This is a genomic window from Streptomyces sp. NPDC058665, from assembly GCF_042714995.1.
Classification (GTDB): Bacteria; Actinomycetota; Actinomycetes; order Streptomycetales; family Streptomycetaceae; genus Streptomyces.
The window spans coordinates 13457-70941 of sequence record NZ_JBHXRX010000025.1; the positions used below are offsets into that span (position 1 = coordinate 13457).

The following is a 57485-nucleotide window of genomic DNA, read 5'->3' on the forward strand; positions in this document are numbered from 1 at the left end:
GGGGGAGAGGGCGCCGGGGTCCGGCCGGGGTGCGATGCGGCCCCGGCCGGACACCGAACTGGTCGGTCCCGTCTGTCCGTTCAGGTCTCCGGTCAGGAAGGCTGACCGTTGGCGCCGCACTTGATGATCGGGCGGATGCAGTCACGTACGCGCCGCTCCATCTCCGCCACGGGCCAGACGTTGAAGAAGTCGCCGTGCATCGTGTAGCCGCGGCCCGACGCGAGCGAGAAGCGGGCCGGATCGCCGTTGACCGGATACCTCAGCACCTGCCGCAGCTTCGGCACCGGCACCGGGTGGGTCGACGGGCAGGCGCCCGCCACCGGGTACGACATATGGCTCTTGTGGTCCGCCGAGTCGAGGTCACGGCCGTTCCAGCACTGCGGGAAGTCCAGATACGACTCCAGCATCGCGCCGGCGGGGCAGTTGACGAAGTCGGTCGACGGGTTGACCTCGCCGTGGTGCAGACACGACCAGCGCGCCCGCGTGTCGTCGTTGGGGCCGGTCGCCTTGGCGTTGCCCGCCACGATCCGCAGTCCGTACGGCAGCGGCTGCGTCTGGGCGATGATGTCGTCGCGTACGCCTTCACCCAGGTAGTAGAAGGTGGTGCCGGTCGGCTCCACCTCCTTCGTGCCGTCGTACAGGGTCGGTACCCAGTACGACGAGAGGTCCTCCTGCGGCGAGCAGGTGGTGCGCCCGTTCGCCAGGCTGTTGACGTCGGAACGGCCGTTGGTCGTGTCGTTGCCGAAGAAGCTGTGCATGTGCGAGGCACCGGGCAGCCCGGGGAACACGATCGGGTCGTCCGGGAGGCGGTGGCTGTACGGGCACTCGGCGAGGAATTCCGACACCCGGACGACGGCGGCGCCCTTGGTGTCGGACCCGGTGCTCGCGCTGCTCATGTTGGCCTGGAGCAACGAGGCGGTGAGCGCGACGAGGGCCAGGGCGACGACGCGTCGGCGCCAGGACGCCAGCCGTCCGGTACGGGTGGGGGAGGAGACGCGGGCGGAGATGCGGAAGGGTCTGTGGAGCACGGCACTCCAATCGGAGGAATTGGGGAGTTCCTTGGATGTGTCAGAGAGCGCTCTCTGGCCGTGAAGGTAAGAGCGAGTCGAAGGGGTGTCAATAGATGCGGCAAGGCCGGTCAAGTAGCGGCAAACCAAGGGGAGTTGGTGGTGATCGAAGTTGGAGAGCGCTCTCTTGTGCGACCCGCCCGAGATGGGGGATATGGGCCGCTGCCGGACGCGCCGGCCGTGCCGGACCGACTTACGGACCGACTTACGGTGCGGCTGCCTCAAGCGCGTCCACGCTGCCCGACATGATCGTGCGCAGGTGGGCGGTGATGTGGTCGAGAGGCCAGTCCCACCAGGCGATCGTCAGCAGCCGGTCGACGTCCGCGTCGTCGTGACGGCGGCGGATGAGCCTGGCCGGATTGCCGCCGACGATGCCGTAGTCCGGTACGTCGTCCACGACGACCGCCCCCGAGGCGATCACCGCTCCATGGCCGATCCGGACACCCGGCATCACCATGCTGCGGTAGCCGAACCACACGTCGTTGCCCACCACCGTGTCACCCCGGCCGGGCAGTCCGGTGATGAGATCGAAGTGCTCGCTCCACGAACCGCCCATGATCGGGAAGGGGAACGTCGAAGGGCCGTCCATACGGTGGTTGGCGCCGTTCATGATGAACCGCACCCCCTCGCCCAGCGCGCAGTACTTCCCGATGACCAGCTTCTCCGGCCCGTAGTGGTACAGCACGTTCCGCGTCTCGAACGCCGTCGGCTCGTCCGGGTCGTCGTAGTACGAGAAGTCCCCGACCTCGATCAACTCGGAGGTGATCAGCGGTTTCAGCAGCACCACCCGCGACTGTCCGGGCATCGGGTGGAGCACGGTCGGATCGGCGGGGCGGCCGGGTGCGGAGGGCATGAAAGGAATGTAGTTGAGGAGAGTTCAGGGACCGCCCTGTTCCGTGCGGATGCCAGCCATCTAAGGTGTGCGGCGAGCACGGGACTGACGGGTCGAAGGATCGGCCCGCAGACGGGGGAGGACAGCGCGCCATGGCGGCAACGAAACAACGCAGGCTGCGGTCGAGCACGGTGGTGCTCGGCGGCATGGGGATACTCGCACTGACGATAACGTCCTGCGGCTCGGAACCGGACCGGCGCTGCGCCGACCGGAACACCTATGAGGAACTGTCCAAGTCCGACTGCGACAGCAACGGCAACGGCTCGTACTACTACGGCGGCAAGAGCACCAAGGGCCGTGTCCACGACGGCAGTTTCGACAAGTCGGCGGTCGACCGGGGCGGCTTCGGCTGCTCGGGCACCGGCGGCGGCTGAGCGGGCGTCGGCCGCGCCATGATGGAACGCCGGACCATGGAGCCGCGCCCCGGCTGGCAGCAGACCGTCGAGGAGCAGGGTCTCGTCTATCCGCTCACCCGCTACCCGGACGACTCCCTGCGTCCGTACTGGGACGAGAGCGCCTACTACGTCTTCTCCCTCCCCGAGGTCGAGGCCCTCGAAGTCGTGGTCGAGGAGCTGCACGCGATGTGCCTCGCCGCCGCCGGGCACATCGTCGAACACGACCGCTTCGCCGATCTCGGGATCACCGACCCCCGAGTGGCCGCGCTGGTCGCCGAGTCCTGGCACCGCAGGGACGAACTGCCCTCCATCTACGGCCGGTTCGACCTCCGCTACGACGGCACAGGACCGGCCAAGATGCTGGAGTACAACGCCGACACCCCCACCTCCCTGGTCGAGGCCGCCAGCCCCCAGTGGTTCTGGATGGAGGAACGCTTCCCCGGCGCCGACCAGTGGAACTCCCTCCACGAACGGCTCGTCGAGGCCTGGCGCCGCCAGGCCCATCTCCTTCCCCCCGGCCCCCTGCACTTCGCCCACTCCGACGGCGACGAGCTGGGCGAGGACCTGATGACCGTCGCCTATCTCCGCGAGACGGCCCAGCAGGCCGGCCTCGACACCGAGGCGCTGTCCGTCGAACAGATCGGCTGGGACAAGCTGACCGGCCGTTTCGTCGACGAGCGGCTGCGGTTCATCCGCAGCTGCTTCAAGCTGTATCCGTGGGAGTGGCTGACCACGGACCGCTTCGGCCCCCAGGTCATCGACACGCTCGACAACGGCGGCGGCACCGGCAGCACCTGCTGGATAGAGCCCGCCTGGAAGATGCTGCTCTCCAACAAGGCGCTGCTGGCCATCCTTTGGGACCTCTACCCGGACCACCCGAATCTGCTGCCCGCCTATCTCGACGGACCGCGTGAACTCGCCCTCGACGGAGGCTATGTCTCCAAGCCCCTGCTCGGCCGCGAGGGTGCCGGAGTCACCGTCCACGAGCCGGGCCAGGCCCCGGTCGTACGCCAAGAGGCCTGCTGCTACCAGGCGTTGGCGCCACTGCCCGACTTCGACGGCAACCGCGTCGTACTCGGCGCCTGGGTCGTCGAGAACGAGGCGGCGGGCCTGGGCATCCGCGAATCGTCGGGCCTGATCACGGACGAGTACGCGCGCTTCCTCCCGCACGTCATCCTCTGAGGCGTGTCCGGGCGATCTCTCTCCGAGCCCTGCGAAGATCGCCCGGACAGACCCTAGCGAGTCAGGACCGCCCGCAGCTGGTCCAGGCCCCAGTCCAGGTCCTCCTTGCTGATCACCAGCGGCGGGGCGATCCGGATCGTCGACCCGTGGGTGTCCTTCACCAGCACCCCCCGGTCCATCAGCTTCTCGGAGATCTCCCGGCCCGTGCCGTACGACGGAGCGATGTCCACGCCCGCCCAGAGCCCCCGGCCGCGCACCCGCTCCACCGCGCCGCCGGTCGTCATCAGCCCCAGCTCATGGTGGAGATGATCACCAAGCTCCGCCGCCCGCTGCTGGTACTCACCGGAGCGGAGCATCGCGATCACCTCAAGGCCCACCGCACACGCCAGCGGATTCCCGCCGAACGTCGAGCCGTGCTCCCCGGGCCGGAACACCCCGAGGATCTCGGCCGACGACACCACGGCCGACACCGGCACGACCCCGCCGCCGAGCGCCTTGCCCAGCACATACATGTCGGGCACCACCCCCTCGTGCTCGGAGGCGAAGGTCTTTCCGGTCCGGCCCAGACCGGACTGGATCTCGTCGGCGATGAACAGCACATTCCGGGCCCGGGTCAGCTCCCGTACCCCCGCGAGATAGCCAGGCGGCGGCACCAGCACCCCCGCCTCGCCCTGGATCGGCTCCAGCAGGACGGCGACGGTGTTGTCCGTCATGGCGGCGTCGAGCGCGGCGAGATCCCCGTAGGGAACGATCTCGAAGCCCGGCGTGTAGGGTCCGTAGTCCGCGCGGGCCTCCTCGTCGGTGGAGAAGCTGATGATCGTGGTCGTACGCCCGTGGAAGTTGTCCGCCGCGACGATGATCTTGGCGGTTCCGTCGGGCACCCCCTTCCTCCGGTAGCCCCACTTGCGGGCCGTCTTCACGGCGGTCTCCACCGCCTCCGCGCCCGTGTTCATCGGCAGCACCATCTCCATGCCGCACAGCTCGGCGAGCTGGGTGCAGAAGTCGGCGAACCGGTCGTGGTGGAACGCCCGTGAGGTGAGCGTCACCCGCTCCAGCTGGGCCTTGGCGGCGTCGATCAGGCGTCGGTTGCCATGGCCGAAATTGAGCGCCGAGTAGCCGGCGAGCATGTCGAGGAAGCGGCGTCCCTCGACGTCGGTCATCCATGCGCCGTCCGCCGAGGCGACGACGACGGGCAGCGGGTGGTAGTTGTGCGCGCTGTGCGCCTCCGCAGAGGCGATGGCACTCTCCGTTGTCGCCACGGGTTCTCCGTTCGGTCGGGACAAGCCATCCGGTCGGGGCGGGGGTGATGCCCCTGTTTCTATGGTCACTCGCCAGTGTGGACGAAGAAACCTTGCCCCCGGCGTGGCCTGGGAGACAACCCCAGGAGCGGGGCCGGTCGGATCACGCGTCCGGGGGCCGTGCCACCTCCCGTGTGATCACGCCTTTGACACACCGCTCACCGGAGATCCGTTCCCGACCTGACGGCGCCACCTGAGAGAATGTTCAGCATGGCCACTCGTCCTCGCGCGCTCTCCGGTATCCAGCCCACCGCAGGCTCGTTCCATCTCGGGAACTACCTCGGTGCGATCAGGCAGTATGTGGCGCTGCAAGAAACCCACGACGCGTTCTACATGGTCGTGGACCTGCACGCGATCACCATGCCGCAGGAACCCGCCGACCTGCGCTCCAACACCAGGCTCGCCGCCGCGCAGCTCCTCGCCGCGGGTCTCGACCCCCAGCGCTGCACCCTGTTCATCCAGAGCCATGTGCCCGAACACGCCCAGCTCGGCTGGGTGATGAACTGTCTGACGGGCTTCGGCGAGGCCTCCCGGATGACGCAGTTCAAGGACAAGTCGGCGAAGCAGGGCGCCGACCGCGCGACCGTCGGACTCTTCACCTATCCGATCCTCCAGGTCGCCGACATCCTCCTCTACCAGGCGGACTCGGTCCCCGTCGGCGAGGACCAGCGCCAGCACGTCGAGCTGACACGTGACCTCGCCGAGCGGTTCAACAGCCGCTTCGGGAGTACGTTCACGATCCCGAAGCCGCACATCGTCAAGGAGGTCGCGAAGATCTACGACCTCCAGGACCCGTCGATCAAGATGAGCAAGTCCGCGTCCACGCCGAAGGGCCTGGTCAACCTGCTCGACGACCCCAAGGCCACGGCGAAGAAGATCAAGAGCGCCGTCACCGACACGGGCACCGAGATCCGTTTCGACGCCCAGGCCAAGCCGGGCATCAGCAACCTCCTCACGATCTACTCCACCCTCACGGGCGCGGGCATCGCGGATCTTGAGCAGCGGTACGAGGGCAAGGGATACGGCGCCCTGAAGGTGGACCTGGCCGATGTCATGGTCGACTTCGTCACACCGTTCCGGAGCCGTACCCAGGAATATCTGGACGATCCCGAGACGCTGGACTCGATCCTGGCCGCCGGCGCGGAGAAGGCCCGCGCGGTCGCCGCGGAGACCCTCGCCCAGGCGTACGACCGGATCGGCTTCCTGCCCGCCAAGCACTGAAACCCTCCGGGGCGGGCGGGCCGGGACCGGTCCGCCCGCCCCGGTCGGCCGCCCGGCCCCTTACCGCATCCGGGCCGCCCGCGTACTGCTGACCAAGGACCCTGGCCAGCCGGGCGGTACGAGCGTCACACTGACGCAGGGACGGAATCGGCCACGCCGCACCGCCGCACCGGGCAGGACACACGCAGCACGCACCACTCGCACACAAGGACTGAGGAGAACGACGTGGGGACCGTAACGCTCGGCGTTTCGATCGCGGTCCCGGAGCCGTACGGCAGCCTGCTCCAGGAGCGCCGCGCGGGCTTCGGCGATCCCGCCGCGCACGGCATTCCCACCCACGTCACGCTCCTGCCGCCGACCGAGGTCGACGCCGCGACGCTGCCCACCATCGAGGCCCACCTCGCCTCGGTCGCCACGGCGGGCCGCCCCTTCCCGATGCGGCTCTACGGCACGGGCACCTTCCGCCCGCTGTCGCCGGTGGTCTTCGTCCAGGTCGTCGAGGGTGCCGCGGCGTGCACCTGGCTCCAGAAGCGGGTCAGGGACGCGTCGGGGCCGCTGGTGCGGGAGCTCCAGTTCCCGTACCACCCCCATGTGACCGTGGCGCACGGCATCTCCGAGGAGGCGATGGACCGGGCGTACGAGGAGCTGGCCGACTACACCGCCCGCTGGAGCTGCGCGTCCTTCGGGCTCTACGAGCAGGGCGCCGACGGCGTGTGGCGCATGCTGCATGAGTACGCCTTCGGGGGCGGTACGGAGATCTCGGGAGTGCCCTCGCAGAGCACCCCCGTCGATCTGCCCGCGACCTCGTCCCTGCGGCAGTAGCCGGCGCCCTCCTGAAGAAGGCCGTCAGACCGGCAGCCGCCGGAAGAGCGACCTCGGCAGATGCCTCACCAGCGACATCGCCACCCTCAGCGCCCCCGGCACCCACACCGTCTCCGAGCGCCGCCGCAGCCCCAGCTCCACGGCCACAGCGACCGCCTCCGGGGTCGTGGCCAGCGGCGTCTCCTCCCGCCCCGCCGTCGTCCTCGTCCGTACGAAGCCGGGCCGCACGACCATCACGTGCACCCCGGTGCCGTACATCGCGTCCCCGAGCCCCTGCGCGAACGCGTCCAGGCCCGCCTTGCTCGACCCGTAGATGAAATTGGCGCGCCGCGCCCGCTCACCGGCCACCGACGACAGCACCACCAGCGAACCGTGCCCCTGCGTCTGCATCGCCGCCGCGCACACCAGACCGGCCGAGACCGCCCCCGTGTAGTTGGTCTGCGCGACCCTGACGGCGGAGGCCGGATCCGCCTCGTCGTGCGCCTGGTCGCCGAGTACGCCGAAGGCGAGCAGCGTCATGTCGATGTCGCCCTCCGCGAAGACCTTGCCCAGCACCTCGGCGTGCGAGGCCGGGTCGAGCGCGTCGAAGTCGACGGTGCGGACGTCCGCGCCCTGGGCGCGGAGATGGCCGGCGGCGGCGTCGAGCGCGGCCGAGGCGCGGCCGGCCAGCCAGACCGTACGCGTACGGCGCGCGATCAGCCGGCGCGCCGTGGCCAGCGCGATCTCGGACGTCCCGCCGAGGACGAGCAGGGACTGCGGAATGCCGAAGGCGTCCTTCATGGTGCGGTGCTCCTTGCAGCGAGGGTGCGGGGCGAGGGCCACGGACGGATCAGTGGGGTCGGAGGGCCGGCTGGATTCGGGGGTCCGGGGCGTCAGATCGAGAGCCGGCGGGAGAGATCGGAGACGAAGACCGCGCGCGGGTCGAGTTCGGCCCGCAGCGCCCGGAACTCGTCCAGCCGCGGATACATCGCGGCCAGCAGTTCGGGCCGCAGCCGCGAGTCCTTCGCGAGGCAGACCCGGCCCCCGGCGGCGGCGACGTCCTCGTCCAGCTCGTCGAGGAAGGGCCCAAGACCGGTCCGGTCGGCGGGGACGTCCAGCGAGAGGGTCCAGCCGGCCATGGGGAAGGAGAGCCAGCCGGGATCGCCCGCGCCGAACCGCTTGAGTACGGCGAGCGGGGCGGGACAGCCGCGCCGGACGATGCGCCGCACGATCCGGATCAGCGCCTCCTCCTGGCCGTGTCCGACGACGAACTGGTACCGGACGAAGCCGCCGCGTCCGTACAGACGGTTCCAATGGGGGACCCCGTCCAGTGGGTGGAAGAAGGCCGAGATGCGCTGGAGTTCACCGGTCCGCGCGCGCCCCGCCCCGCGGTACCAGAGCTCGTTGAAGAGCCCGGCCGTCGTCCGCCCCAGCAGCCCCTGGGCTACGTAGGAGGGCGCGCCGGGCAGCTGTCCGGGCCGGAAGGCGAGCGGCTGTCTGCGGGCCCGCGCCGCCGCCCCACGGCTGCCCCACTCGCCCCAGCCACCCCAGCCGCCCAGGCCGCCGCGTCCCCGCGCGGCATGCGCGGACAGCGCGTCAAGTGTCGTGTGTTCGCCGTGCGTGAGGACCGAGCGTCCCAAGGAGGAGCCGCCGGCGAGCAGATCGATCCAGGCGACCGAGTAGCGGTGGTGCCGGCCGGACGTGGTGAGACGGTCCATCAGATCGTCGAGGTCCGTGGCGCGTTCGGTGTCGACGGACATCAGGGAGGTCTCGACGGGGTGCAGCCGGAACGTCGCGCTGAGGATCACTCCCGTCAGCCCCATACCGCCCGCCGTCGCGTCGAACAGGGGCGTGCCGGGGACGACCGTCGTCACGTCGCCGTCGGCGGTGAGCAGGTCCAGGGAGAGCACGTGGCGGGAGAACGCGCCCGACACCTGGTGGTTCCTGCCGTGGACGTCGGAGCCGATCGCCCCGCCGACCGTGACATGGCGGGTCCCGGGCGTCACCGGCACGAACCAGCCCAGCGGCAGCAGCACTTCCATCAGCCGGTGCAGACTGATCCCCGCCTCGCACTCGACGATCCCGGCCTCGGCGTCGACGGACAGGACGCGGTCCAGGGCGGTCATGTCGATGAGGGAGCCGCCCGCGTTCTGCGCCGCGTCGCCGTACGCGCGGCCGAGACCGCGCGGGATGCCGCCGCGCGTACCGCAGTCGCGTACGGCGCGGGCCGCCTCCTCATAAGAACGCGGCCGTACGAGACGGGCGGCGGCCGTGGGGGCGGTACGGCCCCAGCCGGTGACAGGGTCGGCGATCTCGGCAGGCATGGTCGAGACGGTATCGCCCTAAACGTCATTCTTTGCGTTGTAAGCCGTATTTGCCGCTGTACTCGTATGAATGGGTGGTTGGGTGGGTGTCGGTGAACGATGACGTGAGGACCGGCTTTCGGGGTACCTGACCGTTGGTTCTCCGATCCGAGGGCAGGTCTCCGTCATGGACTGGCTGAAAAAACTCCCCGTCGTCGGCCCCCTCGTGGCCAGGCTGATGCTGACCCACGCCTGGCGTTCCTTCGAGACCCTCGAACGCACCCACTGGACCAGGCTCGCGGCGGCGATCACCTTCATCAGCTTCCTGGCGCTCTTCCCGCTGATCACCGTCGGCGCGGCGATCGGGGCCGCGCTGCTGAGCACGGACGAGCTCGACCGTCTCAAGCACAACATCACCGAGCAGGTACCCGGTATCTCCGACCAGCTGGACATCAACTCACTGGTCCAGAACGCGGGCACGGTGGGGCTGGTGGCAGGCGCCCTGCTGCTGTTCACCGGCGTCAGCTGGGTCGGCCAGGTGCGGGGGTGTCTGCGCGCCGTCTGGGAGCTGGACGACGTGAACGAGGGCAACCCCTTCCTGCAGAAGGGCAAGGACGCGATCATCCTCGTCGGCCTCGGTGTCACCGGTCTCGTCTCGATCGGCGCGTCGGCCCTCGGCTCCACGGCCGTCAGCTGGACCGCCCATCAGCTCGGCATCAAGGAGGACGGCGTGGGCGATGTCCTGCTCCAGATCGCGGCGATCGCGCTCGCCGCCGCCGCGGCCTTCCTGATCCTGGTGTACGTACTGACGCTGATGCCCGGCGTACGGCCGCCGCGGCGCCGGCTGATCGTCGCCGCCGTCATCGGCGCGCTCGGCTTCGAAGCGCTCAAGCTGCTGCTGGGCGGCTATGTGCGGGACGTCGCGGGCAAGAGCATGTACGGCGCGTTCGGGGTGCCCGTCGCGCTGCTGCTGTGGATCAACTTCACGGCGAAGCTGACGCTGTTCTGCGCGGCCTGGACGGCGACACCGAGCCACCCGGGCGGGGACGAGCAGCCGGCGGAACCGGCGGACGGGGCGGCGGACGCGCCGAGTGCGGGCGGCCCCCCGCCGCCCGGCGCGACGCGTATACGGCGGTGGACTAGCGACCCGGCAGGCGCTTGACCAGGTCCGGCAGCGGCCAGCGGCGGTTGACCAGGAACACGGCCGCCGCCAGCAGCAGCAGCGCGCCGCCCGCGATGGCCACCGCGATCCCCATGCCGCTGGACCCCGACGCGGAAGCCTTGTCGCCGAGCCCGGCCTGGTCCGTACCGCCGCTGCCCCCGGCCTTGTCCTTGTCGCCCGAGTCGTCCCCGACGGCCTCCTTGTCGGAGCCGCCGTCGGCCGGTCCGGGCTTCACCAGCTCGCCGATCGGCTCGACCTTCCCGGCGGCGGTGAAGCCCCAGTCCAGCAGCCTGGCGGTCTCCTGGTAGACCGCAAGACCCTCCTCCTCGGACGGGTTCATGACCGTCACCAGCAGGACCCTGCCGTCGCGCTCGGCGACACCGGTGAAGGTCGAGCCCGCGTTGGTGGTGTTGCCGTTCTTGACCCCGGCGATCCCCTTGTACGGGTCGAGGCCGGAGTCCCCGGTCAGCAGCCGGTTGGTGTTCTGGATCTCGAACGTCTCCCGCTTCGGGGCCTTCTTGCCCTTCTTCGGCTTCTTCTCCTCGCCCGGGAACTGCACCCGGACCGTCGACGAGTACTCCCGGAAGTCCTTCTTCTGCAGCCCGGAGCGGGCGATCAGGGTGAGGTCGTACGCGCTGGAGACCTGCCCCTTCTCGTCGTAACCGTCCGGCGAGACGACATTCGTGTCGAGCGCCTTCAGCTCGGCCGCGTGCTTGTTCATGTCGGCGACCGTCTTGCCGACGCCGCCGTTCATGTGGGACAGCACGTGCACCGCGTCGTTGCCCGAGCGCAGGAAGACACCCATCCACAGGTCATGGACGGTGTACGTGCTGTTCTCCTTCACGCCGACCAGGCTGCTGCCCTCGCCGATGCCGGCCAGGTCCTCGGGCGTCACCTTGCGGGACTCGGTCTTCGGCAGTACGGGCAGAACCGTGTCCGCGAACAGCATCTTGAGCGTCGACGCGGGCGGCAGCCGCCAGTGCGCGTTGTGCGAGGCGAGGACGTCGCCGCTCTCGGCGTCCGCGACGATCCAGGACCTGCCGGTCAGCTTCTTCGGCAGCACGGGCACGCCGGGGGCGAGATTCACCTGGGTGCCGGGTTTGCCGAGGAGAGTGCCGCCGACCGTCGACATCGCCGCCGGCGGCTTCGGCTGCTTGTCCTCGGACTTCTCCGTGTTCGCGTCGTTCGCGTCGTCCGCCAGAACGGGCGCGGCGGTCAGAACGGGCAGCAACGCGGCGGCAAGGACCGTCAAGGCGGTCTTTCTCAGTGCGGACACGGTCGAAAACGTACATGGCCTGACGGGTGATCCGAACACCGGCGGGCGGACCGGCCGCCTCCACCGCTGGGACAGAGCACTTTCCGGCCACCCGCGTGGCACCGTTTCGGCGGCCTCGCCGCCCTCCCGGCCGGGCCGCCCCCGGCGAAGCGGTGGGGAGGGCTCCGGCGATACTGGATCCATGAAGCTCAGCCGCCCCGTGTCCTGGTTCCTGCTCGCCTTCGGGGTGTGGAGTTGGTTCATCTGGATCACTTTCGTCAAAAATCTGTGGCAGGACGGCAGCGGACTCGCCTTCGACGACGCCGGTGACCCCACGGGTTACTTCTGGGTGCATCTGCTGCTCGCCATCACGTCCTTTCTTCTGGGGACGGGGGTGGGGGCGGTGGGGTTCCGTGGAGTCCGCGCCTGGCGTGGCGAGTTGAGGAACGAACGCGGTGACGAGCACGTAGTACAGAGACAGCGACAGGGATAAAAGGGGAATCGGCTCGTGATCGTGGTGGTAGTCCTGATGGCGCTTGTCGCTGTCACATTGGTGGCGGGCGCGCATTACTACATATGGCGGCGCCTGGTCCGCGACACGACGGCCGCGGGGGGTACGGCCCGCAAGGTCGGCACCGCCGTGCTGGTTCTGCTGCCGGTCCTGACCGTCGCCGGTGTGGGGCTGGGCCGGGGCGAGGCGCTGCCGTTCTCCCTGAAGCAGATCCTCGGCTGGCCCGCGTACATGTGGCTGGCGACGCTGATGTATCTGCTGCTGGCGCTGCTGGTGGGCGAAGCCGTACGGCCGCTGCTGAGGCGGGTGCTCGACCGCAGGGCCGCAGCCGCGGGGGGTACGGCGACGGCCACCGCGCCGGTGACCGCGACCGCGCCCGCCGAGGAGCCGGTGACCGTGGGCGCGGGCGCCGGGACGGGCACCCCGGCCGGCCTGGGTACCGACACCACCGACACCGCTCCGGCCGCTCCGGCCGCCGATCCCTCCCGGCGGCTCTTCGTCTCCCGCGTCGTCGGCGGCGCCGCTGCCGCCGCGGCGCTCGCCACGGTCGGGTACGGCACGGCGAACGTACTGCGCGGCCCCACCGTCAAGCGCGTCACCGTCCCGCTCGCGAAGCTGCCGCGCGCCGCGCACGGCTACCGGATCGCCGTCGTCAGCGACATCCACCTCAGCCCGCTGCTGGGCCGGGCGCACGCGCAGCGTGTCGTGGACACCATCAACTCCACCAACCCCGACCTCATCACGATCGTCGGTGACCTGGTCGACGGGACCGTCGCCGACCTGGGCTCGGCGGCCGAGCCGCTGGCCCAGCTGACGGCGCGGCACGGGTCGTACTTCGTCACCGGCAACCACGAGTACTTCGGCGACGCGGGCGAATGGGTCGACCACGTACGCGAGTTGGGCGTGCACCCGCTGGAGAACGCCCGCGTGGAGATCGCCGGATTCGATCTGGCGGGCGTCAACGACATCGCGGGCGAGGAGGAGGGCGAGGGCCCGGACTTCAAGAAGGCGCTCGGCGGACGCGACCCGGCGCGCGCGTCGGTGCTCCTCGCGCACCAGCCCGTCGTCATCCACGACGCGGTGAAGCACGGCGTCGACCTGCAACTGTCGGGCCACACGCACGGCGGCCAGATGTGGCCGGCGACGTACATCGCCCAGGCCGCCAACCCGACCCTGGCGGGTCTTGAACAGTACGGCGACACCTCGCTCTACGTGACACGCGGTGCGGGCGCGTGGGGCCCGCCGGTACGGGTGGGCGCCCCCTCGGACGTCACGGTCGTCCAACTGGCCTCCCGCCAGGCCTAGACCACCCGGCGGCCCCGCACCTCATCTCGGCAGCGTCACCGTCACCGCAAGGCCCGTTCCCGGGGACGTGCGGATCGAGACCTCGCCGCCGTGGGAGCGCACCACCGCGTGGACGATCGACATGCCGAGGCCGCTGCCCGCGCCGCCGCCGCCCGCGCGGAAGAAGCGGTCGAATATCCGGTCCGCGTCCTCGGGGGCCATCCCCGGGCCGTCGTCGGAGACGCACAGCCGCACCACGCCCTCGTCCGAGCGGCCCAGTTCCACCCGGACGGGGGCTTCGGGCGGTGTGTGGGTGCGGATGTTCGCCAGCAGGTTGCCGATGACCTGCCGCAGCCCGGACTCGTCCGCCTGGACCAGCACCGAGCCCGCCGCCGCCACGTCGAGCGGCCGGTCGGGCTGCTGCGCCCGCAGGTCGTCCGCAGCGTCGCGGACCAGCCGGCTCAGATCCACCGGGCGCAGCCGCAGCACCGGTCGCTGGTCCAGCCTCGCCAGGGTGAGCAGTTCGTCGACGAGCCGGCCCATCCGGTCGGCCTCGCCGGTCATCCGGGCGAGCGCGCGGGTGCGTTCCGCCGGTTCGGCAAGCATGCCCTTCTCGTACAGCTGGAGGTAGCCGCGGATCGCGGACAGCGGCGTACGCAGCTCGTGCGACGCGTCCGCGACGAACCGCCGCAGCTGCGTCTCGCTGCGCTCGCGCGTCACGTACGCCGACTCGACCTGCTGGAGCATGGCGTTGAGCGCGAGCCGGAGCTGCTCGATCTCGGTGACCGGGTCGCGCCGGCCCGGGACCCGGCGGGTCAGGTCGCCCTCGGCGATGGCCGTCGCCGTCTCGACCATGTCCCCGAGCGGCCGCAGCGTACGGTTCGCGCCCATCAGCGTGATCAGGGCGAGCAGCACCAGCAGAAGACCGCCGATCGCGGTGTCGAACTTCAGCGCCAGAAAGAGGCTCTCCCGCACCGCCTTCGTGGACGTCGACATCAGCACGGTCGAACCGTCGCTGAGACGGGCTCCCACCACCCGGTACGGCTCGCCGTCCACCATCACTTCGCGGACCCCGGCCTCGCGGCTCAGCGCCGTCGGATCGCTGACCGCCCGCGCCAGTTGGCGCTGCCGCCCGGTCACCTCGATCCCGGCGAAGTTGATCGGCCGGCGCTCCGCGTCGATGAGGACGAAGAGCGAGTCGGGGGCCGGCAGCATGCCCGTGCCCCGCCGGCCCGGGGATATGTTCTCCACTATCGTCGCGAGCGAGCTCAGCGACTCGATCTGACTGACCGTCAACTCCGTACGTTCCAACCCGTTTCGCGACATGGTCAGTTCGGAGTCGATGGCCTGGAGCAGATAGTGCCGCAGACCGAAGAGACTGACCGCCGTCGCTATCGTGATGCCCAGAGCGAGCAGCACCACATTGATCAGCGTCAGCTTCGTACGCAGCGAATGCGTACGGCCGGTCCGGGCCGTCCCGCCAAGCCCCGTCACGACGCACCCGGGCTCGCGAGACCGTAGCCCACCCCGCGTCTCGTCATGATCAACGGCGGCCCGTACCGGTCGAGTTTGCGCCGCAGATAGCTGATGTAGGTCTCCACCACCGTGGACTCCGCCGCGTGCTCGTACCGCCACACATGCCGCAGCAACTGCTCCTTGGTCACCACCGCACCCGCGTTGCGCACCAGGAACTTCAGCAGCGCGTACTCGGTCGGGGTCAGATCCACCGCGCGCCCCGCCCTGCGCACCGTGTACGTCGCCTCGTCCAGCTCCAGATCGCCGTACCGCAGCGGCGGCCGTACCGCGATCCGGTCCCCGGGCAGAGTCCTGCGCAGCACCGCGCGGACCCGGGCGACCACCTCGTCCACGTTGAACGGCTTGGTGATGTAGTCGTCGCCGAGCGACAGCCCGCCGACGATCTCCGCGGGCGCGTCCCGCGCGGTGAGGAAGACGACCGCCATCTCCGGGCGGGAGAGCCGGAGTTGGCGGGCGATGTCGCGGCCGTCGCCGTCCGGGAGCATCACGTCGAGCAGCGCCACGTCGGGGCGCGTGCGCCGTACGGCCTCCGCCGCCTCGCGTACCGAGCCCGCCACCACCACCTCGAACCTGTGGTAGCGCAGCGCGATGGTCAGGACGTCGGCGATGCTCGGCTCGTCCTCGACGAGCAGCACGGTGGCCGCCGGGTCCGGCGAGCCACCGTCCGGCGAACCGCCGTCTCTTGTGCCACCGTCCGCCGCGCCGGCATCCGTCTGGGCTGGATCCGTCATGGCACCAGTATCCGTACGCCGCCCGCGCCGATCGCCGGGCGCCGTCTTGGAGTTCCTTGAGAGTCGGGCCGCCGACCCCGCCCCCGCCCGTGCCGCCCCCCGATTCTGGAGCTGTCCGAAGCGGCCGGCCATCAGCGGGAGGAACAGATCGTGGAGGCATGGGCACGGTGGTGCTACCGGCGCAAGCTGCTGGTCCTGGCGCTGTGGGTGTCGGCCCTGGCCGGTCTCGGCGTGGCCGGGACCGCCGCGGGCGGCGACTACGCCAACGCGTTCGGCATCCCCGGCACCGACTCGTCCCGCGCGTACGACCGGATGGCCGAGGTCTTCCCGGAGAGCGCGGGTGACACGGTCAACGTCGTGTGGCGCGTCGACTCGGGGGCCGTCGGGATGAGTTCCGTACGGGACCGGCTCGAACCCGCGCTCGACCGCATCGGCTCCCTGCCCGGCGTCGGCGATGTCGCGGGGCCGTACGGTCCCGGACCCGGCGGCGCCGCGCGGATCAGCGAGGACGGCCGGACCGCGTACGCGCAGGTGACCTTCGCCCAACAGGCCGACGCCGTACCGAAAGAGCTCGTCCAGGACGTCGTGGACACCGCGCGGGGCGCCGAGCGCGCCGGGCTCCGGGTCGAGCTCGGCGGGCAGGCCATCACCCGTATCTCCGCACCGCCCACCGGTATCGCCGAGGTGGTCGGCATCCTCGCCGCGGGCGTCGTCCTCTTCCTGGCCTTCGGCTCGCTCTTCTCGATGCTGCTGCCGATCACCGTCGCGATCTTCGGCGTCGGCACGGGCCTCATGTCGACGCTGCTCCTGAGCCATGCCGTCGACGTGCCCGAAGTGGCCTCGCTGCTCGGCTCGTTGATCGGCCTCGGGGTCGGCATCGACTACGCGCTGTTCATCGTCACCCGGCACCGCAGAGCCCTGCTCGGCGGCAGATCACCCGAGGAATCGGCCGTCCAGGCGCTCAACACGGCGGGCCGCGCGGTGCTCTTCGCGGGCGGCACCGTCTGTGTCGCACTCGCCGGCATGCTCGTGACGCGGATGAGCTTCCTCGAAGGCGTCGTCGTCGCCACGTCGTTGACCGTCGTCCTCAGCGTGCTGGCCGCGATCACCCTGCTGCCCGCGCTCCTCTCACTCCTGGGCGAGCGGGTGCTGAGCCCCCGTCAGCGGCGCAGGCTCGCCGACGAGGGACCCGCGCCCGCCGAGGCGAAGGGCGCGGCGGCCCGCTGGTCGGCCGCCGTACAGGAACGCCCCAGGGCCGTCGCGGCGGTCGCGGTCGTCCTGATGGCCGCGCTGGCGATCCCGGTCCTGTCCCTGCGGCTCGGCGCGACCGACCAGGGCAACCATCCCGAGGACCGCACCACCCGGCAGGCGTACGACCTGCTCGCCGACGGCTTCGGCCCCGGCTTCAACGGACCGCTCCAACTCGCTGCGGAGACAGGCGCACTCGGCGCCCCCGGCGACCCGGACGTGAAAGCCGCCGTGGACGCGCTGGTCGAACGGGTCGCCGCCGACGACGGCGTGGCGATGGCCGCCGCCATGCCTCTCCCGGCCGGCTCGGAGGTCCCCGTGACCGTCGTCCAGGTCGTCCCCACCACCTCGCCGCAGGACGTGCGGACGGACCAGCTGATCGACCGGCTGCGCGACGACGTCATCCCCGGCTCCGGCATGGAGGTCCATGTCGGGGGAGTGACCGCCGTGTTCAAGGACTTCTCCTCGGTCACCGCCGACCGGATGCCCCTGTTCATCGCCACGATCATCGGCCTCGGCTTTCTCCTGCTGCTCCTCGCCTTCCGCTCCGTGGTGGTGCCTCTGACGGCCGCCGTCATGAACCTGGTCGCCGCCGCCGCGTCCTTCGGGGTGCTGGTCGCGATCTTCCAGTGGGGCTGGGGTGCCGAGCTGCTCGGCTTCGGCAGGGAGGGCCCGATCACCGCGTTCCTGCCGGTGATCATGCTGTCGATGCTCTTCGGGCTCTCGATGGACTACCAGGTCTTCCTCGTCAGCCGTATGCACGAGGAGTGGGTGCACACGAAGGACAACGCCCGCGCGGTACGGGTCGGGCTCGCCGAGACCAGCCGTGTCATCAACTCGGCCGCGCTCATCATGATCTGCGTCTTCGGCGCGTTCGTACTGAGCGGGGACACCGAGGGGGCCGTGGCCGGCGTCGGGCTGGCCGCCGCCGTCGCGCTGGACGCGTTCGTCCTGCGTACGGCGCTGGTCCCGGCGGCGATGCACCTGCTCGGAAAGGCCAACTGGTGGCTGCCGGGCCGGCTGGAGGAGCGGTTGCCGCACCTGGCGGTGGAGGCCCCGGAAGCCCCCGAGGCGGCCCGGCGTACGACGGCCGAGGACCCCGGCACGGGCACGGAGAAGGCAGTGGTCTCCGGCGGCACCACCGTCGTACACGGCTTCGTCCTCGACGACGAGGGCATGCCCGTCGCCGACGCCGTACTGACCCTTCTCTCGCCCGCGGGCAGGCAGCTCGACCGCGTGGCGACCCTCGCCGACGGCGGGTACATCCTCAGCGTCCCGGCCGGCGGCTCGTACTTGCTCGCCGTGACCTCCGACCTGCACGAACCGTGGACCCGGCACATCCTGGTCGGCGCCGAGCCGCTGATCCACGACCTGACGCTCAGTCCTTCGCCGGCCGCGTCACCATCGCACCCGGCATGAACTCCAGCAGCAGTTCGTGGAGTTGACGTACGACGGGACGCAGCAGCCGGTACCGGGAGAGCGCTATCACCCGCGCGAGGACCGGCGTGGCACGCACGACCAGACGGCGGCTGCGCCCGGTGCCCTCCGTACGGTCGTACACCCAGTACAGGACCAGACCCATCTGCGTCAGCCACAGCAGATGCGGCAGCTGCTCCGCCAACTGGGGGTCGATCCGGGCCGACGAGCCGGCGAGCACCCGCTCGTGGATGGCGACGGCGGCCTCGCGGGCCGGGGCCGAATCTGGCGAGAAGGGGCTGAGCGGGCTGTCGGGGTCGGCGGCGTTCTTGAAGAACTGCGCGGCGAAGCGGTGGTACGGCTCCGCGATGTCCAGCCAGGTCAGCAGGACCCGCGTCAGGCGGACGGCCAGATCCGTCTCGTCCGCGAGGACCGGCCTGACGGCCGCCTCGTGCTCGGCGGCTATGCGGTCGTAGAAGCCCTGGACGAGATGTTCTTTGGAGGAGAAGTAGTAATACGCGTTCCCGACGGAGACACCGGCCTCCTGGGCGATGGACCGCATGGTCGTCCGGTCGTAGCCCTTCTCCTCGAAGAGGCGCAGCGCGGTTCCGAGGATGAGTGTGCGGGTCTGCTCGCTCCGGGAAGCCTTGATGTCGTCTCTGTCCTTCGGTCCGTCGGGGCCCGTCGCCGCCTCGCGCCGGGCGGGCCTGAACGGTGGAGCCACACCGCACCACCCGTCGCAACATGATGCCGTCCGCCGTCTCTTCGGGAAGAGTCGGGCCCATGATGCGCGCGGAGGATGTGCTGGCCGTCCTGGATCTGCTCGACCGGGCCGGCGTCGAGGTCTGGCTCGACGGCGGCTGGGGCGTCGACGCCCTCCTGTGCGAGCAGACCCGTCCCCACGAGGACCTGGACATCGTCGTACGCGCCGAGAGCCTGGCCCACCACGAACGGACGATGCGCGACCACGGCTTCAGGCTGCTGCGCGAGGACGGGCCGTACAGCCAGGTGCTGGTGGACGACACCGGCCGAACGGTCGACGTCCGCGCGGTGGACCTGGGCGCCACCCGGACGGACGAGCACGGCGCCCTGGTGCACGGGGCAGGCGGGCTGCCCTTTCCGGTCGGCTCGCTGACCGGTAGCGGCCGGGTCCGGGGCCGCCGGGTCGGCTGCGGCACGGCGGAGTACCAGATCGTCTCGCACAGCGGATACGCGCTCCGAGAGGACGACGAGCGGGACGTGCTGGCCCTGCACCACCGCTTCGGCGTCCCGCTGGCCGGGCGGGTGCGTGCGTGGCACGAGGCGGAGGGGTGGGGCGTGCTGGACGCAGCCAACCTCCGCGAGGACGTGTGGGCGCACTTCTCCGCCGTCGCCGGTGAGGACTACACCGAGCCGACGGTGGGTCAGGCCGTCACCTTCTCCGTGGAGGAGTCGGAGCGGGACGGCTACCGCCGGCGCGCGGTCACGGTCTGGCCGGAAGGCACGCCACGCGAAGGTGCGGCACCGGGACGCACCGCCCCCGAAGGCACGGCCCCCGGCGGCGCCGCGCCCTCCACCGTCACATCGTGCTGAGCGAACGGGCGTAGCTGATCTGCCCCATGACGATCTGGAAGCTGTCCGGACCGGTCGCGGGCAGCATCGTCGAGTGGTGCTTGCCGCCGCTGGTCACCGTGACCTGGATGAACCCGGTGGTCTTCTTCTCCTTCATCAGGAGGAAGAGCAGACCGAGCAGACAGAAGAGGAAGAAGATGACCGCCAGGATGATGGCGTGCGTCGGGATCTTCTCCTCCGTCCGCGACATGTCGGTCGCGTTCCACACCGCGCCGCGCAGCGGCAGCGTGCCGGACGGCGTGACGATGCCGTCGTTCATGACGGTGATGTCCCCGATCGACACCAGCGGCTGGCCGCCCCCGGACGTGGGAACGAGCTGTCCGCCGGCCAGCGTCGGGTCGTACGCCGGGCTGCCCTGACCGGGATAGCCGTACCCCGGCGCCGGGTTGGGATAGCCGTAGCCGGGCTGGGTGGGGCCCCATCCATAGGCCCCGTCCCCGTCCGGATTCGGGTTCGGATTCGGCTGGCTCATGTCTCCCCGCTTCCCCTGCTGCTGCTTGGTCCAGGGCCCCCGTTCGGGGCATCCCTGGCTGAATCCTGGCACAGAAAGGGCCCGCACCGTACGGGCCGTTACGGCTTTGTACGGAAACGGGCCCTCACCGCGCGTGCGGGCGCCGGGCGTTGGCACCGGGCGTCGGCGTCGGGCGCCCGCCGCCGATGCCGAGCGCTCAGAAGCGCCGTGTGATCAGCGCGCGCTTCACTTCCTGGATCGCCTTGGTGACCTCGATACCGCGCGGGCAGGCGTCGGTGCAGTTGAACGTCGTGCGGCAACGCCACACGCCATCCTTGTCGTTGAGGATCTCAAGACGCTGCTCGCCCGCCTCGTCACGCGAGTCGAAGATGAACCGGTGCGCGTTCACGATGGCCGCCGGGCCGAAGTACTGCCCGTCGTTCCAGAACACCGGACACGACGACGTGCACGCCGCGCAGAGGATGCACTTCGTGGTGTCGTCGAACCGCTCGCGGTCCTCCGCCGACTGGAGCCGCTCGCGCGTCGGCTCGTTCCCGGTGGTGACCAGGAACGGCATCACGTCGCGGTACGCCTGGAAGAACGGCTCCATGTCCACGACCAGGTCCTTGAGGACCGTCAGGCCCTTTATGGCCTCGACCGTGATCGGCTTCGTGGCCCCGGTCTTCTTGTCGAACGACGTGATGTCCTTGATCAGCGTCTTGCACGCGAGCCGGTTCTTGCCGTTGATCCGCATCGCGTCCGAGCCGCAGATCCCGTGCGCGCAGGAGCGCCGGAAGGTCAGCGAACCGTCGACGTCCCACTTGATCTTGTGGAGCGCGTCGAGCACACGCTCCTTGGGGTCGATCTCTATCGAGAAGTCCTCCCAGCGGGACTCGTCGGAGATCTCGGGGTTGAAGCGGCGGATCCGCAGCGTGACCGTGATGTACGGCGAGGCCTCGGTGTCGTCCTCGACCTTGTCCAGCAGGGGTGTTGCCATCAGTACTTACGCTCCATCGGCTGGTAGCGGGTCTGGACGACCGGCTTGTAGTCGAGACGGATGGACTCCGTGCCGTCGTCGCCGACCTCGCGGTACGCCATGGTGTGGCGCATGAAGTTCACGTCGTCCCGGTTGGGGAAGTCCTCGCGGTAGTGACCGCCGCGCGACTCCTGGCGGGCGAGCGCCGACACGGCCATCACCTCGGCCAGGTCGAGCAGGTTGCCCAGCTCGACGGCCTCCAGCAGATCCGTGTTGAAGCGCCGGCCCTTGTCCTGGATGGACACCCGCAGATAGCGGTCGCGCAGCTCGCCGATCTTCTCGACGGCCGTCTTGATCGTCTGCTCGGTGCGGAAGACCATGACGTTCGCGTCCATGGTCTCCTGGAGCTCACGGCGGATGTCCGCCACCCGCTCGTCGCCCGTCGATTCGCGCAGCCGCTCGACCTGCGCCTCGACCAGCTCGGCCGGGTTCTCGGGGAGTTCGACATGGTCGTGCTTGGCCGCGTACTCGGCGGCGGCGATCCCCGAGCGCCTGCCGAAGACGTTGATGTCGAGCAGCGAGTTGGTGCCCAGACGGTTGGCGCCGTGCACCGACACGCACGCGACCTCGCCGGCCGCGTACAGACCGGGCACGACCGTCGTGTTGTCGCGCAGGACCTCGCCCTGGACGTTGGTCGGGATGCCGCCCATCGCGTAGTGCGCGGTGGGCTGGATCGGGATCGGGTCCGTGTACGGCTCGATGCCCAGGTACGTACGCGCGAACTCGGTGATGTCGGGGAGCTTGGCGTCCAGCTGCTCCGGCGGCAGGTGCGTTAGGTCGAGGTAGACATGGTCGCCCTCGGGACCGCAGCCGCGGCCCTCGCGGATCTCGGTGTAGATCGACCGCGAGACCACGTCACGCGAGGCGAGGTCCTTCATGACGGGCGCGTACTTCTCCATGAAGCGCTCGCCGTCCTTGTTGCGGAGGATGCCGCCCTCACCGCGGGCGCCCTCCGTAAGGAGGATGCCCATGCGCCAGATGCCCGTGGGGTGGAACTGGAAGAACTCCATGTCCTCCAGCGGCAGTCCGCGCCGGTAGCAGGCCGCCTGGCCGTCACCGGTGAGCGTGTGCGCGTTGGACGTCACCTTGAAGAACTTGCCGGTGCCGCCGGACGCGTAGATGACCGACTTCGCCTGGAAGACATGGATCTCGCCGGTGGCCAGCTCGTACGCGACCACGCCCGCCGACGTCTTGACGCCGCCGATCTCCACGAGCAACTGGTCGAGGACGTAGAACTCGTTGAAGAACTCCACGCCCTCCTTGACGCAGTTCTGGTAGAGCGTCTGGAGGATCATGTGGCCGGTGCGGTCCGCCGCGTAGCAGGACCTGCGGACCGGGGCCTCGCCGTGGTTGCGGGAGTGGCCGCCGAAGCGGCGCTGGTCGATGGTGCCGTCCGGCGTCCTGTTGAACGGCAGACCCATCTTCTCCAGGTCCAGGACCGCGTCGATGGCCTCCTTCGCCAGGATCTCGGCGGCGTCCTGGTCGACCAGGTAGTCGCCGCCCTTGATCGTGTCGAAGGTGTGCCACTCCCAGTTGTCCTCCTCCACGTTGGCGAGCGCGGCGGCCATACCGCCCTGCGCGGCGCCCGTGTGGGACCTGGTGGGATACAGCTTCGTCAGCACGGCGGTACGGCTGCGCTTGGTCGACTCGATGGCCGCGCGCATTCCGGCGCCGCCGGCGCCGACGATGACGGTGTCGTACTTATGGATCTTCATTGCTCTCGTCAGCCCCGGGCCTTAGCGGATGTTCGGGTCGAAGGTGAAAATCACCAGCGTGCCCAGAAGGATGGTGAACACCGTCGCGGTGTACAGCAGGCCCTTGAGCCACAGGCGGGTGTTGGCACGCTCCGCGTAGTCGTTGATGATCGTGCGCATGCCGTTGCCGCCGTGCAGCATCGCCAGCCACAGCATCAGCAGATCCCAGGTCTGCCACCACGGGGACGCCCAGCGGCCGGCCACGAAGGCGAAGCCGATCTTGGCCACGCCGCCGTCCAGCACCAGTTGGATGAGGAGATGGCCGACGACCAGGACGACGAGGACGACGCCGGACAGGCGCATGAACAGCCAGGCGGCCATCTCGAAGTTGCCGCGCGTCGCCTTGGGGGTCTTCGCGGTGCGTTTGCGCGGCGGCTCGATGAGCGGCGCCGGGTGGTCGGCGTCGAAGACGTTCACGCTCTCGACGGGACTGATCGCGGCCGTGGAGCCGGTCGCGGTGGTGTCTGCGGACATCGGGTCAGCTCCCCCAGAGTTCGCGTGCGGCATGGCCGAGTACGGGGTAGATGGCGCCCAGCATGAGGACGAGCCAGACACCCAGGACGCTCCAGAGCATCTGCTTCTGATAGCGCGCGCCCTGGGACCAGAAGTCCACGGCGATGACGCGCAGGCCGTTGAGCGCGTGGAAGAGGACGGCGGCCACGAGGCCGTATTCCAGTACACCGACGATGGGCGTCTTGTAGGTCGCTACGACATCGTCGTAGGCCTCGGGGGAGACGCGGACGAGTGCGGTGTCCAGCACATGGACGAACAGGAAGAAGAAGATGGCGACGCCGGTGACTCGATGAGCCACCCATGACCACATTCCTTCCCGGCCGCGGTACAGCGTTCCAGCCGGCACGGAAAAGCCCTCCGGGAGCGGGGATCGGGGCCGGCCGCCATCTTCTACTCGATGAAGCACAGTGGTGTCGGTCGCGCCCGGCCGGGTACGGTCCACCGGCCCTGGCCATCGTAGCGACGCTTTGTCGGCTCGATTGCCCGGGGGCCCGCTCGTGTGATCAAACAGGTGGTCAAACAGCCACGGACGGGCTATCCGGACGGCCGTAGTCGTTCGATTCCTGCGAAACGCGGGGAGCGGGCGCTTCCGCTCGGCGCGGCGCCGGGGGGAGGCCGGGGCGGCCGCCGGGGTGGCCGCCGGGCTCGTGTCCGGCGTGATTCACCAGGCGTGCGACCCTTGATCGCGCGAGCCGGCGCAGTTCGTCGGCGGCGACCGCGCGTTCCTCGTCGGGGTCGTGGGCCAGCCTCTCGCGGATCCTGGTCAGCATCTGGTTCAGACGTTCCTCGGGGCGGTAGCGGTCGAGACTGATGACGAACGCGTGGCCGAAACCGCTCTCGTACGCCGCGTGTGCCGCCCGCAGCGCGGTGCGGGCCGCGAGCGGCGCCCCGTGGTGCGGGCCGGGGGACGTCTCATGGGCCAGGGCGCCGGCGAGGTCGGCCCCGGACAGGTCGTAGCTCGCCTCGTCCGCGGCGGCGAGGAGCGCGTCGACGGTGGGGTACGGGCGGTGGTCGGCGAGCCGGCGGGCCCAGCGGCGGTTTCCGCAGCAGGCCAGCAGCGCGTTCTCGACGGTGTCTGCCGGGGCGGCGTTGAAGCGTGCCAGACCGGCGTGGGAATCGCTGGACAGCGTGGGGCTCCTCGGACGCGGCGTCACGGCTCGGGCGGCCCAGGGCCGGAGGCTCAGCCGGCGACTCCGGACAGGCGGCCGAACGGGTGACAGGAGGTGACAGGAGTGGTGGCGGAAGTGAAGGCAGATAAGGGCGAGACGAATGTTTCGTCACGCTATCGAGGGCAGGTGGCGGGCGCCCGACAGATGCGCGAATTTCACCCGGACGTGACGTCTTCGGCTCGCGCGATGGGCGTGGACATGGGACGTTCGCCCTACTTCCTTCCTATTTCTCCTACCAGGGACGGTCACGCATGAGGTGGAACTCCCCGGGGACTCTGGTGGGCGGCGCCGCTGTCGTGGCGGCCGCCGTCACCCTCACGGTGGTGGCCTGGTCCGACACCACCCCCTCCGACCGCGGTGCGCCGACGGGCACCTCCGCCGACGCGTCGTCGGCCCGGTCCGACACCCGCCCGGCCGCACCCACCCCCTCGGGCAGCTTCGCGCTCTCGAAGGCGCCGCGCACCGTGCCCTCCGTACGGGAGCACGAAGCGGCCCGCGGCCCCGGCTGGCGTCCCGGCGGCAACAGCGGCGTCGTCATCGCGAAGAACAGCGGGAAGCTGGCCGACGAGGGCAAGCTCCTCGCGTCGGAGCTGAAGATCGACTACCGGGGCGCGGTCGCGGCCAAGGCCGGTGACGTCGAACTGGCCCTGGAGTCGGGCAAGCAGGCGGGCCCCGAGTCGTACACCCTCACCGCACGCGAAGGACGCGTCCGGATCGCCGGACCCGACGAGGCCGGGGTCTTCTACGGGACGCGCACGCTCAAGCAGTCCGTACTCGCGGACGGCGCGATACCGGAGGGTGTCGTACGGGACCGGCCCGACCGCCCGCAGCGCGGACTCAACCTGGACATCGCGCGCAAGTACTACACACCCGGCTGGATCGAGGACCGGCTGCGCGAGATGGCCGACCTCAAACTCAACCAGCTGGGCCTGCACTTCTCCGACGACCAGGGCTTCCGTATCGCCTCGGACACCCACCCCGAGATCGTCTCGGAGCAGCACCTCACCAAGGCCCAGGTCCGCGGGATCATCGCCCTCGCGAGCCGGCTGCACATCACGATCATCCCGGAGATCGACTCACCGGGGCATCTGGGCGCCGTCATGGCACCCCATCCCGAGCTCCAGCTCCGGAACGCGAACGGGCAGATCACCCGCGGGGCCATCGACATCTCGAAGCCCGCCGCCGCGAAGATCGTGGACGAACTCCTGCGTGAGTACGACACGTTGTTCCCCGGGCCGTTCTGGCACATCGGTGCCGATGAATACCAGGCGCTCGTGGTCCGGAACCCCGAGGCGTCCTTCCCCCAACTGGCCGCCGCCGCACGGAAGAAGTACGGCGCCGACGCCACGGTGCAGGATCTGGCGACCGGTTGGATGAACGACCGCGCGGCCGTGGTCCGGCCGAAGAAGCGGGACGTCCAGGCCTGGAACGACGGCTTCTTCGCCGGCGGTGTCGTCAAGGCCGACCAGGACCTCCAGGTCAACTACTGGACGGGCAGGGAGATCGGCGCCCGGCCCCCGCTGGACTATCTGCGCGAGGGCCGGCCGGTGGTGAACCTCAACGACGAGTTCCTCTACTACGTGCTCGGCCAGCCGAACAACTTCGTGTACCCGACCGGGCAGCGGATCTACGAGCAGTGGACCCCGTTCGTCCTGCGCGGCACGACCCCGGTGCCCCGGAAGTACTCGAAGCAGATCCTCGGCGCGCGGTTCGCGGTCTGGGGCGACATCGCGAACGCGCAGACCCAGGACCAGGTGGCGGCCGGGATCCGGCTGCCACTGGCGGCGATGTCGCAGAAGGTGTGGAACCCGGTCCAACCGTCGCTCACCTGGCCCCAGTTCAGGGCGCTGGCGAACAAGGTGACCGAGTAGCCCGATTGGGGACGTAGCGGTCGTTGGGCGGGTCTTCCGCACGAACCGAACCTAACTTTCTGAGCCATCCGTGACGTTTTTCAGCCGCCGGGCGCTTTAATGAGCAGTATTCTGCCCGCGACGGGAGACGTGAATGAGCCTGGTGGAACTGATCGTTCAGGCGGATGAGCGAGGGCTCGCCGCGAGCGGGGTCGCCTGCCTCGACCGCTGCCTGCCGCTGCTCGCCGACGAAGGCGAGGTCCTGCGCCCGCTCTGGGCGGGCATCGCCGACGGCGCCGACACCTGGGCCCCGCGCCTCGCGGCGGCCAGGGAAGCCATGGAAGCGGCCGTCATCAACGACGAAACGGCCCTCCTCGTACGGAAGATGCTCGCCGCCGCGCCATCCGAGTGGGCGGCCGAACCGCTGCGCGCCTGGTCCGACAGCTGCTCGGTGGTGGCCCTGGAGATCCACCAGCAGTTCGACGTGGTGGGCGACCGGACCATCGGCGCGCCGGGCACGGCAGCGGACGGCGCGTACAGCGACTGGGTCGAACGCTGCCGTACGGGAGTGGCCGAAGGCGACGAAGGCAGACCCGGCATCGGCCCGTTCACCGCCGGGCCACTGGTCACCGGCGAACTGCGCCGGCAGATCCAGATCCTGGAGATCCTGTCCGAAACAGCCGGCGCGGCGGGCTTGCGCCAGGCGCTCGACCTCTCGACCGAGGGCCAGCGGGTGCTGCGCGCGGTTGTCTCCCGCCGGGCGAGGGCGCAGGGCTGACGTCGCGGGCGCGGTGGGGAGTTGTGGGCGCCGTACGCGCTCCGACTCCTGCCTCTCCGACACCCGTCCCTCCGACTCCCGCTTCTCCGACTCCTGTCACCACGCGCTGATGACCGGCGCCTCGGGTTCGTGCTGCTGCCAGGCCTTGTTGAGGCGCGTGAGCTGGTCCGTCGCGGCGATGCCCCGCAGCGACGCGACCTTGCCGTCGCTGACTTCGAGCGCCACGGCGCCCACGACTCGTCCTTCGAGTACGGCGACGACGGCCGGGGAGCCGTTGACCCGCGCGATATGGATCGCGGGCGAGCCGCCCACCAACCGCCGCTTCGCCGGGGTGGACTTGAAGCCCGCCCGTACGAAGGACGCGACCCGCTCGGGCGTCTTGTACCGCATCAGCCGCTTGGCCAGTCCGGCGCCGTCAGAGATGGCCGTCACGTCGTCGGTGAGCAGTTCCACCAGCCGGTCGGTGCGCCCCGACGCGGCGGCGGCGAGGAACTCCTCGACGACCCGGCGCGCGGACGCGGGGTCGGCTTCGCCGCCGCGGCGGCGCTCGGCGGCGACCCGGGTCCTGGCCCGGTGGGCATGCTGCTGGCTCGCGGATTCGGTGAGGTCGAGGATCCCGGCGATCTCGGCGTGGCTGTACGAGAAGGCCTCACGCAGGACGTAGACGGCCCGCTCGACCGGCGAGAGGCGTTCCAGAAGGGTCAGTACGGCCAGGGACACCGATTCGCGCTGCTCGAAGGTGTCGGCGGGGCCGAGCATCGGGTCGCCGTCGAGGAGCGGCTCGGGCAGCCAGTCACCGGCCGCCCGCTCGTGGCGCGCCCGCGCGGAGCGGAGCCGGTCGAGGCAGAGATTGGTGACGACCTTGGTCAGCCAGGCTTCCGGCACCTCGACCCGTCCGCGGTCCGCGGCCTGCCAGCGCAGAAACGCGTCCTGGACGGCGTCCTCGGCGTCGGCGGCCGAGCCGAGCAGACGGTACGCGAGCGAGGCCAGCCGGCCCCGGCTGGCCTCGAACCGATCGATGGCCGCGCTCTCCATACGGATGAGCCTAAGCGGCGACCTGTACGGCTGCCCGGTCGGGCGCGGTGGCCAGACGTCGGCGGCGCTTCGGCATGCCGAAGGTCGGGTGGGCGATGCTCCATCCGGCCCCATTGAGGATGCCCGACTTGATCCGCGCGGCGGTCCTGCCGCCCAGATACCAGGACTTCGACCGGACGTCCCTGTCCACCATCTGGATGATCGCGTCCCGCCGTCCGAGGCTGATGTGGTTGCCTTGGTACTTCAGCCCGGTGGCCGGGACTTCGTCGCCCGTCAGGCGCGCGATGATCGCGGCGGTCGCCTGCATGTTGGTGAAGCCGGCCGATGCGCAGGACATCGGCAGCGGCCGGCCGTTCTCGCCGATCGCGTAGGCGCAGTCACCGGCGGCGTAGACGTCCGGGTGCGAGAGCGAGCGCATGGTGCGGTCGACGACGATCTGGCCGGTCTCGGCGACCTCCAGACCGCTGGCGGCCGCGATGGGGTGCACGGCGAACCCGGCCGACCACACGGTCACGTCGGCGGGGATGGACGTGCCGTCGGCGGCGACGGCCCGGGTCGGCTCGACGGCTTCGACGCGGGTGTTCTCGTGGACGGTGACACCGAGCCGATCGAAGGCCCGGCGCAGATGACGGCGGGCCTTCGGGGAGAGCCAGGCGCCCAGCTCGCCACGGGCGGCGAGCGCGACCGAGAGGTCGGGCCGGGACTCGGCGAACTCGGTGGCGGTCTCGATACCGGTCAGCCCTTCACCCACGACGAGCACGGTGCCGCCCGCGTCCAGCCGGGCCAGGCGCTCGCGCAGCCGCAGCGCGGAGGAGCGCCCGGTCACATCGAATGCGTGCTCGGCCACGCCGGGCACGCCATGGTGGGCGACGGAGCTGCCGAGCGCGTAGAGAAGCGTGTCGTACGCGAGCTCACTGTCCCTGCTCTCCGCGCCCTCCTCGCCGGTCACGGCTACGGTCCTGCGCTGGGGGTCGACCCCGGTGACGCGCGCCAGCCGCAGCCGCACCCCGGTGCCCGCGAAGACATCGGCGAGCTTGCGGACCGCCATGTCCTGGCCGACCGCGAGCTGATGGAGCCGCATCCGCTCGACGAATTCGGGCGCGGCGTTGACGACGGTGATCTCGGTGTCGGCGGGCGAGAGCCGACGGGCCAGATTCCCGGCGGCGAAGGCCCCGGCGTACCCGGCGCCGAGTACGACGATTCGGTGCTTCATGGCGTGGCTCCTGTCTCGTTCGCGTGCCCCTTGAACGAGATGGCCCGGCGATTGCTGACAGGAGCCGAGTGTGAGGCGGGTCACCGGTCCGGCCTGATCGCCGGTACGGCGGTGGGGCTGGAGAGGACGACCGGGGCCCGCGTACATCTTGAGGAGGAGCCCCGGGTGGCACCGCGGTACCGCTGCCGTCCGTCCTGTTCGCCTCCGTGGACCCAACGGACGGCGCTGAGGCGTTCCTAGCGTGGAGTGCGGGCCGATCGCGGCCCTGTCCCGTCCTCCGTACGCCCCCCGGGAGTTCTCCGTGGCCACGTTCCTCTACCGGCTCGGCCGGTTCTCATTCCGGCGGCGAAGGCTCGTCCTCGCGCTGTGGCTGGCCGTGCTGGCCGTCGTCGGCATCGGCGCCATGGGGGTGGTCGGCAAGACGACGGACACCTTCAGCATCCCCGGCACTCAGTCCCAGCAGGCGCTGGACCTGCTGAACGAGGAGTTCGCGCAGGCTTCGGCCGACGGGGCCACGGCCCGGGTGGTCTTCGAGGCGCCGGACGGGCAGAAGCTGACGTCCGGCGCGCACAAGGCCGAGGTGGAGTCCCTGGTGGCCGGCCTCGGCAAGGCCGACCAGGTGAAGACGGTGGCCGACCCGTACACCAGCGGCACCGTCAGCGAGGACGGCACGATCGGTTACGCGCAGGTGACCTACGAAGTCGGCGACACCGACGTCAGCGACCGGGCCCGCACGGACCTGGAGGACATCGCCGCGGAGGGCGAGCGGGCCGGCCTCGGGGTCAGCATGGGCGGGACGGCCGTCGCCGAGCAGCCCCACCAGAGCACGACCGAGCTGATCGGCATCCTGATCGCCGCCGTCGTCCTGGTCATCACCTTCGGCTCGCTGGTCGCGGCCGGACTGCCGCTGCTGACCGCACTGTTCGGCGTCGGCCTGGCCATCGTCTCGATCACTCTCGCCACTTCGGTCGTCGACCTCAGCTCCAACACGAGCACGCTGGCACTGATGCTGGGCCTGGCGGTGGCCATCGACTACGCCCTGTTCATCGTCTCGCGCTACCGGGGTGAGCTGAAGGACGGTCACACGCCGGAGGAGGCCGCCGGGCGGGCACTCGGCACGGCCGGTTCGGCGGTGGTGTTCGCCGGGCTCACCGTGGTGATCGCGCTGGCCGGGCTCAGCGTCATCGGCATCAAGGTCCTCACGGACATCGGGCTCGGCGCCGCGTTCGCCGTGGTCGTCGCCGTGATCGTCGCCCTCACGCTGCTCCCCGCGATCCTCGGCTTCGCCGGACGCCGGATCACGACCGGGAGGCTCACGTCGCGCCGGATGCGGGCCGTCGAGCGCGGGGAGCGCGATTCCACGGGCGTGCGCTGGTCGAAGTTCGTGCTGCGCCATCCGGTGAAGGTCCTCGTCACCTCGGTCGCCGGTCTGCTGCTGCTCGCCACCCCGGCCCTGTCGCTCGAACTGGGCATGCCCGGCGACGAGTCGGCCACCCCCGGCAGCACCCAGCGCATCGCCTACGACACCATCGCCGACGGTTTCGGCCCCGGCTACAACGGCCCCCTGTCGGTCGTGGTCGACACCCGCGGCAGCGCCGACCCCAAGGCCGCGGTCGAGGAGGCGGTGGCGCTGCTCGACACTCTTCCGGACGTCGCTTCGGTGAGCCCCGCCGCCTTCAACGAGAGCGGTGACGTGGCGCTGATCCGCGCCGTCCCGGTCTCAGCGCCCAGCAGCGAGGAGACGGTCGACCTCGTCTCCGACATGCGCGACCGGAGCGCGGACCTGCGGGATGACACCGGCGCCGAGCTGATGGTCACCGGCCCCACCGCCCTCAACATCGACATCTCCGACAAGCTGAGCGACGCCCTGGTCCCGTATCTGGGCGTGGTCGTCGGCCTGGCGCTGATCCTGCTGATGCTGGTGTTCCGCTCGGTCCTGGTCCCGCTCAAGGCGGCCGTCGGCTTCCTGCTCAGCATCCTCGCGACCCTCGGTGTCGTCGTCGCGGTCTTCCAGAAGGGCTGGTTCGCGGACGTTCTGGGGGTCGAGCAGACCGGCCCGGTTGTGAGCATCCTGCCGATCTTCATGATCGGTGTGGTGTTCGGCCTCGCCATGGACTACCAGGTCTTCCTGGTGACCCGGATGCGGGAGGAGTACGTCCACGGGGCCGAGCCGAAGGAGGCGGTCGTCGCCGGTTTCCGGCACGGAGCCCGGGTGGTGACGGCAGCCGCGGTCATCATGATCGCCGTCTTCTCCGGGTTCGTCTTCAGCGACACCGCGATCATCAAGTCCATGGGCCTGGGCCTGGCCGCCGCGGTCCTTTTCGACGCGTTCGTGGTGCGGATGACCATCGTTCCCGCGGTCATGGCGCTGCTCGGCCACCGTGCCTGGTCGCTGCCCGGCCGGCTGGACCGGCTGCTGCCCAACGTGGACGTGGAGGGCGAGAAGCTGCGGCATCTGCTGGACGGGTCCTCGCGGAGCGCGGCGGAGCCCGAGCGCGTACCCATCGGGAAGGGCTGAGCGGCCGCCGTACGATCCGGGGCAGGGCGTACGGCCCGAAGACCGCCCGTTCGCGGTCCGCACCGCCGCCGTGACCAACCGCCCCGCCCGCCGGTCCACTCCCCCCGGGGACCGGCGGGCGGTACACGTACCGAGAGGGCGTACGACGTGACCACACCGACCGCGGCCGAAGCGTCGGGCTCCTTGTTCGCGCCCGAGGCGCTGCTGGGCGGGGCGGGGCGGCGCTCGGACGTCCTGATCGTGCGCATGCTCAGGCGGACCATGCGGGCGGACCGGAACAGTCCGTGGTTCAGGCGCCTGGGCGTGCCGCTGTTCTGCGTGCTGATCGGCATCCCGGCCCTGCAGAACGCGGACGACGGCCCGGGGCCCGGCCTACCGGTGCTGCTCGCCCTGATGGCCGCCTTCTGCGTCCCGCTGCTGTGGCGGCAGCAGCGCCCCATCCTGATCTTCGGTCTCGCCTCGGCCGTCTCCGCGGTGGCACTCTCCCTGGACGCCAACACGGGCTCCGAGTCCGCGCGGGTGATGGCGCTTCTCAATGTGGGCCGCGCCGGCCGGCCCGTCCAGCTCGCGGTCTGTCTGGGGATCGCGGTCGCGCAGACGGCCCTGTCCGTCGTCGTCCGCGGCGACGGACAGGAGATGGCCCTGCAGACCTGGGTGCTGGCGCTCGTCCAGGCGGCCCTCGTGGCGGCCGTCGCCGCGGCGGGCCTGGTCGCCCGGGTGATCAACGCGTACATCAGAGCCCTGCACGAACGCGCCGTACGCCTGGAGGTGGAGCGCGACCAGCGGGCCCGGCTCGCCGTCGCCGCCGAACGCGCCCGGGTCGCCCGCGAGATGCACGACATCCTCGGCCACACCCTCGCCGTCATCGTCGGCCTCGCGAGCGGTGCCGCCGGACTGACCGAGGCGAAACCGGAACGGGGCGCCGAGACCCTGCGCATCATCGCCGACAGCGGCCGCGGCGCCCTGGCCGAACTGCGCCGCCTGCTCGCCGTCATCGGCGACGACGACCGGACCGCGGCCGAGGGCACCCCGCTCGCCCCCCAGCCGGGCTTCAGCGACCTGGGTCCGCTGCTGGAGCGGGTACGCGCCGCGGGCCCCGCCGTCACGCTGCGCACCGAGGGCGACCGGACGGACCTGCCGCCCGGCCTCCAGCTCGCCGTGTACCGCGTCGTCCAGGAGGCCCTGACGAACACCCTCAAGCACGCGGTGGCCGAGACCGCCGCCCAGGTGACGATCACCGCCGACGACTCCGCCGTACACCTCACAGTCGATGACACCGGACCGGCGCTCAGCGCAGGGGCCAACGACGACGGCCGCGGCCTGGTCGGCATGCGCGAGCGGGCCGCCCTGTACGGCGGGAGCGTGACCGCGGGGCCCAACGACCGCGGCGGCTGGACCGTCCAGGCCCGCTTCGTGATCGAGACCCGCTCCGCACCCACGAGCAAGCGTCCCGCATGACCACCCCGGCACCCACGGAGAAGCGTCCCGTATGACCACCGTTCTCATCGTCGACGACCAGGCCCTGCAACGGCTCGGCTTCAGCATGCTCATGGAGCAGCACCCAGATCTGAGCGTGGTCGGCGAGGCCACGCACGGAGCCGAAGCGGTGCGCAAGGCCGCCGAACTCCGTCCCGACGTCGTACTGATGGACGTCCGCATGCCTGGCATGGACGGGATCGAGGCCACCCGCGGCATCGTGCGGTCGGGTGGCCGCTCCCGGGTCCTGGTCCTCACCACCTTCGACCTGGACGAGTACGCGTACGCGGCACTGCGCGCCGGAGCCAGCGGCTTCCTCCTGAAGGACGCTCTGCCCGACGAACTCATCGCCGGTGTACGGGCGGTGGCCGCCGGGGACGCCGTCATCGCCCCCGGACTGACCCGCAAGCTCCTCGACGCGTTCGCCGATCGGATGCCCGGCCGGACCGTCGAACAGGAGCGCCGGCTCAGCGCCTTGACCGAACGCGAACGCGGAGTCCTCACCGCGATGGCCACCGGTTGCAGCAACACCGAGATCGCCCAGCGGTTCTCGCTCGCCGAATCGACGGTCAAGTCGCATGTGAGCCGGGTGCTGGCGAAGATCGGGGCCCGGGATCGCGTCCAGGCGGTGATCTTCGCCTATGACGCGGGCCTGGTGAGACCCGCGTGACCGGTGAGCCATCAGGCTCAGGCCCGTACCGGCTCTGTCGGGCCGACCGCGAGAACGACGGAGCCCTGGCCACTGGCGAGGCTTCCGCACTCCGGGTGACCGCCCCGGGCGTCTCAGGATGTCTCAGGAGAGGCTCATCTCCGCCAAGCCCTTCTCCAGTGTCACATCGGGTGAGTAGCCCAGTTCGGTCCTCGCGGCGGTGATGTCGTAGGAACGGTCCCGGCCGGTGAAGCTTACGAGCCAGTTCGTCAGCGGGGGAGCGGACTTCCGGCGAAGCAGGCGCGCCGTGCGGTCCATCATCGCTGCCGTGGGCGCCGCTATCGCCAGGGGGACGCTGCGACTGTTGGACAGGTCCACGCCGCGGGTGGCCAGCAAGGGGGTCAGGAAGTCGCGGATGGGCATCGGGGTGCCGTCGGTTACGTAGTAGGCGCCTCCGCGGCGGCCGCGTGTGAGCCCGAGGAGCAGGGCGCCGACCAGGTTCTCGACGTGCACGAAGTCGACGATGTGCTTGCCGTGGTCGATCCAGGCGAACTGTCCGGCCCTGGCGACCCCGGCCATCTCGTCGATCGTCGTCATCCCGCGGCCCCAGATGAACGGCGGGCGGAGTACCACCAGCTCGGTGCTCCCGCTGTGCGCGTCCCGGAGGGCACGCTCGGTGGCCAGCTTGACGCGGCTGTAGGCGATGTTCGGGCGGCCCTCCGGTGTCGACTCGTCGACGACGGGACGGCGCCGGCTGCCGGTGGAGACCGATGCGGCACTGACGAGTACGAAGCGTCGCACCCCGGCCGCGACGCTCGCGGCGTGCAGGGCGACAGTCGGGATCTGATTGGCCTGTTCGAAGAGCGCGTCGGGCCCCCAGAACTCCATGTGAGCCGCGACGTGCACGACCGCGTCGGCCCCCTGTAGCTCGGCGAGCCAGCTCGGTGCCGGAGAGGCGTCCTGGCGGAGGCCGGTGAGATCCCCGGGAATGGGCTGGGCGCCGGCCGCATGTACGCGCCGAATGCCGGCTCCCGACCTGGCGAGTGCCGTGACGTCGTGTCCTTCGGCGACAAGGCGATGGACGAGAGCGTTGCCGACGAAACCGCTGCCGCCGGTGACGAAGATCTTCATGGTTCCACTCCGCACGGTTGAGCGCGCACTCTCCGTACGCGCGATGTCGGTCGCCACGCCGGGTGCGCGCGAGCATGACCGCCCCTCCTAATGCATAGGCGCCGAATAGTTCGATACCGATACATCTACGTCTATGAAACCTTCCGTATGATGGAGGCGTCAAGGAGGAGGTGGGCGGTGCCCCAGGGCGGGAAGCTCACGGCAGCACAGGTCGCCGACGAATTCAGCCGCACGGCGAAGGTTCTCGTGCGTCACTTCAACGAGCGTCTCGGCGAGCACGGGGTGTCCACACCGAGGTCCCGCCTGGTGGTGGAGGTGGCACGGTCGCAGCCCATCCGTCTCACCGAGCTGGCGCTCGCGGTCGGCATCGCCCAGGGGACCGCGTCCAGCCTGGTCGAGGCGCTCGTCCGCGACGGACTGCTTGAGCGGCATGCCAGCGCGGACGACCGCCGTTCCGTCCTTCTCAGGGTGACAGCGGAAGGGGCGGCACTGGCCGAGGAGTGGACGGCCGGTTACGAAGCGGCGGCGGAGGAGCTGTTCGAACCGCTCACCGGTCAGCAACTTTCGACACTGGTCGAGATCCTGCGCGTCCTCGGCGCCGCCGACCCGCTGCCCACCGACGGCGGCTGACGGACCGGGCGAGGCCGCACGGCGGCTGCCGTCGCAGTTCCCCTGCCATCGTTTCGTAGCCTGTCCTGCATGTAGCGGCGGGAGAACGGTTCGCCTTCTGGCGTGAAGTGAGTTCGAAGCTCTGGGTGCCCTACGAACTGGGCTGCGAACGGGAGTTGGAGAACGACTTCCAGGCCGACGTCGGTGTCACCGAGTTCGGCCCGGTGCAGGCGGCGCTGATGACCAGCACGCGGCATACGGTCCACCGCACGCCCAAGCACATCCGCCAGTCCGCCCCCGAGGCATTCAAGCTGGTCTGCGTCGAGCGGGGTGGTGGCAGGGTGACGCAGGACGGCCGGTGCACGGTGTTCGGAGTGGGCGACCTGGTCCTCTTCGACACCTCACGCCCCTACCAAGCCGAGTTCCAGGAGCATATTTCGGTGAGCCGGCTGCTGCTTCTGGGCTTCCCGCGCTCGTTCCTGCCACTGCAGCCCCGCGAACTGCGGACTCTGAGCGCGATCCGCATCCCGGGGGCCCGGGGCATCGGCGCGCTGTCCTCACAGTTCATGCTCCAACTCGCCCGGCATTTCGACGAACTCAGTCCGTCCGACGCCGCCCGGCTGACCACCCTGACGCTCGACGTGCTGATCGCGGCGCTGGCCGACGCGCTGGACACCGGGAGCGCCGTGCCGGCCCACACCAGACGGCGAGCGCTGATGGCCCGGATCCACGCGTTCATCCGGGACAACCTGGGCGACGCGCGGCTGACCCCGGACACGATCGCCGCCGCGCACCACATCTCCCTGCGGTATCTGCACAAGCTGTTCCAGCAGGACGGCCACACCGTCGCCGGATGGGTCCGCGAGCGCCGCCTGGAGCAGTGCCGGCGCGACCTCGCCGACCCCCGGCTGGCAGCCAGCCCGATCAACGCCATCGCGGCGCGCTGGGGCTTCACCAGCCCCGCGCATTTCAACCAGGCGTTCCGGGCCGCGTACGGCATCTCTCCGAGCCAGTACCGCCAACAGTGCGGAACAGTCCGCACAGACCAACGAGTTGGTGCGTGATAGCCGATGAGGCGTGCTGATCCGTTTGGGGACCGCTGTTCAGACTTGGGCGGTGCGGTCGGAGACAAGGCTGTCGGGGGCGTTCGGGGCTGCGGTCACCAAGAAGCTGATCCCCCCGAGGCAGCCCGCACTTCGTATCTAACCTGCTCGGAGCGCGGGGGCTGGAGAGGACGACCGGGGCCGCCACCCCTGGCCCGAGTGAGTCACAGAGGGCCTCTGATCAGGCATTTTGTTGCCCGGTTGGCGCCCTCACTTACCGCCTGGGCTGGCCTTTCTCTTGGTGTTTCTGACTGTTCCCGGCCGCTGCTGGTCACGTGTCCAAATGGTCGGGTCGGCTCCCGTGGGCGAGGAGCAGGGCTCGTTCACCCAGCCGCCGCCGTAGCCGCCCGGCGACGCCGCGGCCAGCGCACCTGCCCCTCCCGAAAGACCGGAACGCACATCGCGTCCGCCGGGCGGTGCGCCGCGAGCACGAACGTGCGGGCGCTGAATCGTCCGGCGGCACGAACTTCGTCGTCGTGGCCGCGCCTACCATCCGGTGACCCGCAAGATTTCCTGGCTGGAGTGCTCCCCCATGGCGAACCTGAACGAAGTCGAGACGTGGATCCGGGCGAGGCTGCCCGGCCTGCTGGCAGAGCACCAGGTTCCGGGCGCCGCCATCGCGGTGTGCGTCGGTGATGAGGCCGTCGACTTCGCCAGCGGCGTGCTGAGCAAGGCGACCGGTGTCGAGGCGACCACCGACTCGGTGTTCCAGATCGGCTCCATCACCAAGGTCTGGACAGCCACCCTGGTCATGCAGCTCGTCGACGAAGGCCGACTCGACCTCGATGCTTCGGTGCGCCGCTACCTGCCCGATTTCGTGCTGGCCGACGATGGCGCAGCGGCGGCCATCACCGTGCGCCAACTGCTGGCCCACACCGCGGGGTTCGAGGGCGACATCTTCACGGACACCGGTGTCGGCGACGACTGTGTGGAGAAGTACGTGGCCACCCTCGCCGATGTGCCCCAGCTGTTCGCACCAGGGGAGATGTTCTCGTACAACAACGCCGGCTACTGCGTCCTCGGCCGCATCGTCGAGGTTCTGCGCGGTGCGTCGTACGACGACTGCCTGCGCCGTCATCTCTTCGCGCCGCTCGGCCTCGGTCATGCTGCCGCGAGCCCATACGAGGCGCTCCTGCACCGCGCCGCCGTTGGCCACCTCACCGCCGAACCGGGGGCCGAGCCACAGCCGGCGCCCGTCTGGTCCATCACCCGGTCCAACGTGGCCGCCGGGGCCATGCTGGCCATGAGCCCGCGCGACCTGATCGCTTTCGCCCGGTTGCACATGGCCCCGGGCCACCGCGCGTTGAGCGCGGGGAGCGTGCGGGCAATGCAGGAACGCCAGGTGGATGTGCCGTACCTGGGCACGGACACGTCCTGGGGTCTTGGCTGGCAGTTGTTCGACTGGCCGGGCGGCCGTGTGGTCGGCCATGACGGCGGCACCATCGGACAGCGTGCCTTCCTGCGGGTGGTGCCCGAGCGGGGCGTGGCGGTCGCGCTGCTCACCAACGGCGGTGAGGTGATTCCGCTGTTCGAGACCGTCCTCGCGCACATCCTGGGCGAGCTCGCCGGCGTGACCGTGCCGAAGTACCCGGTGCCATCGGCCGAACCCCGCCGCGTGGACGCCTCGCGGTACGTCGGCACGTATGCCTCCCGGATGGCCGAGAGCACGGTCAGCCAGGACGCCGATGGCCGTGTCTGGGCGGACCAGAGGCCGACCCCGGTCGCCGTGAGCCTGGGCATGACGCCGCAGCGCTTCGAGCTGCTGCACCTGCGCGGCGACACCCTGCTCGCCGCCCAGGCCGAGGCGGGGGTGCACGCGCCGCACACGTTCGTCGGGGACGACGGCGCCGGCCACGCTCAGTACCTGCACACCGGTCGGGCGGACCGGCGCCTGACACGGTGACTGAACGATGCGGCGTCGCCTCGGTCTGATGGCCTGGGAGGCGACGCCGCTCGTGTCACTGTGCCGCCGCGTCCACCACCGGCAGCACCAGCCTGCTCGGGTGGTCCCCGCCGTGCATGACGGTGTTGAGGGCGACCCGTGCCTCCGCCTGGGTCGCCACCACACCGAACCGGTTCAGACTGCGGGCGAACCACGGGAAGTCGCTGCTGGTGACGGTGACCCGCGCCCGGTGGCCGGGCAGGAACACATGCTGGGTCGGCCAGAGTTCCACGACGAACCTGGTGATCTCGTCCGGCGTCAGCGGAGCCGGTTCGACCAGCGAGTCACGGCACGCGGCCCGCAGACAGCCCTGGGTGACCTTGTAGGACCGGCCGTCCGGGTGGACGTCGCAGAGCTTCACGTGCCACTCGGTGTCGTCGCAGTCGGACGAGGCGAACAGTTCGACGCGGCCCCATCCCGAGATCCTGGTCTCCGTCTCCAGCGACGGACCGGTGAAGGTCAGCACGTCCGGGCGGGCCTCGTTGGCATCCTGCAGCAGTGGCACGTCCTCGACGGGATAGGCCCGCACGTCCACCTGGGTCGGCACCGGGTCGGCGGGGTCGTACCGGTAGGCGGTCGAGGACTCCTGCTCCTGAGCGGTGGCGGTCAGGAGACCCTCCTCGTCCTGGCGGCCCAGGAACAGGGACCGCTCGGATGTCGCCATCGGCCAGGTGGCCGGGGTACGCCACTGGTCGGTGCCGGGCTCGAAGAGGCGGATCCTCGCCACGTCGTCCAGCCCCGGCCCCTCCTTCTTCAGCCAGTGGTCGAACCATCGCAGGTGCTCGGCGTCCATGTCCCAGGCCGCGTCCGGGCCGAGGTCGCGGCCGGCGTAATAGCGGTCGGGGTAGCGGGACTTCAGGTGGCTCCACGGTCCGACCAGCAGATACTGCGAGTCGGCGGCCGGGGAGCCCGCGGCCATGTGTTCGTAGTGGTGGAACGCGCCGAGCAGGTCCTCCAGGTCGTACCAGCCGGTGACGTGCAGGCAGGGGATGTCGATGCGGTCGTAGCCGTCGTCGAAGCGCAGCGCCTGCCAGAATTCGTCGAGGCGGTCCCGGCCGGTGAGCAGCCGCCAGTTGTCCTGCGGGATGCCGAGTTCGGTGCCGATGGCGTCGTAGGGCAGGGTGGGCAGCAGGCGGTCCCAGTCCATGGTGGCCATGGCGTGGATCTCGGAGATGCGGCGGCGGGTGGCGAACGCCCACCAGGCGAAGTACAGCTGGAAGGCGCCGTTGGTGAACGGGATCTCCTGCTGCCAGCGGCCGGCCGCCGACGTGGAGACCATGCAGGTCAGGTGCGGGGGCCTGCGCGAGGCCGCCGCCCACTGGGTCCAGCCCATGTAACTCAGGCCGGTCATACCGACTTTGCCGGTGCACCAGGACTGTGCGGCGACCCATTCGACGATGTCGTAGCCGTCGTCGGGGTCACTCGCGAACGGCACCCACGTGCCCTCCGACTTGCCCCGCCCCCGCACGTCGACCGCCACGAACACGTACCCGTGCCGCTGGTAGAAGCGTGCCTCGTCGGTGGCGAAGCCGACGTTGTCCTTTCCGTACGGCGTGATGGTCACGATCGCGGGCGCCGGCCCGTCGCCTTCGGGAAGGTAGACGTCGGCGGCGAGTTCGACGCCGTCGCGTACGGGGATGCCGGTCTCGAATCGCCGTAGACCGGATTCGTCGGTGTCGCGCAGCCAGCGGGCGAACGGCGTCGTCGGCGCGTCGGCGGAGGTGTCGGGCAGCTCAGACATACACACGGGCTCCTTGAGAACGAAACCGGCGGGGCTGTCCCGTCGGCCAGGGTCTGTCCGGCGTTCATGAGCGGACAGGCCCTGATGGGGCTGGAGGCTAGGAAGCCGAGGGCATCGGGCGCCTCGTACACGCCGACGAAAAGCCGCGCCGCGGTTCGCACTCCCCGCGTCGCGGGACCGGTGTCACCGCCTGCGGTCCGGACCCTTGTCCGTCACGACCAGTGGGTCCGATCGTTCTCGTCCGCCGGTACCAACACCTCGGTGGGCGCCTCGGGCACCATGGCGCACCAGCCACATTCGGCCAGTTACGGCCACTTGAGGAGGTGGGAGGACATGAGACTGAGCGCAGCGACCTCCTGGGCATGTGCCGGCGCGATGGTGCTGACCGGCTGCGCCACCGGCATCGGGACCGGGACCGGGACCGGCAAGGTCGTCGACGGTGGAACGTTCACGTTCGCCCTGGAATCGGACCCGGGAAACCTCGACCCACAGGCGTCGGCATTGGCGACGGCGATCCAGATCGGCCAGTTCGCCTACGACCACCTGCTCAACTCGGACGCCGACGGCAAGCTCGTCTCCGGTCTGGCGACCACCTGGAAGACGACCGACAAGAAAGTCGTCCTGAGCCTGCACGAGGGCGTCACCTGCTCCGACGGCTCGGCGTTCACCGCCGCCGACGCCGCCGCCAACATCAACTACGTCGCTGATCCCGAGAACAAGAGCCCGCTGCTCGGAGTCTTCCTCCCGGTAGGCGCCCACGCCACGGCCGACACCTCCGCCGGCACGGTGACGATGACCCTGGCCGGTCCGGCCCCGTTCGTTCTCTACGGCCTGGCGGGGCTGCCGATGGTGTGCGCGAAGGGCATGCGGGACCGGTCGTCGCTGGCGCACGAGACCCTCGGGACCGGCCCGTACCGGCTCACCAAGTCCGTAGCCGGAAACGAGTACACGTTCCGGAAACGGTCCGGCTACACCTGGGGCCCGGACGGCATCGGCACCGCCACGAAGGGTCTGCCGGACATAGTCCTCGTCAGGATCGTCCCCAACCAGACGACGGCCGCGAACCTCCTGCTCTCCGGTGCGCTGAACGCCGCCACCGTCACCGGCGCGGACACCTCCCGCCTGGAGGGGGCGCACCTCTTCGCCGCCAAGTCCCCCACGGTCACTGGGGAGATGTGGTTCAACCAGGCCAAGGGCCGCCCAACGGCGGACACCTCGGTGCGCCGGGCATTGACTCAGGCGCTTGACCTGGCTCAGTTGCGCAAGGTGCTCACCATGGCCAGGGGCACCGCGCCCACGACGTTCACCGCCGCTGAACCGCTCGTCTGCCCCGGCGACTCCATCACCGAGGCGCTGCCCGCACACGACCCGAACGCGGCCGAACGGCTCCTGGACGCCGCGGGCTGGAAAGCCGGTGCCGACGGGGTAAGGGAGAAGAACGGCCGCGAGCTCGCGCTCACTTTCGCCTTCGACACCAGCCTCCTCGGCACCGGTGGGACGGCAGCGGCCGAACTCGCCACGCAGATCTGGCAGAAGCTGGGCGTGAAGGTCACCAGCCGTCCGCAGGATCTGACCCGTATCGGGCAGACCCTCTTCTCCACGGGTGACTGGGACATCGTCTGGGAGTCGCTGGTCCCGGGCTCGCCCGACCAGATGGTCCCGTTCCTGTCGGGGCCCGTGCCGCCGACCGGTACCAACTTCGCGCACATCGACAACACCGACTACAGCACAGGCGTCGCCCAAGCCGCGAGCGTCACCGGTACCAAGGGCTGCCCTGAGTGGCTGGCGGCCGAGAGCACCCTGGTCAAGAACGCCGATGTGATCCCGTTCGCCAACCAGGCCATCCAGACGTTCGGCAGCGGCGCCAGGTTCGAGTATGCCGGTTCCCTCGTCCCCACCAGCATCCGGATGCTCGCCCGCTGACCGCGGCACATCCGCACACCTCACCCCAGCAGACCCCCGCCCGCCGACCGGAGAGACAAGGACGGCCGTGACCACCTTGAGCCAGGCACCACCCCGCACATTGACCCGGTTGACCGGCAACACCTGGGTGCGCTTCGCGGCGCGCCGCGCGGGCCGACTGGTCCTGTCACTGTGGGTGCTGGTCACGGCGGCGTTCCTGATGATCCACCTCATCCCCGGCGACCCGGTCCGCGCCGCGCTCGGCCCGACCGCGCCCGCTTCCCTGGTCGCCGCGCGCCGCGCCGACCTGGGGCTCGACGACCCGCTGCCGGTGCAGTACGTCCACTATCTCCGGGACGTCATCAGCGGCGACCTGGGCACCTCGATGACCTTCAACCTGCCGGCCTCACAAGTGATCGGCGACCGGCTGCCCGCGACGCTGCAACTCGCCCTGACGGCGTTCGCGGTCGCGGTCGTCATCGCGGTGCCCGTCGGCGTCCTGATGGGCGTGCTCACCCGGGGCGGCCGGGCTCGGCGCACCGAGTTGGGGTTCACCGGGACGAGCGTGGTGCTCGCCGCGATCCCCGACTTCCTGCTCGGCGTGGTGCTCGTCTACGTGTTCGGGGTGAGCCTGGGCTGGCTGCCGGTGGCCGGGAGCGCGGCGCCGAGTTCGTACGTGCTGCCTGTGCTGTCCCTGGCTGTCGGGACGGCCGCGGTGCTGGCCCGGCTGCTCCGGGTGCAGATGGTGACGGTGCTCGAGGCCGACTACATCCGCACCGCCCGCGCCAAGCGGCTGCCTGCCGCCGCCCTCTATCTGCGGCACGCGCTGCCGAACGCGCTGGCAGCGACGATCACCGTCGGCGGGCTGCTGCTCAGCTCGATGGTCGCCGGGTCCGTGCTCGTGGAGAACGTCTTCGCCTGGCAGGGACTGGGCAACACCATCGTCCACTCCATCCTGGCCAAGGACTATCCGCTGGTGCAGGGCATTGTCCTGATCTATGGCGTCGGAGTGCTGCTGGTGAACGTGGTGGTCGACGTGGCCGTGGCGCTGCTCGACCCGCATTCGGCGACGATCCGGGAGAGCTGAGTGATGGTCATGAGAACACCTTCCCCCGCCGGACGGCGCCCGGCCGGACGTGGTCCCGGTGGCCGGTCCGCCGGCTGGCTCTCGGTGCTCCGCACCCCGGTCGGGGCGGGCGCCGGACTGTTGCTCGGCGGCGTCCTCGTCCTGGCGGTGATCGCACCGCCGGTATGGGGACACCAGGCAGCGGCGATCAACACCGACGTGCTACTGGAGGGTGCGTCGCCGTCACACTGGGCGGGCACCGACAACCTCGGCCGTGACCTGTTCCTGCGCGTCCTCGTCGCCACCCGTCTGTCGGTGGGGCTGGCGCTGGTGGCCACCTTCATCGCGGTCGTCGCGGGGCTGCTGCTGGGGACCGCGGCGGTGGTCGTCGGGCGGCGCGCGGCCCGGCTCGTCGCGACCGTCGTCGACATCACGGTCGCCTTCCCTGGACTGCTTCTGGCCCTCTTCTTCGCGGTGATCTTCGGGGTCGGCACCACCGGCGCGGTGCTGGCGATCGGATGCGCCGCCGCCCCCGGGTTCGCCCGGCTGACGCAGACCTTGGTCGCCGGGGTCGTCGAACGCGACTACGTCGCCGCCGCCCGGATCGCCGGCGTGGGCAGGGTCCGGCTGCTGCTGCGGCACGTGCTGCCGAACATCGCCGAACCGCTCGTCGTTAACGCCACCATCGGCGCCGGTTCCGCGCTGCTGGCCTTCGCCGCGCTGTCGTTCCTCGGGCTGGGGGTGCAGGGGGCGTCCTACGACTGGGGGCGGCTGCTCGGCGACGGCCTGGACGGCATCTACGTCCACCCGGCGGCAGCCCTGGCACCCGGCATCGCCATCGTCGTCGCTGGACTGGCGTTCAACCTGTTCGGCGAGGCGGTCGCCACGCGCATCGGTCAGGCCGCCACCGGGCAGCTCACGCCCCTCGGCCGCGCGGCGCGCCGCACGACGGCCGACGCGGACCGGACCTCGGACGAAGCCGCCGCGGATCTCGTCCTCGACGTCCGCGATCTGACCGTCACCGTCCCCGCCGCCGACGGTCCAATACGCCCGGTCCGAGGCGTCGGCTTCCGCCTCGGCCGCGGCGAGGCCGTCGGCATCGTGGGCGAGTCGGGCTCGGGCAAGTCCCTGACAGTCCTCGCTGTGGCCGGACTCCTCGACGAGCGCGTCCAGGTAGACGCCGAGCGGCTGAGGTTCCTCGGTGCCGACCTGCTCAGCGGCACACCCCGCGACCACGCGCACCTGCTCGGCTCGTCCTTCGCGATGGTGTTCCAGGACCCGATGACCTCCTTCAACCCCGCCCTCCGCGTCGGCGGCCAGCTCGCCGAAGTGTCCCGGCAGTACGGCGGCCTGAACAGGAGGGACGCCGCCGCCCGCGCGGTCGACCGGCTGCGCGCCGTGCGCATCCCCGCCGCCGAGCGCCGGGCACGCCAGTACCCGCACGAGTTCTCCGGCGGCATGCGGCAACGCGCCATGATCGGGATGGGCATGATGGGCTCCCCGGCACTGGTTGTGGCCGACGAGCCCACGACCGCACTCGATGTCACCGTGCAGCGGCAGGTACTGCGACTGATCGACTCGGTCCGGCGCTCCGACGCCGTCGCGACCCTGCTGATCAGTCACGACGTCACGGTCGTCGGACAGGTCTGCGACCGGGTCCTGGTCATGTACGCCGGCCGCATCGTCGAGGAACTCCCGGCGAGCGAGCTGGCGACCGGAGCACGGCACCCCTACAGCCGGGCGCTCGTGGCGGCCGTACCCGGCATGGACAGCGACACACACCGCCCGCTGCCGGTCATCCCGGGGCGGCTGCCGGACCCGGCCGCTCTGCCGCCGGGCTGCGCCTTCGCACCGCGTTGCCCGCTCGCGGACGAGCGATGTCACCAGCAGGAACCGCCGGTCGAGACCGATGCGGACGGTCGGCGGGTCGCCTGCTGGCACGCGGATGCCGAGACCGGTCTCGGAACACAACCCGCCGCGGAACGGTCGGCTGAGACGGCTGAGGCTGGAGAGCGGTCATGAGAGAACTGCGTTTCGAGGACGTCAGCGTGCGCTACGGCAACCGCCGCAGCGGTTTCACCGCGGTGGACGGAGTGGACCTGACCGTCCCCGCCGGGGAGACCGTCGGCCTGGTCGGCGAGTCGGGGTCCGGTAAATCGACCCTGGCCCGCGCGGCGGTCGGCCTCCTTCCCGTGCACAGCGGACGGATCCTGCTCGGCGGCGAGTCCCCACGGCAGCGGACCGGCGCCCGTCGGCCGGTGCAGATGGTGTTCCAGGACCCGTACGCCTCGCTCGATCCGCGGATGACGGTCGGCGCGTCCATCGCCGAGACCATGCCCCGCCGATCCACAGGCGGTCCGAAGCCGGCAGACGCTGCGAAGTCCGATCGACGCCAGGAGGTTTTTCGGCTCCTCGAACGGGTCGGGCTCGCTCCGGACCGGGCGGCCATGTACCCGAGGCAGTTGTCCGGCGGGCAGCGGCAGCGCGTCGCGATCGCCCGGGCGCTGGCCGCCGGGCCCGACGTGATCGTCGCCGACGAGATCACGTCGGCGCTGGACGTGTCCGTCCAGGGCACAGTGCTCAACCTCGTACGAGACCTGCGACGCGACCTCGGTGTGTCGATGCTGTTCATCTCGCACAACCTGGCGGCGGTGCGGTACGTCGCGAGCAGCATCGCCGTGATGTACCTGGGCCGGATTGTCGAGCACGGCCCGACGCAGGAGGTGCTGGCCGACCCCCAGCACCCCTACACCCGCGACCTACTCGCATCCGTGCCCCACGCCCGGCACACCCTCGCCGACGAGTCCGACAATTCGCCTGCGCGTGTGGTGCGCGACGCGGAACCGACCGACCCGCACCATCCACCCGTCGGCTGCCGCTATCACCCACGCTGCCCGGTCGGCCCGCTGGTCCTGGCCGGCCGCGACGTGTGCCGCACCACCGAGCCCGGCCGTGACCACCCCCACCACGCCGCCTGCCACTTCCCCGGCGAACCGGTGACCTTGCCCGCGCCCGCCGTGGCAGCCCTCCCCACCGACGAGCGAGGAGACACCGCGTCATGACCCGCCGCCCCTGCATCGACGACCTGCACGGCCTGGCTGTCCCCGAGCAGCCGACGCTGTCCGCAGCCGGCGACCAACTGGCTTATGTGCTCAGGACGTCGGACACGGACGCCGACCGTGACCACCGTTCGCTGTGGCGGGTGTCCGACGGAAGACCGCCACAGCGGCTCACTACGGGCCCCGCGGACACCTCGCCCGCCTGGGCGCCGGACGGCACCCGGCTCGTCTTTCTGCGGGCACCCGGCGAGGCGGCCGGTCCGCCGCAGCTTTGGCTGCTGTCGGCCGACAGCGGCGAACCCGAGCAGCTGACCTGGCTGCCGCTCGGCGCGGGCGCACCGGTGTGGAGCCCCGACGGCACGCGTATCGCGTTCAGCGCTCCCGTGGACCCCACCGCGGTCGAGGGCGAGGACGACGCCGCCCGGCGTCGGCGAGAAGCGGCGCCCGTCGTGGCCGACCGGCTCGACTACCAGGCTGACGGCACCGGTCTGCTGCGTTCCGTCCGCAGGCATGTCCACGTCCTCGACCTCGTGGAACAGCGGTGCCGGCAGGCCACGAGCGGCGACTGGAACGCCGACGCCCCGGCCTGGTCACCCGACGGCACCCGACTGGCCTTCGCCGCCGCGCCCGAACCGGACACCGACCTCACCCCGCACGTCCCCCTCCACGTCCTCGACGCGACCGACGAGAAGGCGAGCCCTCGCCAGGTCGGCCCGGCTGACCTGTGCGCAGGCGCGGTGACCTGGGCTGGCGACGGCAGCGCGCTGCTGACGGTCGGCACGGTGGGTGGTCCGCGTGGGCATGCCGGGCTGCTGCGGGTGCCGACGGCCGGGGGCGATGTGGTGGATCTCGCGGCGCCGCTGGACCGCAACGTCATGCCCGGCGGCACCGGATACCCGGGTGCGGCACCGCAGTTGACCGACGACGGCCGCACCGTACTGTTCTGCGCCCGTGACCGCGGCTGCACCCACCTGTACGCGGTGGATGTCACCGGCGGACGTCCGCGGCACGTGCTCGGCGGCACCGGAGAAGTCGTCTCCGGGCTGTCCGCGGCCCCGGACACGGCAGCGGTCGTCCTCGCAACGCCGACGTCGTACGGCGAGATCGTCACCGTGGACCTCGCAGGCGGCGCACTGCGCGTGCGTACCGGCCATGGTGTGTCCTTCGCGGACGTGCAGCCGTACCCGCGCATCGAACGGGAGTTCATCGTCTCCGACGGCACCCGGGTCTGCGGCTGGCTGATCCGGGCCCCCGACGCGCGTGGCCCGCAGCCACTGCTGCTGGACATCCACGGCGGACCCCACAACGCGTGGAACGCCGCCGCAGACGAAATCCACCTCTACCACCAGGAACTCGTCGCGCGCGGCTGGTCAGTGCTGCTGCTCAACCCCCGCGGCAGCGACGGCTACGGCGAGCGGTTCTACACCGCGGCCCTCGGCGCGTGGGGCGAAGCGGACGCCCTGGACCTCCTCGAACCGCTGGACGACCTGGTCGCCGAGGGCGTGGCCGATCCACGGCGGTTGGCAGTGACCGGCTACAGCTACGGCGGCTATCTGACCTGCTACCTGACCAGCCGCGACAACCGGTTCGCGGCGGCGGTCGCGGGCGGCCCCGTCACCGATCCGGTCAGCATGGCCGGCAGCTCGGACGACGGACACTTCCTCGCTGTCCACGAGTTCGGCGGCCACTTCTGGCGCAGCCACGACCGGCTCGCCGCCATGTCACCGCTGGCGCAGGTGGATCGTGTACGCACGCCTACGCTGATCCTGCACGGCACAGCCGACCTGCGCTGTCCCATTGGGCAGGCGCAGCAGTGGTTCACGGCGCTGCGCGAGTTGGGCGTGCCCAGCCGGCTCGTGCTGTACCCGGACGCGTCGCACACGTTCATCGTGGACGGTCGCCCCTCGCATCGACTGGACTTCAACCGGCGCATCGTCGACTGGGTGGAGCACCACACGCACCGCGATCGGTCGGCCACCACCAAGGGGGACTGACATGGGGATTGACATGGACCACCCGGCGCTGTTCGCACGGACACGGGCCACGCTGCCCGAAATCCTCGCCGACATCGAACGGCTCGTGTCCTGTGAGTCCCCGTCGAGCGACCTCGCTGCCGTGGCACGCAGCGCCGATGTCGTCGCCGAACTGGGCACCGCCCGGCTCGGCGCCGTCCCGGAGCGGATCGTTTTCGACGGCGTCACACACCTGCGCTGGCGGTTCGGCCCCGGCCCGACGCGCGTGCTGCTGCTCGGCCATCACGACACGGTGTGGCCGATCGGCTCCCTGACCGCCCACCCCTTCGGCGTCGTCGACGGTGTCCTGCGCGGCCCCGGCTGCTTCGACATGAAGGCCGGTCTCGTCATGGCGACGCACGCCGCGGCCGCCCTGCCCGACCCTTCCGGCGTGACCCTGCTCATCACGGGCGACGAGGAAGTCGGCTCACCGACCTCGCGGGAGCTGATCGAGACCGAGGCATCCGGCTGCGCCGCCGCACTCGTACTGGAGGCGTCGGCGGACGGCGGTGCGCTGAAGACCGAACGCAAGGGCGTCTCACGCTACGAGATACACGTACGGGGCCGCGCCGCGCACGCCGGGCTGGAGCCCTGGCGCGGCGTGAACGCCGGCGTCGAGCTCGCCCACCAGGTCCTGGCCGTACAGGCACTGGCCGACCCCGGGCAGCAGACGACGGTCGTACCGACCGTCATGTCAGCCGGCACGACGGCCAACACCGTGCCCGAGCAGGGACGGCTCGACGTGGACGCGCGGGTCCGGTCGGTGACCGAGCAGGCACGCCTCGACACCGCCATGCGGGCGCTGCGGCCGGTACTGCCCGGTGCCGGCCTGGAGATCACCGGCGGGCCCAACCGCCCGCCCCTGGAGGCCCGGGCCTCGGCAGACCTGTTCGACCGCGCCGCACGGCTCGCCGCCCGACTGGGCCTGGCCCCCCTCACGAGCGCCGTGGTCGGCGGCGCCTCCGACGGGAACTTCACCGCCGGCATCGGGACGCCGACGCTCGACGGCCTGGGCGCCGTCGGCGGCGGCGCGCACTCCGCCGGGGAACACGTGCTCGTCGACGAACTGCCCGGCCGCACCGCGCTGCTCACCGCGCTCCTGGCCGACCTGCTTGCCGACTGGCGGACGCTCTCCTCTCCGTGCGGTCTCACGAATCAGCAGCCTTCGTCTCGTGCCGCACGACCATGACCCACGCAGCCCAGGCCGAAAGCATGGAGTCATGACCGACCTTCAGGAAGCCCCTGACGACATCGCGGGACACGTCGAGGCCGCGCTGCGCTCCGACGCCGCCGTCCGGGCGGCCGGCGTGACCCTCCGCGAACTCGCCCGCCACGACGAGCTGGAAGCGGTGTCCCGGCTCTACGACACCATCTGGCATCCCGACCCGAGCAAACCGCTGATGACCACGGAACTGCTGCGCGCGCTGTCCAAGTCGGGCAACTACGTGACCGGCGCATACGACGGCGACGAGCTGGTCGGCGCGAGCGTCGCGTTCTTCGGCGCCCCCAGGGACGGCTGCCTCTACAGCCACATCGCCGGAGTCTCGGCCCGCATGCGCGGCCACAATGTGGGTTACGTCCTCAAACTGCACCAGCGCGCCTGGGCGCTGCAGCACGGAGCGTCCACGATCTGCTGGACCTTCGACCCGCTGGTCCGCCGCAACGCCTACTTCAACCTCGTCAAGCTCGCCGCCTCACCCGCCGAGTACCTGCCCGACTTCTACGGCGGGATGCATGACGCGATCAACGGCGGCGACGAGAGCGACCGGCTGCTCGTTCGCTGGGATCTCACCGCCCCACGGGTCGTCGCCGCCTCCGCCGGCCACGGAACGCTCTTCGACGTCGCCGCCGAGCGAGCCGCCGGGGCGGCCGTCGCCCTGGACGTCTCCCAGGCCGGCCGACCCGTGTCCGGGCCACGGGACGCCGAGACCCTCCTCGTGTCTGTCCCGAGCGACATCGAGGCGCTGCGCACCCAGGACCCGCAAGCGGCCAAGGACTGGCGGCAGGCCCTGCGCGAGGTGCTCGGCGGGCTCCTCGACGACGGCGCGCGGGTGACCGGCTTCGACCGCGCGGGCTGGTACCTGCTGGCCCGCGGCCATGACACGGATCAGCCTCAGGAGGACAACCGATGAGACTCAAGGGCGTGGAACTGCGCCGCGTACACATGCCGCTCGTCACACCGCTGCGCACCTCGTTCGGCACCGAGTCGCTGCGCGACATCCTGCTGCTGCGCGTGGTCACCACCGACGCCGAGGGCTGGGGCGAGTGCGTGGCGCTTCAGGAACCCACGTACTCCTCCGAGTACGTGGACGGGGCGGCCGATGTGCTGCGCCGCTTCCTGGTGCCCGCACTCGCACGCCTCGACCACCTGGACGCGGTGGCGGTCGCCCCCGCCCTCGAAGCCTTCCGCGGGCACCGGATGGCGAAGGCCGCGCTGGAAATGGGCGTCCTCGACGCCGAGTTGCGCGCCGCCGGCCGGCCGTTCGCGCGAGAACTGGGCGCCGTGCGCGACCGCGTCCCGTGCGGCGTCTCGGTCGGGATCATGGACTCCGTCCCCGAACTGCTGGACGCCGTCGGCGGATACCTCGACGCCGGCTACACGCGGGTCAAACTGAAGATCCAGCCCGGCTGGGACCTCGAACCGGTCCGGGCGGTCCGTGAGCGGTACGGCGACGACGTACTCCTGCAGGTCGACGCGAACACGGCCTACACGAGGGCCGACGCACGCCACCTCGCCCGCCTCGATCCCTACGGCCTGCTCCTGATCGAGCAGCCGCTCCCGGAGGAAGACCTCCTCGGCCACGCCGGGCTCGCGAAGTCCATGACGACCCCGATCTGCCTGGACGAGTCGATCGTCTCCGCGCAGGCCGCCGCCGACGCCATCGCACTCGGCGCCTGTTCCATCGTCAACATCAAGCCCGGACGAGTCGGCGGCTACCTGGAAGCACGCCGCGTCCACGACGTCTGCCATGCCCACGGCGTGCCCGTGTGGTGCGGCGGCATGCTCGAAACGGGTATTGGCCGCGCCGCCAACGTGGCGCTCGCCGCTCTGCCCGGCTTCACGCTGCCCGGCGACACCTCGGCCTCCGACCGCTACTACGCGGCCGACCTCACCGAGCCCTTCCTGCTCGACGACGGTCACCTGGCCGTGCCGACCGGACCCGGCATCGGAGTGGAGCCGCTGCCCGAGCGGCTGGAGGCGGTCACGATCTCGACGGAGTGGCTGTCCGGCTGAGAGCCTGTCGGGTGGCCTCTGATCGGGCGTCCACGCCCTGGCACGCACGCTTCCCGCGTTGCCGAAATATCCTAGTAGCTCCGCTACGAGGACATCCCGGAGCCTTGGAATCGCACGCACCAGACCGCGTCCGCTATCCGATCGAAGGCCACCCGACAGGCTCTGAGCCCGGTCGCACAAGCGCCTACCTGGCTGGTCGCCGGGAACAAAAATGGCGACGGATCTCGTTCATCCGGACGAATCAGGCCGTCCTCCCCACGGCTAGCGTCAGTCAGGTGGTGCTACCCCGAATGAACCCGCGCCCCCGTACCAGTCTCGGCCGACTGCTGGACGACCTCGGCACGACGCTGCTTCACCTCGTCCATGGTGAGTCCGGTCGCGGCGAGCACATCGGCGGCCTCGTCATCCATGACCCGATCGACGCCCCTGTGCTGCCGCCCCAGGCGCTGGTCCTGGGCGTCGGCGTCCACCAGGCGGCCGACATCGTCGCGCTCCTGGGCGCCATGGGCGCCCAGGGCGCAGCCGGACTGGTGCTCCGCGCGCCCGTACCCACCGACGGCGAGATACTGGCGGCCGCCGAACGCTCCGGCGTCGCGGTGCTCGGTCTCACGCCCGGCGCCTCGTGGACCCAACTGACCGCGATGCTGCGATCCCTGCTCGCCGAGGACGACGTCACAGACCCCGACGCGGCGACGCTCGGCGGTGTTCCGTCCGGCGACCTGTTCACGCTCGCCAACGCGATCGCCGCGCTGTTGGACGCGCCGGTGACCATCGAGGACCGCAACTCCCGTGTCCTGGCCTTCTCCGGGCGGCAGGACGAGGCAGACACGGCGCGGGTAGAGGCCATCCTCGGCCGGCAGGTTCCCGAGCGCTACTCGCGTGTGCTCGCCGAGCGGGGCGTGTTCCAGCAGATCTACCGCGCCGACGATCCCGTCTTCATCAGCCCGTCCGCCGATGCGGCCGAGGCGGCGGGCTTCTCACTGCCTCGCGTGGCCATGGCTGTTCGCGCGGGCGACGAGATCCTCGGCTCGATCTGGGCCGCGGTCAAGGAACCGCTCGAAGCGGAACGGGCACACTCCCTGCGGGACGCGGCCAAACTCGTCGCCCTGCACATGCTCCGCGTCCGCGCCGGCGCCGACGTCGAACGCAGACTGCGCGCCGAACTGGTCGGCACCGCACTGGAGGGAGGCCCCGGCGCCCGCGACGCACTGAACCGGCTCGGCCTGGCCGACCAGCCCGTGGTCGTCCTCGCGCTTGCCCTGTCCGACTCGGCCGGCGAGCCATCCATCGGCGCCGACGCCGTACTGACCGCCGAACGCCAGCGGGTCGCCGACGCCTTCGCGATGCATGTGAGCGCCGTTCATCCACGCAGCGCCGCCGCCCTTGTCGGTGATGTGGCCTACGCACTCGTCCCCACGGGACGGGATGTCGAGGACGGCGAGGAACGCGCGCTGCGGATCGCCTCCGACTTCGTCGACCGCGTCGGCGACCGCATCCCGGCGTTGATCGGTGTCGGCGCCGTCGTCGACGCCGTCACCGACCTCGCGCACGCACGCACCTGCGCCGACCGGGCCCTGCGTGTCCTTCGATCCCACCCCGGCGAACCCCGGGTCGCCCGGCTGCCAGACGTGCACGTGCAATCGCTGATGCTCGAACTGCGGGACATGGCGGCTGCCCGGGGTGACCGCCCCAGCAGCCCGGTGGCACGGCTCCTCGCCTACGACGAGCGACACCACGCCAGCCTGGTGCAGACCCTGAACGCCTGGCTGGACGCCTTCGGCGACGTCATCGCCGCGTCCGCCTCCGTCCACGTCCACCCCAACACCTTTCGCTACCGCCTGCGCCGCGTCGGCGAGGTCGGCGGCATCGACCTGGCCGACCCGGAGGCCCGGTTCGCGGCCATGCTCCAACTCCGTCTCCACTCGCTGTCGTAGCGGTCAGCGGCAGGCACGAATCCGACCGCCTTCCGTTGTCCCTGCCCACGAAGCGCGCGGGGAAGACCGGTCGCCCGAGACCGGCCGCACGGCGCACGCACCACGAACCGGCCCGTCGAGCCCCCGCACCGGCGTACGTCGCCGGAGAGATCAGGGGCCACCCGCCATGACGACAGGGCGGCCAGCGGGACGGTTGTCGTCAACTTCCCACGTCAGTAGGGTGGTTCATGCCCTCCGTCGGCCCGAGGCTCGAAAGACAGCGCTCGGCCAGGGCGATGCTGTGTGCCCTCGAAGTCACAAACCTGACTCCTGGGCTACTGGTGCCGGTTGGGCGAGAGCCTTTGCATTCTGCGCCGAAAGCGTCTTGTAGACGGTTCCGGCGAGGTCGGGCAGCGTGTCCCCTTCGCCGACGGCGCTGTTGACAGCGACGGCGATGATCATGCCGCTCTTCGGGAAGTACATGTGCAGCACCCGGCTGCCAAAAGTCGCCCCTTCATAGAACCAGACGGTCCCGGTCACAGGATGGGCGTACTTCACGACTCCGAGCCCGAAGCCGAGGGGATCGTCGGCCGTGACGGTCGTGACGGGCTTACTGGTGTTCACCGAGATCAGGGACTCCAGCTCGCGCTGCTGGGCCGCGGGCAGCACGCGACCGCCGTACAGTGCCCGGTCCCAGGTCGTCATGTCCTTCAGTGAACTCACCAGGCCACCCGCCCCTTGCGCCCAGGACAGGCCGAGCGGCGGAAGCGGTTTGTCGAGATGCTTCGGCAGGACGGAGTGGGTGGAGTACGGCGTCGGCATGCGCGAGGCCGTGTCCGGACGGCACTCCGGGGGCAGGCAGGTGTCGTTCAGGCCGAGAGGTTCGATGATGCGTTCGGTGAGCCGATCGGAGTAAGTGTCGTGCGACGCTCGTTCGACAATCATCTGCGCGAGAAGGTAATCGGTGTTGGAGTACTCGTACTTCGCCGGACCCAGCGGCAGGCCCTTCACATAGGACACCAGACGCTCCAGTGTGAAGCGCGTGGACGGATCGGCGTCGAAGTCGTCAAGAAACGCACTCTGGTCGGTGTAACTGGGAATTCCACCGTTCATCGACAGCAGTTGCCTGATGGTGACATCGCGCCACGCCGGATACTGGGGAAGCCACTTTCCCAGTTTGTCGCGCAGGGACAGCTTTCCCTCGGCCTCCAGTTGAAGCAGCAGCACGGATGTGAACGCCTTGGTGTTGCTGCCTATCTGCCACAGCGCTTTGCCGGACACCGGTCGACCGCCGCCGTAGCGCGTCGTCCCCGCGCTGACCGAGACATCAGGTCGCTGATCGGCGTAGGTCACCCGAAGGGAGACCGCCGAGAAATGGTCCTTCGCGCCCTGAGCGTCCACGTATTTCTCGAGGTCACTCCGGAGTGACGCGGTGACGCGGTGAGCGGGCCGCTCCACCTCCGCATTCGAGACGTCCAGCCCGCGCGCCGACGCCGTCGTCATCCCCGAAACAACCGCCGCGGTGACCGTCGCCAGCACCACGAGGCGCTTCCCTTCCCGACCACGGCGCCGACGAATCCCATACCTCATTGTCGCCATTCCTCTCTCGGGTTGAGCAGAACCGGGAATGAAGATCACGCTATGCAGCGGAGGTGCGGCAGGTAATCGGGGTAACCCCCCAGTTGGTAGACATGCTGGCCCCCTCGTTGCGGCCAAGCACAGCCTCGCTCGAACTCCATGCCTTCGATGATCTGGCTTGAAGAATCGTTGAGAACAGCCGATTGATCACGACTTCAGACAGCCCTTAGTACCGCCGTACGAACGGGAACCCGCGACTTCGTTTCATCGGCCATGCCCGTGGGGGTCGCGCCGAGGTTCGATGACTGAGCGCGGCCGACCGCGCGCCACGACGACCCCGAGGATCTCGCGATGACCCGACCCGACACCGACACGACGCCGCCTGGGGCGTCCCACTCCGTGACGGGAATCGTCGGCCCGCCGGATGCGCTCGCGCAGCTTCCCCGGTTCGCGGGGCCCTCGACCTTCGCGCGTCTCCCTCGCCTGGACGAGGTGGCTCGGGCCGACGTGGCGATCCTCGGGATTCCCTTCGATTCGGGAACCACCTATCGTCCGGGAGCCCGATTCGGGCCGGAGGCAGTTCGCGCTGCATCGAAACTACTCAGGCCGTATCACATCGGCCTCGGCGTCGAGCCGTGGACGGCCCTCCAGGTCGCCGACGCGGGGGATGTCGGGGCGACGCCCTTCGACATCCCCCGGGCGGTCGAGCAGATCGAGCGTGCGGCGCGGGCACTCTACGCCAACGCCCGGAACATCGTGGCGATCGGAGGGGACCACACAATCGCGCTCCCACTGCTGCGCGCCGCGCACGAGCAGTTCGGCCCCGTGGCACTCGTCCACTTCGACGCGCACTTCGATACGTGGGACACCGTCTTCGGCAATCCGCTCGCGCACGGCACTCCGTTCCGCCGCGCTTTCGAAGAAGGACTCCTCGCCGCGGACCACTGCATGCACGTCGGCATCCGGCACAGCACTCCCGCCGCATCGGACTTCGACGACGACGCCGCGCTCGGATTCGCGACGGTCACGACTCTCGACGTCGCCAGACAGGGGATCGACCGTACGGCGGAGCGCATCCGACAGCGGGTGGGGGACCGTCCCGTGTACGTCAGCATCGACGTCGACGTGCTCGACCCCGCGCACGCCCCCGGGACCGGGACACCTGAGCCGGGCGGCCTGACGACGAGGGAGCTCCAACTCCTGCTGTTCTCCCTTGCCGACCTCGATGTCGTCGGAGCGGACATAGTAGAGGTCTCGCCTGCCTACGATCACGCGCAAATCACGGCGCTCGCGGCCGCGGGCATCACGTTCGACCTGCTCGCGATGTTCGCACGGGGCCGGCGACTCTAGCTACCAACTTCGACGCGGGGGCGAACCCCGTGAGGGTCTCCGCTGGTCACGCGTTGGTCGCGCTGGTCACGGATTCCGTGCAAAGTGCCTGGTCAGAGCGCTGGAAACAGAGAGGACGACCGGGGCCGCCACCCCCCACAGGAGAGGCCCCGGTCGTCTTCAGGCGGGGACGCTCTGCGGCCCCGTACTCATGTCAGCGCCGGGAGAGCGTTTTCTGTCACACCGGGGTCTGCCAGGTAGTTGTTGCCGGTTGTACAGAATATGGACTTGGGCATCCGAGAGGCCGTAGCGTGCAGGAGCGCGTGGGGGCGCGCGGCAGTGACCAGCCGCGATTCAAGACAGGTTGTGTGGAGTGCTGGGGGACGACGCGGAGCTCACCGCCGCGGTGCTCGCGGCACAGGACGGGGACGAGACTGCGTTCCGGACTGTGTACCGCGCGGTGCACCCGCGGTTGCTGGCTTATATACGAACGCTCGTCGGCGAGGCTGA

Annotated in this window: 48 protein-coding genes (1 of these 48 cut by a window edge); 28 read left to right on the top strand and 20 right to left on the bottom strand. The window is 70.4% G+C overall.

All coding sequences use genetic code 11. The annotated features are described in order from the left end of the window. Window positions 1-92: 92 nt before the first annotated feature. Together ACFWV8_RS18165 and ACFWV8_RS18170 are read right to left on the bottom strand one after the other, a co-directional pair. Window positions 93-896 carry a DUF1996 domain-containing protein gene (locus ACFWV8_RS18165; protein ID WP_329392293.1) on the bottom strand — a complete coding sequence of 268 codons (804 nt, stop codon included), beginning with the start codon at window positions 894-896 and terminating at the stop codon, window positions 93-95. 376 nt (window positions 897-1272) lie between these two features. Beyond that, complete coding sequence (locus ACFWV8_RS18170; protein WP_384202755.1) at window positions 1273-1920, bottom strand: CatB-related O-acetyltransferase; 648 nt, start codon at window positions 1918-1920, stop codon at window positions 1273-1275. A 131-nt stretch (window positions 1921-2051) separates the two neighbouring features. On the opposite strand from ACFWV8_RS18170, the gene ACFWV8_RS18175 reads away from it, so the two are divergent. Both ACFWV8_RS18175 and ACFWV8_RS18180 read left to right on the top strand, forming a co-directional pair. Beyond that, the gene (locus tag ACFWV8_RS18175; protein ID WP_384202758.1) at window positions 2052-2333 is read left to right on the top strand and encodes a hypothetical protein; all 282 of its coding nucleotides are present in this window, start codon (window positions 2052-2054) and stop codon (window positions 2331-2333) included. A gap of 21 nt (window positions 2334-2354) precedes the next feature. Continuing rightward, window positions 2355-3536: a glutathionylspermidine synthase family protein gene (locus ACFWV8_RS18180; protein WP_384202987.1), complete on the top strand. Its 1182-nt coding sequence runs from the start codon at window positions 2355-2357 to the stop codon at window positions 3534-3536. 53 nt (window positions 3537-3589) lie between these two features. On the opposite strand, the gene rocD is transcribed toward ACFWV8_RS18180, so the two are convergent. Beyond that, a complete protein-coding gene (gene rocD, locus ACFWV8_RS18185) occupies window positions 3590-4795 on the bottom strand; it encodes an ornithine--oxo-acid transaminase (RefSeq protein WP_384202760.1) in 1206 nt (401 codons plus the stop codon). 240 nt (window positions 4796-5035) lie between these two features. Between rocD and trpS the strand changes: the two genes are divergently transcribed. Together trpS and ACFWV8_RS18195 are read left to right on the top strand one after the other, a co-directional pair. Beyond that, window positions 5036-6055 carry a tryptophan--tRNA ligase gene (gene trpS, locus ACFWV8_RS18190; RefSeq protein ID WP_384202763.1) on the top strand — a complete coding sequence of 340 codons (1020 nt, stop codon included), beginning with the start codon at window positions 5036-5038 and terminating at the stop codon, window positions 6053-6055. Between the two features lie 225 nt (window positions 6056-6280). Next, on the top strand, window positions 6281-6877 hold the full coding sequence (locus ACFWV8_RS18195; RefSeq protein WP_384202766.1) for a 2'-5' RNA ligase family protein: 597 nt from the start codon (window positions 6281-6283) through the stop codon (window positions 6875-6877). A 24-nt stretch (window positions 6878-6901) separates the two neighbouring features. Here the strand turns inward: ACFWV8_RS18195 and ACFWV8_RS18200 are convergent, their stop codons facing one another. Both ACFWV8_RS18200 and ACFWV8_RS18205 read right to left on the bottom strand, forming a co-directional pair. Further along, on the bottom strand, window positions 6902-7657 hold the full coding sequence (locus ACFWV8_RS18200; protein ID WP_384202769.1) for a decaprenylphospho-beta-D-erythro-pentofuranosid-2-ulose 2-reductase: 756 nt from the start codon (window positions 7655-7657) through the stop codon (window positions 6902-6904). A 92-nt stretch (window positions 7658-7749) separates the two neighbouring features. After that, window positions 7750-9180 carry an FAD-binding protein gene (locus ACFWV8_RS18205; RefSeq protein WP_384202772.1) on the bottom strand — a complete coding sequence of 477 codons (1431 nt, stop codon included), beginning with the start codon at window positions 9178-9180 and terminating at the stop codon, window positions 7750-7752. Window positions 9181-9346: 166 nt separating this feature from the next. Between ACFWV8_RS18205 and ACFWV8_RS18210 the strand changes: the two genes are divergently transcribed. Beyond that, a complete protein-coding gene (locus ACFWV8_RS18210) occupies window positions 9347-10321 on the top strand; it encodes a YihY/virulence factor BrkB family protein (RefSeq protein ID WP_384202775.1) in 975 nt (324 codons plus the stop codon). Here ACFWV8_RS18210 and ACFWV8_RS18215 read toward each other — a convergent pair. Continuing rightward, window positions 10299-11597, bottom strand: coding sequence for a D-alanyl-D-alanine carboxypeptidase family protein (locus ACFWV8_RS18215; RefSeq protein ID WP_384202778.1), 1299 nt, complete (start codon window positions 11595-11597; stop codon window positions 10299-10301). The genes ACFWV8_RS18210 and ACFWV8_RS18215 overlap by 23 nt on opposite strands. A gap of 181 nt (window positions 11598-11778) precedes the next feature. Between ACFWV8_RS18215 and ACFWV8_RS18220 the strand changes: the two genes are divergently transcribed. Further along, window positions 11779-12069, top strand: coding sequence for an SCO4848 family membrane protein (locus tag ACFWV8_RS18220; RefSeq protein ID WP_189107532.1), 291 nt, complete (start codon window positions 11779-11781; stop codon window positions 12067-12069). A gap of 21 nt (window positions 12070-12090) precedes the next feature. Beyond that, complete coding sequence (locus tag ACFWV8_RS18225) at window positions 12091-13392, top strand: metallophosphoesterase (protein ID WP_384202990.1); 1302 nt, start codon at window positions 12091-12093, stop codon at window positions 13390-13392. Window positions 13393-13413: 21 nt separating this feature from the next. Here ACFWV8_RS18225 and ACFWV8_RS18230 read toward each other — a convergent pair whose 3' ends face one another. Together ACFWV8_RS18230 and ACFWV8_RS18235 are read right to left on the bottom strand one after the other, a co-directional pair. After that, entirely contained in the window at window positions 13414-14865 is a 1452-nt protein-coding gene (locus tag ACFWV8_RS18230; protein WP_384202781.1) for a sensor histidine kinase, read from the bottom strand. Continuing rightward, window positions 14862-15542 carry a response regulator transcription factor gene (locus ACFWV8_RS18235; RefSeq protein ID WP_384202993.1) on the bottom strand — a complete coding sequence of 227 codons (681 nt, stop codon included), beginning with the start codon at window positions 15540-15542 and terminating at the stop codon, window positions 14862-14864. The genes ACFWV8_RS18230 and ACFWV8_RS18235 overlap by 4 nt, the downstream gene beginning before the upstream one ends. A gap of 246 nt (window positions 15543-15788) precedes the next feature. Between ACFWV8_RS18235 and ACFWV8_RS18240 the strand changes: the two genes are divergently transcribed. Further along, entirely contained in the window at window positions 15789-18305 is a 2517-nt protein-coding gene (locus tag ACFWV8_RS18240; RefSeq protein WP_384202784.1) for an MMPL family transporter, read from the top strand. Here ACFWV8_RS18240 and ACFWV8_RS18245 read toward each other — a convergent pair. Continuing rightward, on the bottom strand, window positions 18265-18954 hold the full coding sequence (locus ACFWV8_RS18245) for a TetR/AcrR family transcriptional regulator (protein WP_384202996.1): 690 nt from the start codon (window positions 18952-18954) through the stop codon (window positions 18265-18267). The two genes, ACFWV8_RS18240 and ACFWV8_RS18245, sit on opposite strands and share 41 nt — an antisense overlap. Window positions 18955-19085: 131 nt before the next feature. Between ACFWV8_RS18245 and ACFWV8_RS18250 the strand changes: the two genes are divergently transcribed. Continuing rightward, entirely contained in the window at window positions 19086-19874 is a 789-nt protein-coding gene (locus ACFWV8_RS18250; protein WP_384202787.1) for a nucleotidyltransferase domain-containing protein, read from the top strand. Here ACFWV8_RS18250 and ACFWV8_RS18255 read toward each other — a convergent pair. From ACFWV8_RS18255 to ACFWV8_RS18280, 6 genes are all read right to left on the bottom strand, one after another. Continuing rightward, window positions 19861-20385, bottom strand: coding sequence for a hypothetical protein (locus ACFWV8_RS18255; protein ID WP_384202790.1), 525 nt, complete (start codon window positions 20383-20385; stop codon window positions 19861-19863). The two genes, ACFWV8_RS18250 and ACFWV8_RS18255, sit on opposite strands and share 14 nt — an antisense overlap. Before the next feature lie 196 nt (window positions 20386-20581). Then, window positions 20582-21361, bottom strand: coding sequence for a succinate dehydrogenase iron-sulfur subunit (locus tag ACFWV8_RS18260; protein WP_384202793.1), 780 nt, complete (start codon window positions 21359-21361; stop codon window positions 20582-20584). Further along, entirely contained in the window at window positions 21361-23115 is a 1755-nt protein-coding gene (sdhA, locus tag ACFWV8_RS18265; RefSeq protein WP_384202796.1) for a succinate dehydrogenase flavoprotein subunit, read from the bottom strand. The genes ACFWV8_RS18260 and sdhA overlap by 1 nt, the downstream gene beginning before the upstream one ends. A 21-nt stretch (window positions 23116-23136) precedes the next feature. After that, window positions 23137-23628 (bottom strand): succinate dehydrogenase hydrophobic membrane anchor subunit, encoded by a 492-nt coding sequence (locus tag ACFWV8_RS18270; RefSeq protein ID WP_384202799.1) that lies wholly within the window; start codon window positions 23626-23628, stop codon window positions 23137-23139. Between the two features lie 4 nt (window positions 23629-23632). After that, window positions 23633-24013, bottom strand: coding sequence for a succinate dehydrogenase, cytochrome b556 subunit (sdhC, locus tag ACFWV8_RS18275; protein ID WP_329382768.1), 381 nt, complete (start codon window positions 24011-24013; stop codon window positions 23633-23635). Window positions 24014-24182: 169 nt separating this feature from the next. Next, complete coding sequence (locus ACFWV8_RS18280) at window positions 24183-24821, bottom strand: 2-oxo-4-hydroxy-4-carboxy-5-ureidoimidazoline decarboxylase (protein WP_384202802.1); 639 nt, start codon at window positions 24819-24821, stop codon at window positions 24183-24185. Between the two features lie 266 nt (window positions 24822-25087). Between ACFWV8_RS18280 and ACFWV8_RS18285 the strand changes: the two genes are divergently transcribed. Together ACFWV8_RS18285 and ACFWV8_RS18290 are read left to right on the top strand one after the other, a co-directional pair. After that, the gene (locus tag ACFWV8_RS18285) at window positions 25088-26707 is read left to right on the top strand and encodes a family 20 glycosylhydrolase (RefSeq protein ID WP_384202804.1); all 1620 of its coding nucleotides are present in this window, start codon (window positions 25088-25090) and stop codon (window positions 26705-26707) included. A gap of 133 nt (window positions 26708-26840) precedes the next feature. After that, window positions 26841-27464, top strand: coding sequence for a hypothetical protein (locus ACFWV8_RS18290; RefSeq protein WP_384202807.1), 624 nt, complete (start codon window positions 26841-26843; stop codon window positions 27462-27464). Between the two features lie 96 nt (window positions 27465-27560). Here the strand turns inward: ACFWV8_RS18290 and ACFWV8_RS18295 are convergent, their stop codons facing one another. Beyond that, complete coding sequence (locus ACFWV8_RS18295) at window positions 27561-28499, bottom strand: sigma-70 family RNA polymerase sigma factor (protein ID WP_384202809.1); 939 nt, start codon at window positions 28497-28499, stop codon at window positions 27561-27563. Between the two features lie 10 nt (window positions 28500-28509). Further along, window positions 28510-29712: an NAD(P)/FAD-dependent oxidoreductase gene (locus ACFWV8_RS18300; protein ID WP_384202813.1), complete on the bottom strand. Its 1203-nt coding sequence runs from the start codon at window positions 29710-29712 to the stop codon at window positions 28510-28512. A 301-nt stretch (window positions 29713-30013) separates the two neighbouring features. Here ACFWV8_RS18300 and ACFWV8_RS18305 point away from each other — a divergent pair, with 301 nt between their 5' ends. The 3 genes from ACFWV8_RS18305 (at window position 30014) to ACFWV8_RS18315 (ending at window position 34376) form a co-directional block, all read left to right on the top strand. Further along, on the top strand, window positions 30014-32230 hold the full coding sequence (locus tag ACFWV8_RS18305) for an MMPL family transporter (RefSeq protein ID WP_384202816.1): 2217 nt from the start codon (window positions 30014-30016) through the stop codon (window positions 32228-32230). A gap of 147 nt (window positions 32231-32377) precedes the next feature. Continuing rightward, window positions 32378-33688 carry a sensor histidine kinase gene (locus ACFWV8_RS18310; protein ID WP_384202818.1) on the top strand — a complete coding sequence of 437 codons (1311 nt, stop codon included), beginning with the start codon at window positions 32378-32380 and terminating at the stop codon, window positions 33686-33688. A 31-nt stretch (window positions 33689-33719) separates the two neighbouring features. Then, a complete protein-coding gene (locus ACFWV8_RS18315; protein ID WP_384202820.1) occupies window positions 33720-34376 on the top strand; it encodes a response regulator in 657 nt (218 codons plus the stop codon). A gap of 123 nt (window positions 34377-34499) precedes the next feature. On the opposite strand, the gene ACFWV8_RS18320 is transcribed toward ACFWV8_RS18315, so the two are convergent. Then, window positions 34500-35486: an NAD-dependent epimerase/dehydratase family protein gene (locus tag ACFWV8_RS18320; RefSeq protein ID WP_384202823.1), complete on the bottom strand. Its 987-nt coding sequence runs from the start codon at window positions 35484-35486 to the stop codon at window positions 34500-34502. A 177-nt stretch (window positions 35487-35663) separates the two neighbouring features. On the opposite strand from ACFWV8_RS18320, the gene ACFWV8_RS18325 reads away from it, so the two are divergent. The 3 genes from ACFWV8_RS18325 to ACFWV8_RS18335 all read left to right on the top strand — a co-directional run bounded on the left by ACFWV8_RS18325 (window position 35664) and on the right by ACFWV8_RS18335 (window position 39101). After that, on the top strand, window positions 35664-36116 hold the full coding sequence (locus ACFWV8_RS18325; protein WP_384202826.1) for a MarR family winged helix-turn-helix transcriptional regulator: 453 nt from the start codon (window positions 35664-35666) through the stop codon (window positions 36114-36116). A 107-nt stretch (window positions 36117-36223) separates the two neighbouring features. Next, window positions 36224-37159, top strand: a complete 936-nt coding sequence (locus tag ACFWV8_RS18330; protein WP_384202829.1) for a helix-turn-helix domain-containing protein — start codon at window positions 36224-36226, stop codon at window positions 37157-37159. Window positions 37160-37694: 535 nt separating this feature from the next. Next, on the top strand, window positions 37695-39101 hold the full coding sequence (locus ACFWV8_RS18335) for a serine hydrolase domain-containing protein (protein WP_384202832.1): 1407 nt from the start codon (window positions 37695-37697) through the stop codon (window positions 39099-39101). Between the two features lie 55 nt (window positions 39102-39156). Here the strand turns inward: ACFWV8_RS18335 and ACFWV8_RS18340 are convergent, their stop codons facing one another. Beyond that, complete coding sequence (locus tag ACFWV8_RS18340) at window positions 39157-40881, bottom strand: CocE/NonD family hydrolase (protein WP_384202835.1); 1725 nt, start codon at window positions 40879-40881, stop codon at window positions 39157-39159. A 333-nt stretch (window positions 40882-41214) separates the two neighbouring features. Here ACFWV8_RS18340 and ACFWV8_RS18345 point away from each other — a divergent pair, with 333 nt between their 5' ends. The 9 genes from ACFWV8_RS18345 (at window position 41215) to ACFWV8_RS18385 (ending at window position 54089) form a co-directional block, all read left to right on the top strand. Then, a complete protein-coding gene (locus tag ACFWV8_RS18345) occupies window positions 41215-42804 on the top strand; it encodes an ABC transporter substrate-binding protein (RefSeq protein ID WP_384202838.1) in 1590 nt (529 codons plus the stop codon). Between the two features lie 67 nt (window positions 42805-42871). Continuing rightward, on the top strand, window positions 42872-43870 hold the full coding sequence (locus ACFWV8_RS18350; RefSeq protein WP_384202841.1) for an ABC transporter permease: 999 nt from the start codon (window positions 42872-42874) through the stop codon (window positions 43868-43870). Between the two features lie 9 nt (window positions 43871-43879). Then, window positions 43880-45871 (top strand): dipeptide/oligopeptide/nickel ABC transporter permease/ATP-binding protein, encoded by a 1992-nt coding sequence (locus tag ACFWV8_RS18355; RefSeq protein WP_384202844.1) that lies wholly within the window; start codon window positions 43880-43882, stop codon window positions 45869-45871. Further along, complete coding sequence (locus tag ACFWV8_RS18360) at window positions 45868-46911, top strand: ABC transporter ATP-binding protein (protein ID WP_384202847.1); 1044 nt, start codon at window positions 45868-45870, stop codon at window positions 46909-46911. Before ACFWV8_RS18355 ends, ACFWV8_RS18360 begins: the two co-directional genes overlap by 4 nt. Next, a complete protein-coding gene (locus ACFWV8_RS18365; protein ID WP_384202850.1) occupies window positions 46908-48902 on the top strand; it encodes a prolyl oligopeptidase family serine peptidase in 1995 nt (664 codons plus the stop codon). The genes ACFWV8_RS18360 and ACFWV8_RS18365 overlap by 4 nt, the downstream gene beginning before the upstream one ends. Before the next feature lies 1 nt (window position 48903). Continuing rightward, on the top strand, window positions 48904-50109 hold the full coding sequence (locus ACFWV8_RS18370) for a M20 family metallopeptidase (protein WP_384202853.1): 1206 nt from the start codon (window positions 48904-48906) through the stop codon (window positions 50107-50109). A 31-nt stretch (window positions 50110-50140) separates the two neighbouring features. Further along, a complete protein-coding gene (locus ACFWV8_RS18375) occupies window positions 50141-51052 on the top strand; it encodes a GNAT family N-acetyltransferase (protein WP_384202856.1) in 912 nt (303 codons plus the stop codon). Continuing rightward, window positions 51049-52155, top strand: a complete 1107-nt coding sequence (gene menC / locus ACFWV8_RS18380) for an o-succinylbenzoate synthase (RefSeq protein WP_384202859.1) — start codon at window positions 51049-51051, stop codon at window positions 52153-52155. The genes ACFWV8_RS18375 and menC overlap by 4 nt, the downstream gene beginning before the upstream one ends. Window positions 52156-52430: 275 nt before the next feature. Then, window positions 52431-54089 carry a PucR family transcriptional regulator gene (locus ACFWV8_RS18385; RefSeq protein WP_384202862.1) on the top strand — a complete coding sequence of 553 codons (1659 nt, stop codon included), beginning with the start codon at window positions 52431-52433 and terminating at the stop codon, window positions 54087-54089. A gap of 294 nt (window positions 54090-54383) precedes the next feature. On the opposite strand, the gene ACFWV8_RS18390 is transcribed toward ACFWV8_RS18385, so the two are convergent. Continuing rightward, complete coding sequence (locus tag ACFWV8_RS18390) at window positions 54384-55610, bottom strand: serine hydrolase domain-containing protein (protein WP_384202865.1); 1227 nt, start codon at window positions 55608-55610, stop codon at window positions 54384-54386. A gap of 387 nt (window positions 55611-55997) precedes the next feature. Here ACFWV8_RS18390 and speB point away from each other — a divergent pair, with 387 nt between their 5' ends. Both speB and ACFWV8_RS18400 read left to right on the top strand, forming a co-directional pair. Further along, the gene (gene speB, locus ACFWV8_RS18395) at window positions 55998-56996 is read left to right on the top strand and encodes an agmatinase (RefSeq protein ID WP_384202868.1); all 999 of its coding nucleotides are present in this window, start codon (window positions 55998-56000) and stop codon (window positions 56994-56996) included. A gap of 352 nt (window positions 56997-57348) precedes the next feature. Continuing rightward, a protein-coding gene (locus tag ACFWV8_RS18400; RefSeq protein WP_384202871.1) for an RNA polymerase sigma factor crosses the window boundary here: on the top strand, window positions 57349-57485 show its start. The gene runs 592 nt beyond the window's last position; the window shows 137 of its 729 coding nt (coding positions 1-137); it begins with the start codon at window positions 57349-57351; the stop codon falls past the right edge of the window.

What these genes read in the sequence shown, in the direction of transcription:
- ACFWV8_RS18165 (WP_329392293.1), bottom strand. Translation starts at nt 896, where the DNA reads ATGAGCAGCGCGAGCACCGGGTCCGACACCAAGGGCGCCGCCGTCGTC.
- ACFWV8_RS18170 (WP_384202755.1), bottom strand. Translation starts at nt 1,920, where the DNA reads ATGCCCTCCGCACCCGGCCGCCCCGCCGATCCGACCGTGCTCCACCCG.
- ACFWV8_RS18175 (WP_384202758.1), top strand. Translation starts at nt 2,052, where the DNA reads ATGGCGGCAACGAAACAACGCAGGCTGCGGTCGAGCACGGTGGTGCTC.
- ACFWV8_RS18180 (WP_384202987.1), top strand. Translation starts at nt 2,355, where the DNA reads ATGGAACGCCGGACCATGGAGCCGCGCCCCGGCTGGCAGCAGACCGTC.
- trpS (WP_384202763.1), top strand. Translation starts at nt 5,036, where the DNA reads ATGTTCAGCATGGCCACTCGTCCTCGCGCGCTCTCCGGTATCCAGCCC.
- ACFWV8_RS18200 (WP_384202769.1), bottom strand. Translation starts at nt 7,657, where the DNA reads ATGAAGGACGCCTTCGGCATTCCGCAGTCCCTGCTCGTCCTCGGCGGG.
- ACFWV8_RS18205 (WP_384202772.1), bottom strand. Translation starts at nt 9,180, where the DNA reads ATGCCTGCCGAGATCGCCGACCCTGTCACCGGCTGGGGCCGTACCGCC.
- ACFWV8_RS18210 (WP_384202775.1), top strand. Translation starts at nt 9,347, where the DNA reads ATGGACTGGCTGAAAAAACTCCCCGTCGTCGGCCCCCTCGTGGCCAGG.
- ACFWV8_RS18220 (WP_189107532.1), top strand. Translation starts at nt 11,779, where the DNA reads ATGAAGCTCAGCCGCCCCGTGTCCTGGTTCCTGCTCGCCTTCGGGGTG.
- ACFWV8_RS18250 (WP_384202787.1), top strand. Translation starts at nt 19,086, where the DNA reads ATGATGCGCGCGGAGGATGTGCTGGCCGTCCTGGATCTGCTCGACCGG.
- ACFWV8_RS18255 (WP_384202790.1), bottom strand. Translation starts at nt 20,385, where the DNA reads ATGAGCCAGCCGAATCCGAACCCGAATCCGGACGGGGACGGGGCCTAT.
- ACFWV8_RS18260 (WP_384202793.1), bottom strand. Translation starts at nt 21,361, where the DNA reads ATGGCAACACCCCTGCTGGACAAGGTCGAGGACGACACCGAGGCCTCG.
- sdhA (WP_384202796.1), bottom strand. Translation starts at nt 23,115, where the DNA reads ATGAAGATCCATAAGTACGACACCGTCATCGTCGGCGCCGGCGGCGCC.
- ACFWV8_RS18270 (WP_384202799.1), bottom strand. Translation starts at nt 23,628, where the DNA reads ATGTCCGCAGACACCACCGCGACCGGCTCCACGGCCGCGATCAGTCCC.
- ACFWV8_RS18285 (WP_384202804.1), top strand. Translation starts at nt 25,088, where the DNA reads ATGAGGTGGAACTCCCCGGGGACTCTGGTGGGCGGCGCCGCTGTCGTG.
- ACFWV8_RS18290 (WP_384202807.1), top strand. Translation starts at nt 26,841, where the DNA reads ATGAGCCTGGTGGAACTGATCGTTCAGGCGGATGAGCGAGGGCTCGCC.
- ACFWV8_RS18295 (WP_384202809.1), bottom strand. Translation starts at nt 28,499, where the DNA reads ATGGAGAGCGCGGCCATCGATCGGTTCGAGGCCAGCCGGGGCCGGCTG.
- ACFWV8_RS18300 (WP_384202813.1), bottom strand. Translation starts at nt 29,712, where the DNA reads ATGAAGCACCGAATCGTCGTACTCGGCGCCGGGTACGCCGGGGCCTTC.
- ACFWV8_RS18315 (WP_384202820.1), top strand. Translation starts at nt 33,720, where the DNA reads ATGACCACCGTTCTCATCGTCGACGACCAGGCCCTGCAACGGCTCGGC.
- ACFWV8_RS18320 (WP_384202823.1), bottom strand. Translation starts at nt 35,486, where the DNA reads ATGAAGATCTTCGTCACCGGCGGCAGCGGTTTCGTCGGCAACGCTCTC.
- ACFWV8_RS18340 (WP_384202835.1), bottom strand. Translation starts at nt 40,881, where the DNA reads ATGTCTGAGCTGCCCGACACCTCCGCCGACGCGCCGACGACGCCGTTC.
- ACFWV8_RS18345 (WP_384202838.1), top strand. Translation starts at nt 41,215, where the DNA reads ATGAGACTGAGCGCAGCGACCTCCTGGGCATGTGCCGGCGCGATGGTG.
- ACFWV8_RS18355 (WP_384202844.1), top strand. Translation starts at nt 43,880, where the DNA reads ATGAGAACACCTTCCCCCGCCGGACGGCGCCCGGCCGGACGTGGTCCC.
- ACFWV8_RS18360 (WP_384202847.1), top strand. Translation starts at nt 45,868, where the DNA reads ATGAGAGAACTGCGTTTCGAGGACGTCAGCGTGCGCTACGGCAACCGC.
- ACFWV8_RS18365 (WP_384202850.1), top strand. Translation starts at nt 46,908, where the DNA reads ATGACCCGCCGCCCCTGCATCGACGACCTGCACGGCCTGGCTGTCCCC.
- ACFWV8_RS18370 (WP_384202853.1), top strand. Translation starts at nt 48,904, where the DNA reads ATGGGGATTGACATGGACCACCCGGCGCTGTTCGCACGGACACGGGCC.
- ACFWV8_RS18375 (WP_384202856.1), top strand. Translation starts at nt 50,141, where the DNA reads ATGACCGACCTTCAGGAAGCCCCTGACGACATCGCGGGACACGTCGAG.
- menC (WP_384202859.1), top strand. Translation starts at nt 51,049, where the DNA reads ATGAGACTCAAGGGCGTGGAACTGCGCCGCGTACACATGCCGCTCGTC.
- speB (WP_384202868.1), top strand. Translation starts at nt 55,998, where the DNA reads ATGACCCGACCCGACACCGACACGACGCCGCCTGGGGCGTCCCACTCC.